The organism is Streptacidiphilus carbonis (genome assembly GCF_000787775.1).
Taxonomy (GTDB): Bacteria; Actinomycetota; Actinomycetes; order Streptomycetales; family Streptomycetaceae; genus Streptacidiphilus; species Streptacidiphilus carbonis.
The window spans coordinates 57,672-114,311 of the sequence record NZ_BBPM01000010.1; the positions used below are offsets into that span (position 1 = coordinate 57,672).

Here is a 56,640-nt window from a genome sequence, read left to right on the forward strand (position 1 = left end):
TCCCAGCCGCGAAGGCCCCGGCCGCTCGTGCGCCCAGTATTCCCTCCAACTCAGCCAGCCCCTTGGAGGTCTGGCTTTTCACCGTGCCGACGGATATCCCCAGCGCCGCCGCGGTCTCCTTCTCCGACAGGTCGAGGGCATGGCGCAGTACCACGCAGGCCCGTTTGCGGAACGGCAGCCGGACCAGCGCCGCGCGGACGTCCAGCACCGCCGCCAGGTCCGGCAGGTCCGCCTGCTCCGGGTTGCGGGACCAGAACAGTGCGACCCGGCGTCGCTCCCGCACCGCGCTGCGGATCCGTTCGCGTGCCATGTTGGCCACCACGCCGCGCGCGTAGGCCAGGGGTTGGTCGGCTGAGCGCATGCGGTCCCAGCGCTGCCACAGGGACACCAGGGCGTCCGAGGCAAGGTCGTCCGCGGCCTCCGATTCGCCGGTCAGCAGATGGGCGAACCGGGCGAGTTCGGTGTAGTGGCGTTCGAAGAACGCGTGGAACTCCGCGGACGTGTCATCGAGGAGCATGTCCCCCGGCCGTCCTCTCCCAGCAGTGTGAGCGTTAACATCAGGGCGGAGCGTAGCAAGTCCCGGCAGTGGATCCGGACGGCGGCCCTCCGAACCGGTCCACTGCCGGGCCTCGGCTACCTGAGCGCCGTACCGCCGGCCGTGTGGTAGGCGATGGTCTTGCCGATCAGGTTTCCGCCGTCGGTCTCCACGGACGTCTGCTCGCCCTGCCCCGCACCGAACAGCAGCGCGTCGACGTGTGCGGCCGCCACCTGGTCCATGTGCGCGAAGAACCAGTCGACCTTGTCGTCCTTGTAGTGGTTCAGGGTGTTGTTCTGTGCCATGTTGCCGAGCGGGATCTGCCACAGCGCCACCGGCTTGCCGATGGACTCGGCCATGGTCCGGTAGAACGCCAGGGCGGCGGCGGCCTTCTGGTCGGTCCAGAAGTGGTCGGAGCCGCCGTGGGCCGGCTGTGCGTACCAGCCGGCGTCGCGGTCGGACACATCGGTGACCAGGACGTCGGCGTTCTCTGCGCCGAGGCTCCGGTAGGTCTTGATGCAGCCCGGGGTGTCGCTCTGCCAGTTCCAGCAGGTGAGGTGCAGGCCCACGGTGGCGTTGGGCGCATAGGTGCGGGCCATCGAGATCAGGCAGCGGGAGAGTCCGGCAGCGCTGTTCTCCTGTGATCCGCAGTCCTTCGGGTCGGCGCTGGTGACCTTCGCGGGGACCTGGTGCGGATCGCCGAGGGACTGCACGTAGCCCCAGAAGTCGGGTTCGAGGTCGATCATGTCGTGGGACTTGCCGATCTTCTGGAGGAAGAAGCGGTAGTCGTCGAGGTACTGGGTGAGCAGGTCCGCCCTGTTGATGGCCTTGACCTCGCCCGGACCGTCTCCCTCGCCCGCCATGTCCCCGAGGTCGCGCAGCGAGTACCAGCTCCAGAGCATCCTCTGCGGGCGCGGGCTGCCCTGATAGGTCGCCTGCGCCGTGACGCTGTCCCGCCATGTGACGTAGGTGCCCGGCGCTGTGGTGTTGCCGTTCCAGCAGCCCCACCAACCGGACCAGGCGTCCGTGCAGCGCGCTGCCGAGTAGGCGGCCGAGGAGGGTGCGGGCTTGCTGTGCACATAGGCGTATCGCATGTCGAACGGCGCGGCGGCTGCCGAGGCGTCGGACATGGAGCCGCCGATGAGTACCTTGCTGCTGCCCATGAAGCTGACGGTCGAACTGCCGCCCGAGGCCGCGGGCGAGGTTGCGGCCGACGGAGTCGTCCGGCTCGCGGTGGCACCGCCGCCGGCGGCTGCACCGCCGGCGCCGGGGGACGTTGCGGCCGACGGGGTCGTTGTGCCCGGGGCCGGGTTGGTGGGGGCGCTGCCGACGCTGCCGACCGGGACGAGCTGCCACTGCTGGTCGGCGCCGCCCGAGTCGCGGCTCTGTACGACACTGCTGCCGTCGCCCTTGGCGGCGCCGCGGACGCCGACGGCCATGGCGCTGAAGCGATTGACCAGGCGCACCGTGCCGGCCTTCGACTTCACCGGCTTGAACTGCTGGTTGGCGCCGTTCAGATCGCTCCACTGCACCATGCTGGAGCCGTCGGTCCTGGACCAGCCGTAGTCGTCCAGCACCTTGCCGGAGTGCCGGTTCTGCAGCCGGAAGTACCCGTCACCGGCATCGACGAACCGCCACTGCTGGTTGTCCGCGCCGATGCGCCCCCACTGCACCACCGCCGCGCCGTTGTTGGTGGCCTGGGCGCGGTCGTCCAGCACCTTGCCGCTGTTGCTGTTGACCAGGACGTACCAGGTCTTTGAATCCACCGTCCCCGCTGAGGCCGACCCGATCGCGACAACGGAGCCGGCCGTCACGGCCAGGGCCACGGAGGCCCAGAAGCCCTTGCGTGTGAACAGCCGACGGCGACGGCTGCGGGCATGGCCGCCGGCACGATGACCCCCGCTTGCTCCGGTTGGGCGAGACGACATTCCTGTGCTCACTTTCAACTGTGGTGTCCGACCGGACCACCCGGCCCGACACCACCCAGTTGCCGCCGTGGGCCGAAAGGTTGCCGAGGGCGCAGAAATCTCCGGCGAAGTTCTGGCCCGGTTTCGGCTCCAGGCAAGGCTGCGGATCAGCACCGAAGATGGGATGGCTTCTCCCACGTCCCGGCGGCCGCGTTTTCGGGTCAGTGCTGCAGGGTCAGCACGCCCGGGCGCCAGGGCAGCCGGTCGTAGGTGCCGCCTGCGGTGCGGGCCTTGCCCTGGTAGAGGAACTGCAGGTTGCAGGGGTTGATGGTCATGGTCTGGTCGGGGTTGTTGCGGACCAGGTCGCCGTGGCTGATGTCGTTGGTCCAGGTGGCTCCGCTGTTGGCCTTGCCGGCGAAGGGGTTGCTCTCGGTGGCGGCCTGCGGGGTCCACGAACCGCTCAGGCTGGAGGCGGTGAACGAGCGGAAGTAGCGCTGCTCGCTCGCGCCCCGAGCCTCAACGATCATGAGGTACTGGTTCTGGCCCTGGACTTTGTAGACCTGCGGGGCCTCGAACAGGTTCTTCTCCGTGTCGCTCATGACCTTCGTGTACGAGGAGCCGAAGTTGCCCGGGAAGTTCCCGATCGGCATGCTCGCCCGGTAGATGCTGCCGTTGTCGCCGGCGAAGAACAGGTACATGTTCTGGCCGTCGGCGATCAGTGTCTGGTCGATCGGTGCGGCGCCCGCGATGCTGCCGGTGAACAGCGCCTGTGGCGCGGACCAGCCCTTGGGGTTGGTCGGGTCGCTCGACGTGCGGTAGATGAACGGCCAGGCGCCCCACTGGTACGCCAGCACCCAGGTGTTCTTGGGCGCGACCCCGGTTGCCCGTCAGTTGCCGTCGCGCACAAGAAGGTTGCCGTGATCGGAAAAGAATTCCTACCGAGCCGGAGACGTCGACCGTGCGGCAACCCTTCCGATCCCGGCGGCAAATCACGGCTGCAAGGGCGAGGGCGAGCCGCAGTCGCCAGCACCACCTCCGCGGCGCGCTCGCTGATGAATCCCTACGGGGAGCCGCTCGCCGCCGCCCCGCCGCCGCTGCCTGCCGCCGGCCGCCGCGGAGGTCAGTGTGACGGGCGGTCGGAGAGAGCGGCGCGGCAGCGGTTCAGGTAGTCCTCCAGGTCGAGGCGCTGGCGCGAGGTGAGGTCCGCGAGCATCCGCTCCTCCAGGGCGGTCATCGCCGCGTCCTGCTCCGCGAGCAGCTCGTGACCGGCGCAGGTGAGGCTGATCAGCAGGGCGCGTCGGTTCTCCGGGTCGCGGCGGCGGACGATCAGGCCGCGCCGCTCCAGCGCGGTGACCATGTCGGCCATGGACTGCGCGGTGACGAAGGAGTTCCGGGCGAGCTGAGCGGAGCTGAGCCCGTCGTGGCGGCGCAGCACGGTGAGCGCGGTGTACTGCAGGGCGGTGATCCCCACCGGTTTGACCAGCTCGTCCATGTGCGCCCGGGCGGCCAACTCGACCTGCTTGATGGCGTACATCAGCGAGGGGCGCGGCCCCTCCGCGACGTTCGCGGGCTCGCCGGCACTGTCCCTGCTCGCTGCACGCGCCACGTTTTTCCTCCATGTTCGACATTCAGGCTTCCTGATTATCTCCAAGGTCTTGCCTTCCATGTCGCGAGGGCGCAATCATCAGGAAACCTGTTGGTCACATCGGCGCGGCCGGCATCAGTGAAGGCGGGTTACATGACCCCTGTGAGCAGGCCGCACCTTGAGCCGGGCAGGCTCTTCATCGACGGCCGTTGGCGCGAGGCCGACGCCAAGGTACGCCGGGACGTGATCGATCCGTCCACCGGGAAGGTCGTCACCACTGTGGCCGAGGCCGACGCCACGGACCTGGACGCCGCGGTCGCCGCAGCCCGGAAGGCGTTCGACGAGGGGCCCTGGGGGCGGACCTCGGGGCGCGAGCGCTCGCGCGTGCTCAACCGGGTCGCGGAGCTGATCCGGCAACGCGAGGACGAACTCGTCGCGGTCGAGAGCCTCGACGTCGGCAAGCCGGTGAGCCTGTGTCGCGCCGTCGACGTGACCACCGCCGCCGAGGTGTACGAGTACTTCGCCGCGCTCGCGCAGGGCGCCGACGGCGCGGCACGACAGATCCCGCTCCCCGTGCACGCCTACTCCCGCCGCGAACCGCTGGGCGTGGTCGGCGCGATCACCCCCTTCAACTTCCCGCTGATCCTGAGCACCTCCAAGCTCGCGCCGGCCCTGGCCGCCGGCAACACCGTGGTGCACAAGCCCGCGGAGGAAACCCCGCTCAGCGCACTGCTGATGGCGGAGATCCTGGCCGAGGCCGGGGTGCCGGACGGCGTGGTCAACGTGGTGACCGGCAGCGGTCCGGTCGTCGGCGAGGCCCTGCTGCGCCACCCCGGCGTCGACAAGATCGCCTTCACCGGCTCCACGGCGATCGGACGGCACGCGGCGAGCACGGCGGGGGAAGCGCTCAAGCCCGTCACCATGGAACTCGGCGGCAACGCGGCGCAGATCGTCTTCGAGGACGCGGACCTGGACAAGGCGATCGGCTCGGCGATCAAGGGCTTCGTCTTCAACACCGGCCAGTTCTGCATGGGCGGACCACGGCTGCTGGTCCACCGCTCGCTGTACGGCACGATCCTGGAGATCCTGGCCGGCGCCGTCGCCGGGGTGCCGCTCGGCGACCCGTTCGACCCCGCCACCGTCATCGGCCCGATGGCGGGTGAGCGGCACCTTGCCAAGGTCGAGGAGTACGTACGGATCGCCAAGGAGGACGGCGGCCGGATCGTCGCCGGAGGTGCGCGTCTCGACCTCGACGGCGGCTACTACTACCGGCCGACCGTCATCGCCGACCTGGGCAACGACTCCCGCGCCGTGCAGGAGGAGATCTTCGGCCCGGTGCTGACCGTGCAAGCCTTCGACACCGAGGACGAAGCGGTGGCCCTGGCCAACAGCACGCCCTACGGACTCGCCTCGGGCCTGCAGACCAGGGACCTGGCCCGGGCCCACCGGGTCGCGGCGCGCCTGCAGGCGGGCATCGTCTGGGTCAACGACTGGGCGATGCTCGACCCGGCGATCCCCTTCGGCGGCGTGAAGCAGTCCGGCTTCGGCCGCGAGTACGGCCCCGAGGCACTGGAGTCGTACACCAGGGTCAAGTCCGTCGTCATCTCCCTCGCCTGAAAACCCTTGGCTGAAAGGCACGTTCGTCATGACCACCACCACTGCCGCGGTAGTCGAGTCCGCCGGCGCCGGTTTCTCCCTGACCGAGGTCGACCTGGCCGCCCCCCGCCCGGACGAGGTGCTCGTCCGTATGGTCACGGCCGGGTTGTGCCACACCGACCTCGGGGTCGCGGGCGGCGGACTGCCCTTCCCGCTCCCCGGCGTCCTCGGCCACGAGGGCGCGGGCGTGGTGGAGGCGGTCGGCTCCGCGGTGACCCGGGTCCGTCCCGGCGACCAGGTGCTGCTGTCCTTCACCTCGTGCGGGGGCTGCGCCAACTGCCGGGACGGGCACCCCGCCTACTGCGCGACCTGGCTCCCGCTGAACCTCCTCGGCGGCGCCCGCGCCGACGGATCGCCCACCATCGGCCGAGGCGGCGAGGCGATCGGCGGGCACTTCTTCGGCCAGTCCTGCTTCGCCCGTCACGCGCTCGTCGACGAGCGCAGCCTGGTCAAGGTTCCCGACAGCGCGCCGCTGGACCTGCTCGCACCGCTCGGCTGCGGCGTGCTGACCGGGGTGGGGGCGGTCTGGAACGTCCTGCGCCCGCGCCCCGGCGCCAGCCTCCTGGTGACCGGAGCCGGTGCCGTCGGCCTGTCCGCCGTGATGGCGTCCCGGCTCACAGCGGCCACCCAGGTCATCGTGGTGGACCGGGTGGCGACCCGGCTGGAGCTGGCGCGCGAGCTCGGTGCCACCCACACCGTCGACACCACCACGACCGACCTGGCCGAGGCCGTCGCCGAGATCACCGGCGGCCGGGGCGCCGACGGCCTGGTGGAGTCCACCGGGAACACAGCGGTCGCCGGCGCGGCCATCGCCACCCTCGCCGCCCGTGGCACCGCCGCGCTGGTCGGCGCACCACCGTTCGGCTCGACCGTCCCACTGGACGTCAACTTCATGCTGCCGGGCCGCAGGGTCGTCGGCGTGACCCTCGGCGACGGCGAGACCGAGTCGCTGATCCCGGTCCTGGCCGAACTGGTGGCCTCGGGGCGGCTACCGATCGAACGCCTGGTCAGGCACTACAAGTTCGAGGAGATCCAGCGCGCGGTCGGCGACATGCTCTCCGGGGCGGTCGTCAAGCCGGTCCTCCGGTTCTGACCTCTGAGGACGCCCAGGACGCCGAGGCGCCCGCGCGCCGCTCGGCGCTGCTGCACCACCTGGCAACAGCCCTCGGCTCCCGCGTCACGCCCTCGGCAGAACAGCTCGTGATCACGCCGGCTCGAAGGGGCGGCATGCGCGGGGTTCCTTACGACAGCGCCCGTCGAAAGCGGACCCGCACCGCTGCTCCTGGTCGGGCGCAGGGTGTCCAGCAGCGGGGTACGGGCCGGCCGCGGCCAGTGGGCGGCCCACGGCGCACCGGCTGTGAGTTCAGCTGCCGAAGGCGGGACGCCTCCTCAGCCGCATGCCGCCCGCCCCACCCAGTCCGTGATCAGTCGGGAGAGCTGCTCGGGACGCTCCTCGTGCAGGTAATGGCCGCATCCCTCGAACAGTTCGACGCGGGAGCGCGGGTCCTTCACCGTGCGGCGGGCCCAGGAGGCGCGTTCGCGGCTGGTCATGACGGTCAGTACGGGGCAGGTCAGCGCCTTGAGCGCGGCCTCGGCGGCGGGCCGGGAGCCGATGGCGTCCGGTGCCAGGTACAGGGCCTCCCGGGCCGCGGCGAGCACCTGCGGATCCATGGCGGCCAGCACCTCCGCATGGCGTCGCCGCAGCGCCTGCGGGGTGGCGGCAACGTGCGAGCCGTCGGCGAAGCGCACCGCCCAGGCGCTGCCCTCGGCCAGCAACTGCCGCTGCTCGCGCGGAATCCGCAGCAACTCGGCCTCGTCCGCGCCGTAGGCGGGGTCGAGCACGACCAGGCCCGCCACCGCCGCCGGGTGGCCTGCCGCAAGGGCGACGACCGCCTGCGCACCCATGGAGTGGCCGACGGCGACCACCGGCGGCAGGTCGAGTCGCTCAAGCAGGCCCGCGAGGTCGCCGGCGAAGTCGGCCGGGGCGTAGCCGGTGGGCGGGGCGGAGGAGCGACCGTGGCCGCGCAGGTCGACGGCGAGGACCCGGCGCTCCGGGAGCCGCGCGATGAGCGGCAGCCACTCCGCGCTGTCGCCGCCCCAGCCATGCACCAGAACCAGCGGCACACCGGGTCCTGATCCGGTGTCGGTGTAGTGGATTCGCACCTCGGGGGTCTCCAGAACGCTCATGAGGCCGGAGCCAGTCGTAGCAGCGGTGCGCTGTGCGGACGCGGCAACCGTACCGTCAGCTCTCCGGCGGGCCGTCCCAGGACGCTTCCGCCTCGCCCGCCGCGTCGAACGGCGGTTCAACGGCCAGGGTCTGTCCCCGCAGTTCGGGTCAGTGCGCTGTTGCCCCAGCGCTGTTCCGTGGGCTTCGCGGTCACGGTCCGTTCTCCGGGTAGTCGATGGTGAGGTGGTCGACGTCGGCGCTGAAGCCGTCACCGTCATAGTCGTCGACCCGCAGCGCGGCGAACGCGCCGGTGAACCGCAGCAGGCCCTGGTAGTCGTCGGAGAGCGGGCGGCTCGACAGCGTCGGGCCCGTCCAACCGTCCTGGTGCGGTTGGGGCCCGGCCGAGAAGGTGATCGAGGGGCCGTCCAGGGCGAAGCGCAGGTGCAGTTCGGGCCAGTCGTCCACCGGCACCGGTTCGCCGAGCAGGGACGTGCCCGCGGGGGCGCTCTGCTCCAGGTGCAGCACCCGTCGCCCGGCATCGTCCAGGGTGAGGTAGAGGCTGTAGTGGCTGTGGCGGTCGTACCAGGCGACCAGGCCGGCCCGGTGGCCCGTGGTGCGCGGCCGTGCGTCGATCCGGGTGGCCACCCGTGCCGTCGGCTCCTCGATCCGGGTGGCGATCAGGCTCTGCTCGAAGACGGACGCGCTGGACTGCCCGCCGTGCAGTCGCAGCCGTCCGGGCCGGGTTTCGAGGTCGAGCCAGCCGGGCTGCACCCGCCGGCGCAGGGCCGACCAGCGGGTGCGATCGAGGCGGGGCGTGGTGAAGTCGTCGTGGAAGCCGGGGGCCACGGCGGCGCCGTCCGGGGTCCCGGACGGCGCTACGGTCGATCGGACCCGGGTCCTGGCCTGTGTCCCCGTGACCGGGCGGCCTTCGTCGTCGGCCAGCCGCAGCCAGCCGTCCTGGGTCCAGGCCACCCGCTGCAGGCAGGTCTCCCGTCCGGTGACCGCGAACGGGCCCTGACTGTCGCGGCTCATCCGGGAGGCGAGGTGGGCCAGGTACCAGTCGCCATCCGGGGTACGCACCAGTTCGCCGTGGCCGGCCTTCTGCAGCTCCCAGTCGGGGTTGTCCCGCGAGGTCAGCAGCGAATATTGCGGATCGGGCTCGAACGCGCCGTCCAGGGTTCGGCAGCGGCGCATGCTGATGCCGTGGTTGAAGCCGGTTCCGCCCTGAGCCAGCATCAGATAGTAGTAGCCGTCGTGCCAGTAGAGGTTGGGGCCCTCGATCAGCCCGGTGTCGCGAGCGATGATGCGGCTCTCACCCACGAGCCCGCCGACCTTGGCGTCGTACTCCTGCAGGCTGATGCCGGCGAACCGTTCGCGACCGGGGCGCGGGTCCCACTGCACGCCGACCAGCCAGTGCCGTCCGTCGTGGTCGTGGAACAGTGATGCGTCGAAGCCGCGCGAGTTCAGCCGGACCGGGTCGGACCAGGGGCCGGTGATGTCGGGGGCCGTGACGAGGTAGTTGTCCAGGTCCTTGGCGTCGCCGTCCATGGTCCTGATGATGCTCAGGACCAGCCAGAACAGACCGTCGTGGTGGGAGAGGGAGGGTGCCCAGACCCCACCTGAGTCCGGTACGCCCCGCAGGTCGACCGCGCCACCGCTGTCCGCGGCGTGTCCGAGCGTGGTCCAGTGCACCAGGTCGCGTGAGTGGTGCAGCCGGACCAGCGGCGACCATTCGAAGGTGCTGGTCGCGAGGTAGTAGTCGGCGCCGACACGCAGGAAGGACGGATCCGGGTTGAAGCCACGCAGGACCGGGTTGACCAGATGAGTCGGATGGGACATGGGGTCAGACCCTCCTATGGGGGCTGTCGGTGCCGAGGGTCTCGCGCACTACGGCTCTGGTCTGCTCCAGTGCGGCCTGGGGTGGTCGCCGTTCCCGGCGCAGAACACGACCGTGGTGAGATCGGTCTGGGAGGTCCACTCGGCGTAGTGGTCGAAGAACTCCCGCACCCGGGGCAGCGGGTCGGCGAAGTCCGGGAAGATCTTGGGGGTGAGCCAGAGGCAGACCTGCTGCCTCCGCCCCACACGCGCTCCCGGCCCGCCCGGGATCGGCTCAGCCACGCTCGTCCCGGTGGAGCACCAGCGTGCTGAGCGGTGCGAGGGCGATGTGCCTGTCGTCGCTGACGTGCTTGCCGGTGGTCAGGTCGGTGGCCGATCCGAACGCCTTGCGGTGCGGCAGGGTGAAGGTCTTGTCGGTCGTGGTGTTCATGGCGATGTAGTAGTCGCCGTACTGGCAGAGGTAGAGCGGGGCCTTGCCGACCAGCATGCTCTCCACGCCGGTGAAGTGGACGCCGAGGGTGGGGTCGGGGACGTCGGCGGGGATCGGCGCCAGCGGGTAGACGTCGCCGGCCAGTGACTGGTGCAGGGTGTCGCCGGGCGGCGGGAAGCCGCCCGGGGGGATGCCCGCCGCGCCGGGGTCGTTGATGGCGTAGTCCCACAGGATCCAGTCCAGTGCGGTGAAGGTCGCGCTCGTGGCACCGGAGCTGTTCTGACGGATCGTCGCGGAGCGCTGGTCGACCGGGGTGACGTGGTGAACCCGGGCGTAGTTGTTGACGCCCTGCCGGGCCCGCCAGTAGAGCGAGGCGTAGAGCAGTTCCTCACCGTTCTTGACGGCGACCACGCCGTCCTCCTCGTCGGCGAAGACGAAGGCAGGGGCGTTCCAGTCGGTGGGCAGCCGGTAGGGGCGCGAGGGGAGCGCCTGGTAGGCGTCCCAGTCCCGGGCCACCAGCCGGAAGGCGTTCAGGCCGACCCTGGTCCAGGAGTTGGAGGTCATCAGGTCCAGCTGCCGGTAGAACTGCCCGTCTGCGAACATCTCCTGGGTCCAGCCGATGATCTCCGGGTCCTTGAGGACGACGGCTGCCTGGATGGGGTGCGAGTCCCAGGCGGTGCGCTGGGCGTAGCCGACCTCGCCGGGGTAGACCTCGTTGCGCCAGCCGACGACGGTCTCCAGTCGGGCGACACGGCCGCCTGCCTCGTCGATGTCCAGGATGCGGAACTTGCTGCGGGCCTTGACCATCTTGACGATCTGCGCCTTCAACGCGGGGTCGTCCTGGGGCTGGTAGCCGCGGGTGATCGACTCGTACATCATGATCAGCCAGTCGGTGACCTCGCCGTAGTTGCCGACGTAGCCCAGCTCGCGGGTCAGGCCCTTGGCGGTGACCTGGTTGTAGGAGCGGCCGAGTGGAACGGTGGGGGTGCCGTCGGCTGCATCGGGGCCGAGGTAGGGGGTCAGCCCGACGGACTGGTACATGAAGCTGCGGGCCTTGTCCTCGGTCCACGCGAGGGCGGGGTCCAGCAGTCCCAGCGCCCGGTTGACCTGATAGAGGCCGATCGCGCAGATCTGGGTCTGGTTGGAGTAGTGCGGGAAGTGCTCGCGCCAGTAGTCGCGGCTGGCCTGCAGCATGGCCGTGTAGGCGGCGCGGCGGACCGGTGCGGCGTGGCTGCTGGCCGACGGGGCCAGCAGGGTGACGTCGTCGATCCAAGCGGTGCCGCCGTCGTGGACACCGATGAAGAGCCAGGCCGAGACTGCGGTCGCCGGGGTGGCCAGGGTGGTGGACAGGTAGGTCCAGTCGTAGGTTCCGGCGGGCGCGTAGACCTTGTTGTCGGTTCCGACGATGGCGCCGGCGGCGTTGTAGAAGAGCACGTCGAGGTAGATGCCGGTGCCGGTGAGATTCTGCCCCCTGACCCAGACGCCGTACTCGTAACTGCCCTGATCCAGGCTGACCTTGGTGTTGTTGTTGACTGCTATCGCGTTCGCGCCGGTCGCGTTGTGTTCCAGCTTCATCGAGTAGGTGCCCGAGTGGGCGTAGGTCGAGTCGCGGCTCGCGGTGCCGTTGGCGGTCCACCCGGCCACCGACCAACCGGTGGCCGTGGTTCCGCTGCCGTTCTCGAAGCCGCCGTTCGTGATCGAGTACGGCGACCCGGTGACCTGCTGGTCCAGGCGGGTGCCGAGGTGCTCCCAGAGCAGCGCCAGGACCAGGCCGACCCGGCCGAAACCCTGCCACTGCTGGTCGGAACCGGTGAGTACGGCGGGACTCCTCTGCCAGGCGTTGTAGCGGCCGTCGATGGCCTGCAGGGTGCGGTCCAGCGCGGTGTCCGACTGGTAGCCGGAGCCGTCGGACCAGAAGTAGGACTCGGCCAGTTGCTGCATCGCCCAGCCGTCCAGGTTGGCCGGGTCGGCCGTGGTCAACAGGGCGGTGGTGTCCTTCAGCACCCGGGCCCTGACCGCGGTGAGCACCTCCGGGCCCTCGACCGTGCGCACGGCCGGGACCGGGGCGGCCCCCTGGACGTCGCCGGCCGGCGCGGTGAAGTACGGGTCGGTGTGTGTGTAGAGCCGGTAGACGGAGCGGGAGGGTGTGGTCATCCTGTAGTACAGCTGTGCCTGGTTCTGGCCGTAGGACCAGATCCGGCCCATCGAGCGGATCTCCAGGGCGACCGAGGTCCTGCCTGTGGTGAGCTTCTCCGGGAGCGGCAGGGTGTGGAAGAAGAAGCGTCCCGGCGTGCGCGGCGCGGTGTCCAGGATGTCGAGGTTGTCGACCTCGCCCTGGTCCTGGTAGCCGACCTGGAGACCCTCGCAGAAGAGTTGGAGACGCCACATGTTGGTCCCGCTGGCGTCCTCCGCGGAGCTGGAGTCGTACTCGTCGCCCCAGAGTTTGACGGTGACGTAGGTCGTGCCGGTGGGACTGCAGGCAAGGGTGAAGGAGAGCGTTCCGCCGTAGTAGCTGGCGGGGCTGGTCGGGTTGAGCACCCGGGCCGACTGACCCAGGCCCCCGGCAGTGACGGTGTCGGACAGGGTGGCGGTCAGGGCGTGGGCGGTCTCGGAAGCGGCGTCGCCCAGGACCAGGGTGTCCAGAAGGCCGGCGCCGGCGGACCGCTTGGACGCCGGCTGGGTCGGGGCGGTCGTGGTGCCGAAGATGGTGGCCGCCTGGGCGGAAGGGATTCCGCCGAGCCAGCCGACGCCTGCGGCGGCCCCGGCGGCTCCGGCGTACTTCAGGAGATCGCGACGCGCGGGGGTTTCGGGCATGGCTGTGCCTTCCTGTGCGCGGGTGGAGCGGGGAAGGTGGTGGCGAGCGGTTGCGGGCGCCGCCGGCTCGCACCGGGCGACGAGGAGGTGGGCGCGTCCTCAGCTCTTCCGGGCCTTGAGGTGGGCGTCGGCCTGCTTGGCCATCTCGGCCTGGAGCTTGGCCAGGCCTGCGCTGTCAGCGGCCGCCTTGAGCTTGCTCAGCTGGCTGGTGACGTCGGTGACGCCGTAGTACAGCGGGTTCGCGTACTGCGTCATGACGTTGGTCATCTGCGCGATCTCCTGCTTGACCGGCGTGATGTCCGGGATGAACGTCGCGAAGGGGTCCAGGGTGAAGTTGCCGTAGTCCTGGGCCCAGTCGAAGATCTTCTCCTCCGACGCGGTCATGTAGATGGAGCGCCGTTCCAGCTTGGAGCGCCACAGCAGGCCGAAGCCGGGGAAGGCGTACTGGCTGAGGATCTTGTACTTGTTGCCGGCGGCAGGCTCCCAGTCCGTCCCCTGGATGCCGTACTCCAGCAGGTCGTGGTTCTCCTGGATGGACAGCCAGTCCTGCAGGTGCATGGTGCGGTCGAGGTCGCCGCCGTTGGCGTTGACCACGACCAGGTTGTCGGCCTGGAAGGTCTGCAAGGGCTTGGCGCCGGCCGGCAGCGGCATCACGTTGGCCAACTGGGCGTTCTTCACGGTCTTCTGCAGGGTGGGCAGCCCGTTGCTGGAGGTGCCGTCGCTCATGGCCCAGATGGAGCCGTAGCCGCCGGCGTTCCAACGGCTTGCGGCGGTGGCCTGGTCGGTGCTGATGGCGTTGGCGTCGATGACGCCGTCCTGGTTGTACTTGCGGATTCGGTTGAAGGCGTCCAGGCAGCCGGGGTCCTCCCAGAAGGGCTTGGGATTGGAGGAGCCGGTGGTGGCCGCGTTGCGGTCGAACAGGAAGTACAGGTTGGAGCCGGTGAACTGGTGGGCCGAGGTGAGCGGGTCGTTCCAGGACTGGGCGTTGAACAGCCCGACCGGTCCGGGGACCACATACAGGAAGGTCGAGTTGGAGGACGCGGCGAAGGGGGTGATCCCGGCTTTCTGCTTGACCGCGTAGAAGTAGCGCTCCAAGGTGTCGTAGTCCTGGATGGCGGAGAATCCGTACTTCTCGGCAAGGTCCTGGCGGATGGTGAAGTGCTGGATCCGGCCGGCACTGTTGACCTGCGGGATGCCCCACAGTTTGCCGCCGCTCCAGGTGTTTGCGGCGATCAGCTGGGACGAGAGCTGGGCCTTGAGGTTGGGGTACTTGCCGATCTCGCCGGACAGGTCGACCAGTGACTGGGACTGCACCAGCTGCGACATGTTCAGCCACAGTGCCTCGAGCGCGGTGTCGAAGTGCGCGCCGGCGGTGAACTTCAGCAGGGCCTGCTGACCGTAGTTGGTCCAGGCGGTGAACTGTGCGTCCAGGGTGAAGCCGAGGTCCTTCTTGAGCTTGGCGTTGACCTGGGCGATCACCGTGCTCCAGCCGACGGGCGCCGTGCTCGGCAGCAGGACGGTGGAGGTGCCGCTGAGCCCGCCCCCGGAACTGCCGCCGGAGGAGCAGGCGGTCAGGGCCAGAGCGGCGCCGAGGCCGCCGGTGGCGGCGAGAAACCCTCTGCGGGACAGCTGCGGGGACAGGCGCGGAGTGCTTGGCATGGCTGTACTCCTGGAAGTGTGCGGAGTGGGTGCTCTGGGGTGCGAGCGAGCCGGCGGGGTCAGCCCTTGGTGGCGCCGAGGGTCAGGCCTTTGACGAAGTAGCGCTGGGCGAACGGGTAGGCGAACATGATGGGTGCGACGGTCAGCACCGTCATCGCCAGTCGCAGCTGGTAGATGGGGGCGGCGGCCTGGGCGGCGGTACTGCCCGGCAGGGTGGCCGCGTTGGCCACGTTGGCGATCAGGTTCTGCAGCATCAGCTGGAGCGGGAACTTGTTCTGGTCGGAGAGGAACAGCAGGGCGTTGAACCACTCGTTCCAGTAGGTGACCCCGTAGAACAGGGCGATCACGGCCAGGACGGGCTTGGAGAGCGGCAGCACGATCTGGAAGAAGATCCGCATTTCTCCGGCGCCGTCCACCCGCGCCGAGTCGATGATCTCCTCGGGCAACTGGCGGAAGAAGCTCACCGCGATGAAGACCAGGAAGGGCGCCATCATCCCCGGCAGGATCACCGCGAACCAGCTGTTCTGGAGTCCCAGCACCTGGGTGACCAGCAGGTACAGCGGGACCAGGCCGCCGGTGAACAGCATCGGGATGTAGGTGATCACCGTCAGCGGCCGACTGATCCCCGGCATGCGGCGGGCGATCGCCCAGGCCAGCGACGCAGTGCAGGACAGTGAGAGCACGGTGCCGACGCTGGTGATGAACAGCGTGGCGAGGTAGCCGTCGAGCAGTGCGCTGCCGGAGAACAGCATCCGGTAGGCCGCCAGCGAGAACGGGTGCGGCCACAGCGAGTAGCCGGTCAGGGCCAGCTGGGACTCGGCGGTGAAGGAGCCTGCGATGATCATCCACATCGGCACCAGGCAGAACAGGCCGAACACCGAGACCACGAGGTAGCTGACTACGGTGAAGGCCTCGGGGCGATTGTGCCTGGGTGCGCGCCGACTCACATGGTCGACCCGGGCTCCGACGATCGGTTCGGTCAGCTGCGCCGTCACAGGATGCTGCCTTCCTTGCTGAGCCTGCGCTGGACGAACACGGCCGCGGTGACGAAGACGAAACCGACCACCGACTGGAACAGGCCGATCGCCGCAGTGGTCCCGAAGTCGCCGACCGTGCGCAGCGAACGGAAGACATAGGTGTCGATCACGTCGGTGGTCGGGAACAGCGTTCCGTTGTCGCCGACGATCGCGTAGATGGTCGCGAAGTCACCGAAGAAGATCCGACCCACGCTGAGCACGATCAGGATCGCGGCGGTCGGCGCCAGCAGCGGGGTGGTGATGGACCGGGCCATCCGCGCCCGGCTCGCACCGTCGATCATGCCCGCCTCGTACACCTCCTCGGGAATCGAGGTGATCGCGGCCAGGAAGATGATCGACATATAGCCGCCGAGCTGCCACATCTTGACCACGGTGAGGATCCACGGCCAAGGGCCGGGGGTTGTGTACCAGCTGACCCGGGGCAGGTCGAAGACACCCAGCATGCCGTTGAGCGCACCGCTGCGCCCACCCACCCCGGCCAGCACGACCTGCAGGATGATGCTGATCACGATCGGTGAGACGAAGTACGGGAAGAACACCGACGACTGCGCGAACCGCTTGAAGCGCTGGGCTCTGATCTCATTCAGCATCAGCGCGAGCACCAGCCCGGTTCCCAGCGAGGCGGCCATGAACAGCACGTTGAGGAACAGCGTGTTGCGTACGATCGTCCAGGCGTCGCCGCTCTCCAGGAAGTACGTGAAGTTCTGGAGGCCGTTCCAGGGGCTGCCGAAAATGCCCTGACGGATGTTGAAGTCCTTGAAGGCAACCACGAGGCCGGCCATCGGCCCGTACGCGAAGACCGCGAACCACACGAGACCGGGGGCGGCGAGCAGCAGCAGGGTCCAGCCGCTCCGGTCGGGACCGCGACGCCGGCGAGCCTCGCCCGGTCTGCCGGTTCGGGCGCCCCGGCCGCTGCCGACGGGTCGGGTGCGCACGCGTCGGGTGGAACCCTGGGGCGTCGCGTCGCCCACCGCCCTTCCTGGAACTAGTTTCATGACCGGGACGTTAAAGCCGTGAGATCCGGGGCGTCAAGGGTCGTGCAGCGAGTTCCCGGGCGAATCGTGCGCAGCCCGTTCCGGCGATCCGAGACCACGGTCGCGGCTTGTACCATCGGCGCTGTGAGCGACCGAGCAGACCCCAACGCCACCATTCCCGCCGCCGGTCCCGCCGCCGGCGGCCGGCGCGGCTCGCGCGGCCCCAAGAAGGTCGGCGCGGTCAACCTCCGTGACGTCGCAGCTCACGCCGGGGTCGCCCCGGCCACGGTCTCCCGCGTGCTCGGTGGATCCCGGCACGTCAATCCGGACACCCGGACCCGGGTGCTCGCCGCCGCCGCCGAGCTCGGCTATGTCGTCAACGGCCTGGCCAGAGCCATGACCGGGCGGGGGACGCGCAGCATCGCCTTCCTGACCGCGGAAATGGCCGGTTTCACCTTCGGCGCCACCGCCGCCGGGGCGGAGAGCGTGGCCGCCGAGAACGGCCACCTGCTGCTGCTGTGCACCACCCACGGACGCGCCGAGCGTGAGCGGCAGATCATCGCGACCCTGTGCGAACAGCGTGCCGCAGCCGTACTGCTGGTCGGCTCCTCCGGCACCGACCGCCTCTACACCGAACGCATCGCGGGATACGTCCGCGACCTGGCGACCGTCGGCTCGAAACTGCTGTTCTGCGGCCGGCCCGGGCTTCCGGGACTGCCCGAGGTGCGCAGCGTCGACTACGACCATGTCGGTGGGATCAAGGCCGCGGTGTCCCACCTGGCCGCGCTCGGACACCGGTCGGTCGGCTATGTGGGCGCGCCCCGCGGCGGCACGATGCCCGACCTGCGCCTGGACGGGTACCTGATGGGGGTGCGGGAGAACGGTCTCGAAGCCCGACCCGGGCTGGTGGCGCATGCGCAGAACACCATCGAGGAGGGCGAGCGCGCCACGCCGCTGCTGCTCGACGCGGACCGGCCGCCCAGCGCGCTGGTCTGCATGACCGACAATGTCGCGGTCGGCGCCTACCGCGCGGCGCGGGCACGGGGGCTGCGCATCCCCGAGGACCTGTCGATCGTCGGCTTCGACGACGCCCCGGTAGTCGGCGACCTCACGCCGGGCCTGACCACGGTGCGTCCGCCGTTCCGGCAGATCGGGGTGGACGCCGCCGAGATCGCACTCGGGCTGCGCGACGGCGACACCGACGTCCTGCTGGGAACCTCCCTGACCGTCCGCGGCTCCACCGGGCCGGTTCGGGCCTGAGTCGGCCCCCGTTCCGCCCTCCTTTCCGGCTTGCCGATCAGTTCATCACTGCGACCCTCTTGCCTTCGCCCTAGGTATGGAACTAGTTTCATGCATCGCTGACACCCAGCAGCGATGAGGAGCGATGACCCGAACCCCGCAGACACCCACATCCCGAGGCGTCGACCCCGGGGCGCCCGCCGAGACGCCCCCGGCCCGTACCGTGACCTTCGCCCTCGCGATGCGCCCGGCCTCGCTGGCGCCCCGGCTCTTCGGCCCGGAACTGCAGGAGCTGACCGGACACCGCACCCGCCAACTCGGGGCCGTACTGGCCGAGTTCGGCTCGCCCTCCGCCCGCCTCGCCCTGGCCGGGGCCGACGTGCTGATCACCGGCTGGGGCGCACCTGCCCTCACCGAGCAGGACCTGGCCGCCGCCCCCCGGCTGCGCTACCTGCTGCACACCGGCGGCTCGGCCGCGCAGCTGCTGCCACCCGGTGCCCGGCTGCGCGGCATCCAGGCAGCGAACGCGGGACTGGCCAACGCCGTCCCGGTCGCCGAGTACACCATCGCCATGATCGTGCTCGCCAACAAGGCCGCCTTCCGGTCCCGCAACCTCTACCGGCTGCGCCGTACCCGGATCGACCGGGAGGAGGAGTACCCGCTCACCGGCAATTTCGGTCGCACCGTCGGCGTCGTCGGCGCCTCCAGGATCGGCCGCGCCGTCATCGAGCGCCTCGCCGCCTTCGACCTCGACGTCGCCCTGTACGACCCCTATCTGACGCCGGAACAGGCCGCCGCGCTGGGCGCCCGACTGCTGCCGCTGGACGAGCTGATGCGGGTCAGCGACGTGATCACGCTGCACCCGCCGCTCAACGGCGAGACCACCGGCATGATCGGCCGCGCCCAGCTGGCCCGGATCCGTGACGGCGCGATGCTCATCAACACCTCGCGTGGCGCGGTGGTCGACCAGGACGCGCTGGTGGACGAGCTGCGCAGCGGCCGGTTCGACGCCGTCATCGATGTCACCCACCCCGAGGTCCTCGACCCGGACCATGTGCTGTACGACCTGCCGAACGTCTTCCTCACCCCGCACATCGCCGGTTCGATGGGCCTTGAGCTGCGCCGGATGGGCCATCAGATCGGCGCCGAGCTGGCCCGCATCGTGCGCGGCGAACCGCTGGCCCACTCCGAGGAACTCTGACCCGGGAGCGTTGCTCCGATGTCTCAGGTACGGTCCTTCGGGCCTGGACGGACCGGCGCACCACGACATGAGTCCCGACCATCGTTCGGTGCGCCTCGGCCATCCGCCGCTGCTCGGCGCCGCTCTCGCTGCCCTGGAACTGCCGACCGGGACGGACGGCGACCTCGCCGCTGCCGCGGAGCGGCTGCGCGGACACCTGACGCCCGCCCTGCCGGGCGCGTCAGGCGAGGCTGCCGCCGCGCAGCAGGAGCAGGGCAACGTCGACGGTGGCCAGGCCGAGGGTGGCCAGGAAGGGGAGGCGGCTGCGGGGGTCGGTCCCAAGCCGGACGGCAGTGGCCAGGGCCAGGGCCCCGGTGACGGCGAGTCCGGTCCATCCGGCGGCATTGGGCGTGCCGGGCGGTCCGAGGACGAGCACGACGGAGGCCGCCAGCAGAGTGAGAGCCGCCGCTGAGCGGGAACGTCGTCGGCCGAGCCGCTGAGGGAGGCCGAGGATGCCCGCGGCGAGGTCGGACTCGATGTCGGGCAGGACGTTGGTGAAGTGGGCGCCCACGCCGAGCAGGGCGCCGGCGGCGGTGAGCCAGGACGGCGGCCAGGGGTGGCCCGGCAGGCCGAGGGTGACGAAGGCGGGGAGCAGGCCGAAGGCCAGCGCATAGGGCAGCCACGAGAGCGGCGTGGCCTTGACGCCGAGGTTGTAGGCCCAGGCGGCGGCGACCCCGATCAGATGGGCCGTTCCGGCGAGGACCCCGTTGGCCAGGGACAGTGGGACGCACACCAGGAGGGCGGATCCGGCCGCGGCCGACACGACGGCCGGCGGCACCGCGCCCGTCACCAGGGGCTTGTCGCGACGCTCCGCGGCCAGGTCGCGTCGCATGTCGACGCGGTCGTTGCTCCAGCCGACCGACAGCTGCCCGGTGAGTACGGACAGGGCCACCAGCAGGCACCCGGGCGCGTCGCGCCCGGAGGCCGCGGCCAGCGCGGTGATCAGGCCGGTCACGGCCGTCGCCGGCGCGGGATGGGCGGCCAGCAGCAGCCCGAGTGCGATGGCGGCCGGTGACCGGTCCCGTCGTCCCGGGGTTTCGTTGCCGAGCATGCTGAGCACGTCACGATGGTACGTCCTGAAAATGCCGTAAGTAACCTATTCGTGATGATTAGTCAGTTTTCCCCTATCATGCCGTCATGACGCGAATCATCGCCGTTCATGGGGTGCTCCCCCAGCACCGCTACGACCAAGGCGCCATCACCGAGGCCCTCGCCGAGATGTGCCTGCTCCCCGGTGGCGACCGCGGCGTACTGGAACGCCTGCACGCGACTTCCACCGTCCGGGGCCGGCATCTGGCACTGCCACTGGAGCGGTACGCCTCCCTGAACGGCTTCGGCGCGGCCAACGACGCGTTCATCGAGGCCGCCCTCGACCTCGGGGAGCAGGCCGTGCGCGGCGCGCTCGAACAGGCGGCGCTGCGGCCCGAGGACATCGACCTGGTCGTCTCGACGTCGGTCACCGGCATCGCCGCACCCTCCATCGAGGCCCGCCTGGCCGGACGCCTGGGGCTGCGGCCGGACGTGAAACGGATCCCCAGCTTCGGACTCGGCTGCGTCGGCGGCGCCGCGGGGATCGCCCGGCTGCACGACTACCTCGAAGGCCGTCCCGACCAGCTCGCGCTGCTGCTGTCCGTCGAACTCTGCTCGCTGACCCTGCAGCGGTCCGACGCCTCCGCCCAGAACCTGGTCGCCGGCGCGCTGTTCGGGGACGGCGCCGCTGCCGTGCTGGCGGCCGGCCGCGACCGGCTCCCCGCGGCTCCGCGCTCGGCGCCGACCGTGGTCGCCACCCGGAGCCACCTCTATCCCGGCACCGAGCGGATGCTGGGCTGGGACGTCTGCGACAGCGGCTTCCGGATCGTGCTGGGCGCCGACCTGCCGGACCTGGTCCGCACCCACCTAGGCGAGGAGGTGCGCACGTTCCTCGCCGACCACGAGCTGAAGACCGAGGACGTCACGGCCTGGGTCTGCCACCCCGGCGGCCCCAGAGTCCTGGACGCCGTACGCGAGACGCTGGCGCTCCCCGCCCGCGCGCTGGAACTGACGTGGCGTTCGCTGGCCGAGGTCGGCAACCTGTCCTCGGCCTCCGTCCTGCACGTGCTGCGCGACACGCTCGCGCTGTGCCCGCCCCCACCCGGAACACCGGGCCTGCTGCTGGCGATAGGGCCAGGATTCAGCACCGAACTCGTCCTCCTGCGCTGGTAGCCGCCCCATGCACGCCCTGAACGTCTACACCGCCCTGGTGCTCCTGACCGCCCTCGAACGCCTCGCCGAACTCCTCACCGCCCGCCGCCACGCCGCCTGGAGCGCCCGCCACGGCGGAGTGGAGCACGGACGCGGCCACTACCCGGTCATGGTCGCCCTGCACACCGCACTGCTCGCCGGTTGCCTGCTGGAGACCGGTCTCGGCCACCGCCCCTTCCTGCCGGCGCTGGGCCTGCCCATGCTGGCCCTGGCCCTCGCCGCCCAGGCCCTGCGCTGGTGGTGCATCACCACCCTTGGACCGCGCTGGAACACCCGGGTCATCGTGATCCCCGGACTGCCCCTGGTCACCGGCGGACCCTACCGCCTTCTGCGGCACCCCAACTACCTCGCCGTGGTCGTCGAGGGAGCGGCACTCCCTCTGGTGCACTCCAACTGGATCACCGCCACCGCCTTCACCCTCCTCAACCTGCCGCTGCTGGCAACCCGCCTGCGCTGCGAGAACGCGGCCCTCTCCGGCACGGCCCCACATCTCGCCGCACCCGCCCCGACCGCACCGTGATCGACCTACTGGTCGTCGGCGGTGGCCCCGCCGGACTCGCCACGGCCATCCACGCCGCCCGGGCCGGGCTCGACGTCGTGGTCGCCGAACCGCGCCCCGCCCCGATCGACAAGGCCTGCGGCGAAGGGCTCATGCCCGGTGCCGTACACGCCCTGGCCGATCTGGGCGTCACGATCGCCGGGCACCCCGTCCAGGGCATCCGCTACCTCGACCGGCGCAGCAGCGCCGAGGCACTGTTCCAGGGCGGCCCGGGCCGGGGCGTGCGGCGCACCGAGCTGCACGCCGCGCTGGCGCGCCGCGCCCGGGAACTCGGGGTGGCGGTACTCCCGGTGCGGGTGGGCGTCGTCCGGCAGGAGCGCGCCGCAGTGTCCGCAGCCGGGATCACCGCCCGCTACCTGGCCGCCGCCGACGGCCTGCACTCGCCGATCAGGCGCCAACTCTCCCTGGACCGGCGCGACCCGAGGCCGCCCAGGTACGGGCTGCGCTGCCACTACGCAGTCGAGCCCTGGACCGACTGCGTCGAGGTGCACTGGTCGCCCCGGGCCGAGGCCTACGTCACCCCGCTGTCTCCTGGACTGGTCGGCGTGGCGGTCCTGACCGCTGAGCGCGGCCCCTTCGAGGCCCACCTCGCGCAGTTCCCGGCCCTGGTACGCCGACTGCCCCGGACCGCCGCCACCGCGGTCCGGGGGGCCGGACCCCTGCGTCAGCTCGTCCACCGCCGTGCAGCCGGACGGGTGCTGCTGGTCGGCGACGCGGCCGGCTACACCGACGCGCTTACCGGGGAGGGGGTGTCCTTGGCGCTGGCCTCCGCCGCCGAACTGGTGCGCTGCGTCCGCGCCGACCGCCCGGAGGCGTACGAACAGGCATGGCTCCGCGTCTCACGGCGCCATCGCCTGCTCACCGAGACCCTGCTGTGGGTACGCCGCCAACCACGACTCGCACCGGGAATCGTCCCTGCGGCAGCCCGCCTCCCCGGCGTGTTCACCGCCCTGGTCAACCAGCTCGGCTGACTGCCGCCACCCGGCGGCCGCATGATGCCGGTCAGGGATTGAGGTAGGGGTCCTCCGCCATGCGTGCGTAGGACGCGAGCGACGACGGCGAGGAGTTGATCTGCCAATGCCGTTCCTTGTCGATGTCGAACCAGACGAATGCCTTGATCAGCGGGAAAGTGCTTCTCAGGGTGGGGACGAGAGGGCTGCCACAAACTCGCGGACGTAGTCCACGGGCCGGCAGCACGAACGAGGCGCACCAAGTCCCGTGCGTGCGCAGTGCCGCCAGGAACAGCCACGCGCCTGCCCCGGCGTCCGAACCTTCCCACCCGTGCGGTTGCCGGGGCGTTCAGCTGAGGTAGTTCACCCACCCTGGTACGGACGGTCGTAGCTGGCGATCGACTCAAGAACCAGGGCGGTGAACGCCACCCACTCGTCCTCGGGGGCCCACGCCTCCCCATCGTTGGCCTGGGCGTAGAACGGACTGGGTGCCCAGGCCAACAGAATGCGATCCTCCGTCACCTCATGGATCCAGCCGAGGAACTCCCTGCCGTCAACGAGGGCGAAGCCCACTTTGTCAGCGCGTTCAAAGCAGCCGGAGAAGTAGTCGTAGAGCGACTGGTCTTCGAACATTTGACCAGCGTAGCGGTACTGATCCGGGAACCGCTGCGCGCAGCCCACCGGCGTCCTGGGCGCCGACCAGAAGCCCGAACACTTCCAGCAACACGCCCGCCGACTGGGCTACCAACTCGCCCTGGACCGGTGTCCTGCGCCGGAGAGGCGTGCACCCGCGCCGCCGTCTCCGCCCCCACCCGGCCCGGACGCGAGAACACCCGGGACACCGTCGACGGCGAGTCCCCGGCGGCTTGGGCGACGTCGTAGATCGTCGGTGGCCTGTCCGTACCCGCCGTCGTTCAGCCGCCCACCTTGACCAGGCCGGTCTCATAGGCCATCACGACCAGCTGGGCCCGGTCCCGGGCGCCGAGCTTCAGCATCGCCCGGTTGGCATGGGTCTTGGCGGTGACCGGGGTGACGAAGAGGCGTTCGGCGATCTCCTCGTTGGACAGCCCCAGCCCGACCAGTCCCATCACCTCGCGCTCACGGGGCGTCAGCACGTCCAGCCGGCCAGGGTCGGCGCCCTGGCCGACGCTGGGCTGGGCCAGGAAGCGGGAGATCAGCCCCCTGGTCGCCGCCGGCGAGAGCAGCGCCTCGCCCGCGGCCACCACCCGGATGGCGTCCAGCAGTTGAGCCGGTTCGATGCCCTTGCCCAGGAAGCCGCTGGCTCCCGCCCGGAGCGCCTCCACCACGAACTCGTCCACCTCGAACGTGGTCAGCACCAGCACCCTGACCCCGGCCAGGTCCTCGTCCGCGCCGATCATCCGGGTGGCGGCGATCCCGTCGACCTCGGGCATCCGGATGTCCATCAGCACCACGTCCGCGCGTCGGCTGCGGGCCAGTTCGACGGCCTCGCGGCCGTTGGACGCCTCGCCGACCACCTCCATGTCCGCCTCGGCGTTGATGAGCAGTTTGAAGGTGCCGCGCAGCAGCGCCTGGTCGTCCGCGAGCAGGACACGAATGGTCATCGGAGTTCTTTCGGGCCGGGAAGCACAGGAGGCACGGGAAGGTCGGGCAGAACGGGCAGCAGGGGAAGTTCGGCGCGGACCAGGAATCCGCCGTCCGGGTCGGGTCCGGCGGTCAGCGTGCCGCCGACGGTCGCGGCGCGCTCGCGCATCCCGATCAGACCATGCCCGGTACCCGGGGCGTCCACCCGCGCTGCCGGCCCCTCGTTGGCGACGGTAACGGACAGCGCGTCGGCGCCGAAGCCGAGGGTCAGCTCGACGGTACGGCCCGGGGCGTGCTTGCGGGCGTTGGTCAGTGCCTCCTGGACGATCCGATAGACCGTCAGATCAACTGCGGGCGCCGGTCGTCGGTGGACACCCTGCTGGTGCAGCCGGACCGGGAGCCCGGCCTTCCGGAACGAGGTGACCAGTCGGTCCAGGTCGTCCAGGCCCGGCAGCGGTTCGCGCGAGTCGGGCTGATCGTCGTTCTGCCGCAGCAGTCCGACGGTGGCGCGCAGTTCGTCCAACGCGGTGCGGCTGGTCTCCTTGATGTGGGCCAGCGCCTCGTAGGCCGCCTCGGGGTCGGTGCGCAGCAGGTGGTGCGCGACTCCGGCCTGGGCGTTGACCAGGGTGATGTGGTGGGCCACCACGTCGTGCAGCTCGCGGGCGATGCGGACCCGCTCGTCGGCGACCCGTCGCCGGGCCTCCTCCTCGCGGCTGCGCTCGGCCCGCGCCGCGCGCTCCTCCACCGCGGCCAGGTGCATCCGGCGACGGCGGATGCCGATGCCGACGGCGGCCGCCGCGACCAGCAGGTCCAGGAGGACCAGACTGGCCAGGCGGGTCTGCGTCGCCGGGGTGGTGACCGCGGCCACCACGGTGACGGCCAGGGCGGCGAGGCCGCCGGTGATCCAGGCGGTGCGCCGGGGCGTCCTGGCGGCCATCGAGTACACCGCGACCATCGTCGCGGCGGGCACCAGCGGGCTCCCGTGGTCGAGGGCGAGGTGCAGGATGTCCAGGGCGGCGGTCGCCGCCGCCACCGGGACCGGCCAGCGGCTGCGGAAGAGCAGCGGCGCGCAGGCGAGCGCGGTGAGCAGCACCCCACCGGCCTCCGGGGTGTGCCAGTTCCCGCCCGTCACCGCGGAGACCACCAGCGCGACCACGACCACGAGCAGCCCCGGGGCGATGTCCCCGAGCCGCACATGGTGTGCGAACCACGCCCGCACCGCGTTCACCATCTCTTCCACTCCCTCACCGTACGTGGCACGGACCGGGTGGTGAGGTCGGCGGACCTCTCCACCCGGTGCGCGTCGGGGTCGGCACCGCGTTCAGCTGCGGACGCCCGCGGTCTCCTGCCCCGGGACGGCGACCAGGGCGGCCCGGTCTGGGTCCTCGTCCACCGGGCCCTCCACCGAGAGGTTCGGCAGGGCGCGGTCCAGCCACCGCGGCAGCCACCAGTTGGCATTGCCGAACAGGTGCATGAGCGCCGGGACCAGCACCATCCGTGCCACGAAGGCGTCGAACAGCACCGCCACCGCCAAGCCCAGGCCGAACTCGGCGATCACCCGCGAGCCGCCCAGCGCGAAGGGCGTGAAGACGGAGAACATGATGCAGGCGGCTACCGCGATCACCTGGCCGGTCTCCTGCTGACCGATCCGCACCGCGCGGTGGTTGTCACCCGAGTGGGCCCACTCCTCCCGCATCCGGCTGACCAGGAACACCTGGTAGTCCATCGACAGGCCGAACATGATGCCGACCACCAGGATCGGCACGAACGCCTCGATCGGCCCGGCCGCGCCGGCCCCCAGCAGACTCACCCCGAAGCCGTACTGGAACACCGTGGTGACCACGCCGAAGGCGACCCCGATGGTCAGCACATTCATCACCGCGCCCAGCGCCGGGACCAGCAGGCTCCGGAAGGCGACGGTCAACAGTACGAAGCCCAGCGCCACGATGATCGCCAGGAAGACCGGGATCTTGCCCAGGAGCACCGATGCGAAGTCGGCATTGGAGGCGGTCACCCCGCCGACGTAGACATGCAGGCCGGTGCCCTGCTCCGCAGGCGGGATCACGTCCTTGCGCAGGTGGTCGATCAGGTCCACGGTCTGCTGGGACTGCGGCGAGGTGGTGGGCACGACGGTCAGCACTCCCACGGTCTCGCCGGCCGTCATCGGGACCGCGGTCACGCTCGCCACGCCGGGGGTGGTCCTCAGCTCGCCGACCAGGGCGGTCAGGGCTTGCTGGTCCTGGGTGCCGGAGACCTCGGCGGCCAGCACCAGCGGGCCGTTGAAGCCGGGGCCGAAACCGTGTGCGAGCAGGTCGTAGGCCTGGCGGTTGGTGCTGCTGGTCGGCAGATTCCCGTCGTCGGCCGAGCCGAGCCGCATGGACAGGGTGGGAGCGGCGACGGCGGCCAGCACCACGATCGAGACCAGAGCCATGGACTTCGGCCTGGCCCGGACCTTGCCCGCCCAGATGCCCCAGAAGCCCACCCGCGGCGCCGCGTGCTCGGCGCCCTGCTCGGCGAGCCGCCGGCGCTGCTTGCGGCTGAGCACCCGCAGACCGAGGAAGCCCAGCAGGGCCGGCAGCAGGGTGACCGCCGCCAGCACGGTCAGCGCCACGGTGACGGCCGCGCCCAGCGCCATGCCGTTGAGCAGCGGCATCCCCAGGGTGAACATCCCAAGCAGAGCGATGATCACGGTCAGTCCGGCGAAGAGCACCGCCCGTCCGGAGGTGTTCAGCGACTTGGCGACCGACTCGCCGACGCCCATCCCGGCCATCAGGTTCTTGCGGTGCCGGTTGACGATGAACAGCGCGTAGTCGATGCCGACGCCCAGGCCGATCAGCGAGCCCAGCGAGATGGCGGTGTCGGCGATGCTTGTCACATGGCTCAGCAGCATCACGCTGATCAGGCCGGTGCCCACCCCGGCGACCGCGGTGACGATGGGCAGTGCGGCCGCCCAGGCGGAGCGGAACATCAGCAGCAGGATCACCGCGGCGATGCCGATGCCCAGAACGTCGCCGATCGGCGAAGCGGCGGGGGTGACCGCGAAGGCCGCACCGCCGAACTGCACATCAAGGCCGTCGGCGCGCGCCCCGGCGGCGATGGACTTGACGTGGCCGGTGACGGAGTCGGCCGGCTTGGTCCCGGTGAACCTCACCGTGGCGTAGGCGGTCGTGCCGTCCTTGCTGACCTCCGCCGCGCCCTGCGCGGTGTAGGGGCTGACCACGCCGGCCACGCCGGAGGAGTGGGCGATCCCGGTCAGCGCGGTGGTCATCCGCTGCTTCACCGCGGCGTCGGTCACCTTGCCCGAGCCGGTGTGCCAGACGATGGTTCCGCTCTCCCCCGCCTCGCCGGGCGACTTCAGCCGCAGCAGGGCGGTGGCCCGGCTGGACTCGGTGTGGGAAGCAGTCGTGGTGCTGCTGAAGCTGCTGCCCAGCGAGGCCACACCCACGGACAGGCCGGCGAACAACGCCACCCACAGCAGAACGACGACGAGTCGGCGCCGGTGGCACCAACGGGCGAATGCGGACATCGGGAGCCTCCGGGATACGAGGGACATGCGGGGCAGACTCCCCAACCCTCGCGATCCGCCGACCTCTCGTCGTTGTCCCTGCGCCGACACTTCCCCCTGCTGCACGCGCAGTACCCGCAGGCGGCAGTAGCCGCACCCGACGCAGGGGCGATTGAGTCCGGGGTCCTGCTCGCCGGAAGATCAAGTCCCGGCCACACTGCCCCTTTCGATACCGTGGCAGCCCTCTGGCATCCGGATATGCCCTCTGGCCTCTTCTGCACGGTCCTGGGAGCCCCCGTCCCGCTTCTGGAGTCGGCTCAGTAGGTCGCCACACACGGTTCAGCGGCTCCAGGCCACTTCTCGGCAAGAACTTCCTCATTGAGGTTGTGCGGTACCGCCCCTACGCATGACGCGCATGCGGAAGCGCAGGCTGTCAGGTGTGCCGTGGTCGTTGAAGGCGAGGAATCGGGGCCGGGCCGCGCCCCGGACCGCCCTGGCTCAGCCCAGCGCGTCCATGAGGGCGGTGACGTAGGCATCCAGCCGCTCCTCCACAGCTCGTGTCGGGTGAGACGCCTCGCCTCGGCTGCGACCACGTCCAGCGTCGCGAAGCCATGGGCGTCTCACCACTGATCGGCGCTCACCTGGTCGCCCGTTGGGGATGGCCGCACCGCAGTGCCGGGCGGCGGATGGTCAGTGGAACTGCTTGCGGCGCAGGACGCTGTCCGGGCGCAGGTTGCCCGAGTCGTCCAGCTCGTTCAGGACCGCGGTCAGGCCTTGGGTGAGCATCTTGGTGCGGACGTTACCCAGGATCTTGGCCATCACGAAACCACCGGGGCCGGTGAAGCCGGTGTGGTCGTAGGTGAAGCGGGTTCCACTCCCCAAGGCTTCGAGCCGGTAGGCGACGTCGGTGACCGCGCCGCCGCCCTCGTCCTGCCAGGAGAAGCGCAGCAGCTCGGGCTCACGCACCTCCAGGACCGTGCAGACCACGACGCCGCTCCAGCCGGGCTTGGGCTTGGCGACGAACTTGAACCTGGCGCCGACGCTCGCCTCGAAGCCCTCCGGGCGGGCGCCGGCCCCGGTCGCGGTCCACAGCGGGACCAGCTGCGGATCGGTCACCGCACGCCACACCTGCTGCGGAGCCTGGGGGTAGTCGCGGACGATGTGGATCTCACTCATGGGAGCACTCCTCTTGCGGGCTTCGAGGGAACGGAAGCGCGCCACTAATTACAGCAGCTAGAAAGTTATAGTAGCAGAAAAGATATTGTGGCTGGACTACAATGCAGCCATGAGCATGCGCACAGTGGACTGGACGACGCTGCGCCCCAAGGGCCAGGAACCTGCGGGCGAGGGCCTGCGGGAGCGGAAGAAGCGACTGATGCGCCAACAACTGTCAGACACCGCGACCGAGATGTTCCTGGAGCGGGGATTTGAGGCGGTCCGCGTCGCCGAGGTCGCCCAAGCCTGCGGAGTCTCCGAGAAGACGGTCTTCAACTACTTCCCCACCAAGGAGTCCCTGGTCCTGGACCTGGGCGAGACCACCATGGACTCCATCCGCGCCGCCCTGGCCGACCCGGGAAGGACCCCGGTCCAGGCGGCGCAGGCGATCCTGGCGAGTGAGCTGGAGGGTGTCACCGCCTGGCTCGCCGCCCAGAGCGACACCGCCGACGCCAAGGCCCTGCTGATGCGGTTCGGGATGCTCATCCGCTCGACCCCCTCGCTGCGGGCCTATCAGCGCGACACGTCCGACCGGCTGGTGGCCCTGGCCGCCGAGCTCCTGGCCGCCCGCACCGGCATGAACCCCGACGACCCCGAACCGCAGATCGCCGCAACCGCCCTACTGGGCCTGTGGCCCGTGCAGTTCCAGGCGCTGCGCCGACACCTGGGTCGCGACCTGTCCCCCGAGCGGCTGCACCAGGCCGTCACTGCCGACGTCGCCCGCGCAGCCCGCATCATCGACCGCGGCCTCAACGGCCTCAACGCGCGTGGCCCGGCCGGTGAAACCAGCCGGGCCACATGAGCCGATGAACATCTCGTCAGCCGGCGTTCTCCTGCGGGTCGGACACCTCGCTCACCACCGCGTACCGGGCAGGGGAGGTCGAGAATGTCTGGGCGCTGTATCCCTGCGGGGCATCGTCGCCGAACGGGCCCCGGGCGAACTGCGTGGCGAATGCATACCAGTCCTCGACGCTGTCCCAGCGGACGACGTTCACCAGCGGGTACTGGGCTCGCTCATGGGTCTTCATCTCGCGGGGCGGGGACAAGATTACGTACGCAGCAACTTTATACCCACAGAATTAATTGACCAACTGCAAGCCATCTCCACCCCGAAGCGCAGTCGCGCGGGCTCAAGTCGTGTCGTCGTGAGTTCGTCTCACTTCCGTGTCCTTTCCCTCGGCCGTGCAGCGCAGTTGAGACGAACGAGAGCTGACCGATGATGCGCAGCGCGGTCTCCACCACGGAGGGATTTGGAACGTCAGCCCCTCGGGCATACGGGCCCAGGCCGTCAGCACGGCGAACTCGGCATAGGTGCTCGAACCTTCGCCGAACACATGGTCACCGACCTCGACCCCTTCGACGCGCTCGCCGACCTCGTCCACCACCCCGGCGGCGTCCAGCCCGACCCCGGCGGGCAACTCGGTCGGATGCGCCCCCAGAACCTGACCTTCACGGACCCTCCAGTCGACAGGGTTCACGCCCGCCGCCCGCACGGCGATACATACCTGACCGGGGCCCGCGTGGGGCTCCACGGCGTCTATGAGGTGCAGAACGTCCGGACGATCGAGGCGGCATGGGAGGCCACCTGCCCTTCTCGCCGTGCGCGATGAACTGTTCCTCCAGGTAGGAACTGTTCCTCCAGACAGGACAGGGGCCCGTCGGGCCGGTACGAGTCGCTGAACGCTTGGTTCCGACTTCGATCTGCTCGGGTTCGTAGGCCGTCGGCTGTGGCCTTTCCCAGCGCCGGCCGAGGACAGCTCCAGGCCGAGGTAGAGGCCCCACCTCCGAGCAGCAAGAGCGCGGAGCGGAAATCCCGGTCTCGATCAACTGGGCGTCTCCACGATCAGGTTGGAGAGGACCGCTGTACGGGTCGAGACCGGGATCAGCACTGCGACTAGTGAACGATCAGACGGCAATTCGTCTCATCGAGGCGTCACTTGGGCCGGACAAAGGCCATGGTCGACGAGAAAGGGACAGGCGAAACGCGAACCTACAGGTGTCATCGGCTCCGGCGTTCAGCTGTCTCGTGGTTCGCCGGGATGACGCACCAGCGCCAGGCTTTCTGGCTTGACCGAAATGACACCAGTTGCCACAGCTGGTTGCCGTTGCCTCAAGCGGAGCAGCCGGGCCGGCCGCCAAAGCCGGCGGGGGCCGCCCTGCCCGAGAGGTACCGGTCGAGCATCTCGCGGCGCTGAGCGATCTGCTGCTCTTGGCGGGCGAGTTCGTCGCGGACCTGCCGGACGCGGGCCAGGAGTTGTGTGCACTCGCCTGTGGGCGGTGCCGGTGCGGTGCACGGAAGGATGTCCCGGATGATCTGGGAGGGCAGTCCCGCGCGGTAGAGGTCCTGGATGAAGGCGACCTGGCGTACGGCTTCCTCACCGTACTCCCGGTATCCGTTGGCGCGGCGGTCGCTGGAGAGCAGCCCTTGGTCCTCGTAGTACCGGAGCGAACGGGTGCTGGCTCCGGTGGTCCTGCTGAGTTCTCCGATGCGCACGCCGTCCCCTCCAAGAAAACAGGCTTGACATTGACGTTAATGTCAGAGTTTACCGTTCCGAGCATGCAGAGGAAAGAAGAGACGAGGCGGCGCACCGCGGTCGTGACCGGCGCCGCGACCGGCATCGGGGCCGCGATCACCGAGCGGCTGGCCGGGCAGGGCATGCACCTGGTCCTGGTCGCACGGGACGGCACACGCCTGGAGGCGGCGGCCGAGCGGCTGCGCGCCGAACACGGGGCCCAGGTGTCGACGCTCGCGCTGGACCTGTCGCACCAGGGTGCTCCCTCCCGGCTGGCCGAGTGGCTGGCAGGCACGGGAACCGAGGTCGACATGCTGGTCAACAATGCCGGCGCCGGCCTGATGGAGCCGGTCGCCGACAGCGATCCCACGCGGGTGCGGGGCCTGGTCGACCTCAATGCCGGCGCGGTGGCGGAGCTGACCGCGCTCCTGCTGCCCGCCATGGTCACGCGGGGCAGGGGCGCCATCGTCAACATCGCGAGCACCGGTGCGTACGCGCCCGCTCCGTATGTGGCCGCCTACGCGGCCTCGAAGGCGTTCGTCCTGTCCTTCACCCAGGCGGTGTGGGCCGAGACCAGGGCGACAGGAGTGCGGGTCGTGGCGGTCAGCCCCGGTCCGACCGACACTGCGATGAACACACGGCGCATGCCGGGCAAGCGCGAGCCCGCTGCCGTCGCGGACACCGTCATGTCCGCCTTGCGCAGCCGGGGCCCGGCAGTCGTCGACGGCCGTCTCAACGCTGTCCAGACCTTCGTCTTCGGCCGCCTGCTGCCCGCGTCGACGGCTGCCCGCATCGCCGAGCGATCCCTGCGCAAGGCGGCGTTCGGGCAATGAAGTGCCACGCCCGTCCGGAATCCATGACGCCCTGCCAGGAAGCAGCACAGTCACGGCAGCTGTGGTTCCTTGATCGGCAGGGTGTTACTGGTCAGGTCGTTCACATCTACAGCTGCCGTGTCTGTCGGCCAGGATCGGCCGGCACGCCGCCGGTCACTAGCCGGAATCCTCAGCGCCCCGCGTGCCGAACAAGTCCTCTCTGTGCAAACCACGGGCCCCTGGCGCAGCCTGACCGACGTTGAACTCGCGACCACCGAGCGGGTCGAGCGGTTCAACCACGCCCGGCTCTTCTAGGCCTACGCATTACGTGGCACACCTACAGGGGGTCTCATCCACCCCAGGCTTCGACGTCACCTCTACCGCGACCGTACCGGGCGAGCGCTCCATCCAGCGCGTCACGCTGCTGATCCGACATCGGCCCGAGGACGCAGACCGGGATCATCCCCTGGCGCCCGATTGCAAGCTTCCGCAACGGCCAGCCTGCCGGCTTGACTGACTTCCCGCGCTGCCCGGCTTGGGCGCACTTCACGTAGAGTCCGGCGCGGGCGGCGACTCTGACCTTGCTGGCGACCTCTTGGATGGCGAACATCTGCACCTGGTCCCACACGTATTCACGTCTGTCGGGACCGTGAGTGGTTCTGATTCCGGGTGGTCCGATCTGCAGGGACCAGGATCGCTTGCCCCGCGGGAACGCAGCCTCAGCGGCTTCGCAGAGGAAGATGACCACGAGCACCGCGAAGCCGAGAGAGGACCACAGCAGGGACGACCATCCGCTGGAGGTGATGTTCTGGCCGTCCCGCCATAACTGGTGTTGCGCCCCGATGACGACGCCCGTCACCGCCACAGCGAGGGCAACCGTCAGCCCAACGACCAGCAAACGAGTCTGCCGAATATTGGTGTAGGCGGACAGGGGTTCCTTTCCCGTCCACGAGATGGCGAACGGGCCGGGCACCTCGGATGTCGGCTCCACCCGTGTTGCCGATGTCTGCTGGTTGAGTGTCGGCGGTGCGGGGGGTTGGCCTGTCCGTGGCGGGGTCGGCGGCATACCTTGTTCCAACTGCCGCAGGGCGTCTGCGAGGTCGGCGGCGGAGGGGTAGCGCTGGGCGGGGTCCTTGCACAGCAGGGTGAGGACGAGGTCGTCCCAGGCCGACGGGACCGTGGCGCGGATCGAGCTGGGAGCGGGCGGGGGCTGGGTGAGGTGGGCGGTGACGTAGCCCATGGTGTCCGGGGCTTGGAAGGGCAGGCGGCCGGTGATCATTTCGAAGAGCAGGCAGCCGAGGGAGTACAGGTCGCTGCGCGGCTCCGGGGTGCCGCGCGCTTGCTCGGGGGCCATGTAGGGCGGGGTGCCGACGATGAAGCCGGTCTGGGTGAGGCGGTGCTCGGTGGCGTAGGGGTCAGCGGCGCGGGCGATGCCGAAGTCGAGGACCTTGACCGTACCGGCCGGTGTGATCTGGATGTTGGAGGGCTTGATATCGCGGTGCAGCACCTTTGACCGGTGCGCCTCAGTGAGCGCGTCGCAGATCTCGGCCCCCCAGCGGGCGGCGTCACGCAGCGGTACCGGGCCGCGGCGAACCACGGCGTGCAGGGACTCGCCGCGCAGCAACTCCATCACCAGGAAGGGGGCATGGCCCTCCGCCGCGCCGGCCTCGCCCAAGTCGTGGACTGTGACGATGTTCGGGTGCTGCAAGGCCGCGGTGATGCGGGCTTCGCGCTGGAACCGGGCGCGGGCCATGTCGCCCCTGCTGCCGCCGCCTGCCAGCAGTCCGATCACCTTGACCGCGACCGGGCGCGTCAACACGGTGTCGTGGGCTTCCCAGACCTCCCCCATACCGCCCTCGCCCAACTGCCGTGTCAGCTGGTACCGCCCACCGAGCACTCGCTCCCCCACTGCCGAACCACCCCGCCCCGAATTGTCCTGGCACTTCGGTCATCTGCTCCTAGGTAGCCTCCCAAACACCGATGGCCCCGCCAAGAGGCCGATCCGCAGGGAATCGATCTTTCACAGCGCGGGATACGATCACGGCCAGTAGAGCTTCCACCCTGAGGTCTTGGAGGAGCGGGTCAGTCACGACCACCCATGATCGCGGCTTCTTCGCTCACGCTCCGTGGCTCTGGAACGGAAAGTGATCCACAACCAGAATTCGCGAAGCGTTGACAACGTTCAGCGGGTTGCGCTGCATTGTCGTCGGACACAGCGTCAAGACGTTGTCGTGCCACGGCGGCCCCGGGGATGTCCAGTTCCTCGTACAGGGTGATGGCTTCGGTCCAGGCCGCCCGTGCCTCAGCGGTCCGTCCGCGCGCTGACTGTACGTCCCCGGTGGCGACCAGGCTCTGAGCCTCCTGTAGGGCGTGTCCGTACTGACGCGCCAGTGCGAGGCGGCGGGTCTCGTAGCTGAAGGCCTCGTCGTATTCGCCGGTGAGGAGCAAGACCTCGGCGATGTTTCCGAGCAGCAGGGCGAGGGCGTAGCTGTCGGTTTCCGGGGAGTTGAGGATGTCCAGGGCGTGCAGGTAGCTGGCCAGGGCCAGGTCGTAATGCTTCCTCTGGAAGTGGATGGTGCCGATGTTGCTGTGGGTGGTGCCTGTGTTGCGGCGCTTTCCCTGCTGTTGGTAGATCGTCAGTGCCGCTTGGTAGGAGTTGATCGCGTCGATGTGCCTGTTCTGGTCGCCGAACACCTTCCCCAGGCCGTTGAGGGCGTTGGCCTTGCCGTTCTCGCTGCCGGCTTCCTCGCACAGGGCCACTGCCTTGCGCATGTAGGACTCGGCCACGTTGAGGTCGGACGGTTCTATGTAGCACCAGCCCAGGTTGCAGAGGATCCGCCCTTCGGCGGATCTGTCGCCAGCCTTCCGGGCTGATTCCGCCCCCCTGTGGTTCACGCGGATGCTCGCACGCATTCTGCCGCTCTCGTAGTAGTGGTCTTCCAGGTACGCGCTGATTTGCCAGGCGGTGTCGTGGAGCCCGGATTCGGCGGCAATACGCATGACGTGGTCCAGGTTGGTCTCCTCAGCATCCAGCCAGGCAAGGGCGGCGTCTCGGGAGTCGAACTGTGCCGGATCGCGTTCGCACGGAGCGGTGGGAGCCACAGTGTCATTCCCAAGCGATGCAGTCGCGTGGTAGGCGCTGTGCGCGTACCACGCCGTAATCCTGGCGAGGGCCGCCTTGCTCACGGCGGCACCTTCGCCAGTGACGAGGTCGAGCGTGTAGGCGCGGAGCAGGTCGTGCAGTTCGAAGCGTCCGCTGCGCCGTTGCTGCAGCAGATGCTCGTCCAGGAGCAGCTCCAATGTTCGGGTAGCTTCGGTGATGGTGCTGCCGATGAGCGCGGCGGTTGCCTCGGGGGTGAAATCCGGACCGGTGTGGAGGCCTAGTAGCAGGAATGCTTGCTGCGCCGTCTCGGGGAGCGCCTGGTAGGAGAGGTCGAGGACGGGGCGTATGGCGCGGCCGCCGGCACGGATCGCCTCCAGCCGGCCCGTGTGCAGTTGGCTGGCCAGGTCCTCGATGCTCCAGGCTGGCCGGGAGCGCAGCCGCGCCGCGGTCAGTGCCAGGGCAAGCGGGAGACGGTCGCAGTACTCCACGATCCGGGCGGCCGCCTCGGGTTCTGCAGCGACGCGCTCATGGCCCGCGATCCGCGCCAGCAGTTCCAGTGACTCGTCCTCGGAGAAGGTGTCGAGCACGTGCGGGGAGATGCTGTCCAGGCCCGCCAGGCTGCGTCGGCTGGTGATGAGCACCAGGCAGGAGGGGTCGGCGGGGATGAGGTCGCGGACCTGGTCCTCGTCAGCGACGTTGTCCAGCAGGATCAGCGTGTGGCGGTCGCGTAGCCGGTCGCGGTACATCGCGGCGCGCTCCTCACGGCTGGTGGGAATCTGCTGTGCGGGCACGCCCAGCTGCCGTAGGAAGGCCTCGAGGATCGCCGACGGGTCCGCCGGCGGGAGCTCAGGGTCGAAGCCGCGCAGGTTCACGTGCAGTTGCAGGTCGGTGTAATGGCCGGCGCGCAGGAGCTCGTGAGCGGCATGGACGGCGAGCTGGGTCTTCCCTACCCCGGCCATGCCCTCGATCGCGGAGATCACCACCGTGTTCCCGGCATCGCCGTCGCGAGGTTTCGTCGCCACCTCGAGCAGACGTGCCAGCTCCTGCTCGCGCCCGGTGAACGTCGCGAGATCCGGGGGCAGCTGACGGAACACCCCGACCGGTCCGCCCTGCTTGGCCAACCCGTGCACGTTGATGCACGCCGCACGCCAGCGGGCCGTTCCGGGCGCGTCCACGCCAAGCGCCCGGACGATCGCCACCACCAAGTCCAGATCCAGACGACGCCGCCCGGGCTTGAACACGTTTACGAGTGTGGACGGTGAGACGGTGCGTGGAGGCCGCATCTGCCGGCCGACCCGCTTCGCCAGCACCCGATAGGACGGCATCCCCGCCCACGCGCGTAACTCCCCCAGCAGACCGACGAACTCCGCCAGATCCTCGGCCCGGTCCGGATCCGGTCCGGACCCAATCTGCCCACCCACAAAGCCCCCGCGACGTTGTTCCCCCGCCGAGCCGAGTCTATGAGCCGGGTGTGCGGATTCGTGCAGAATATACGACCCCGCCCCGCCGGCCGAGCAGCACGTGGGGACCCCTGCAGAGCCGGCTGCGGCCGGGGCGCCGTGCCGTTCGGGCTGCGGGTGATGTTCCACGGCCAAGCCTCGACCGGCCGCTTCAGTCAGGATCGACCAGCTTGGAACCGGCTGACATCGCGTCAGAGTCCTCTCCTGCGCGGTCCGCGCAGCCGGGGCCGCACGCCAACCGGACGTCTTCCGCCTGTTCGAGCAGCAATGATCCGTCCTCGGCGTGGTGCGCGCGTTCGCCGACCGCAGGTTACACCGGCGTGTGGGCCGGCAGGCCGGGCTGGGGCCGGCTCACCCACGGCCGGGCCGCCGACGTGCTGCGCAACCCGGCCTGTGCGGGCCTACGCGTTCAGCCGCACCGCGACCGCCCGCAAGGTCCGCCCCGACGGCGCCGTCGTCACCTGCGTGAACCGGCTGCCACGCGACCAGTGGAAGGCCCTCATCCCCCACCAACACGAGGGATACGTCTCCTGGCAGCGGCACCTGGACATCCAGCCGAAACTGGCCGGGAACCGCACCCAGGCCGGTGCCCAGCCACCGCACGAGGCGTCCCGATCTGTCAGGGCATCATCTTCTGCGGCTCGTGCGGCTTCCCGATGGGCACCCGCTACCGCCGGGCCGACAACACCGCCGACTACCTGTGCATGCGCCCCCGCAGCGACGCGGGGCGCCCTTGAACCGGGCCCCCGTATTGGGGCTATCGGCGGCTGTTCCGTTGCTTTGCGCTGCCCGGCATGAGGTGGGATTCCCAGGCCCAGGCGGTGATCTCGCTGCGGTTGCGGGCTCCGAGCTTGTCCTGGATCGCGGCGAGGTGACCCTTCACGGTGCTGACGGAGATGAAGAGGGCGGCGGCGATCTCCTGGTTGGTCCTGCCCCGGGCGACGGCGCGGACGACGTCGGTCTCCCGGTCGGTGAGCGGGGTGTTGGGTCGGAGGGCGGAAGGGGTTGTGACGGGGGCGAGGTCGCGGAGCAGGCGCCGGGTGATCGACGGGGAGATCAGGGCGTCCCCGACGCCGGCAGCGCGCACGGCGGCGGCGAACAAGGCGGGGTCGCCGTCCTTGAGGACGAATCCGAGGGCTCCGGCCTGGAGGGCGCCGTGGACGTACTCGTCGAGTCCGAAGGTGGTGACGATGACGACCCGGAGTGGGTCGACAACGCCCGGGCCGGCGAGCGCGCGGGTGACGTCGATGCCGTCGAGGCGGGGCATGCGGATGTCGATGAGGCAGACGTCGGGCCGCAGTTGGCGGGCAAGGTCGACGGCCTCGGCACCGTCGCGTGCTTCCGCGACGACGGTGATGTCGGGCTCGTCCTCCAGGATGAGGCGCAGGCTGGTGCGGATCATGGCCTGGTCGTCGGCGACCAGCACGCTGATGCTCATCGGCGGTCTCCGTTCGGCAGGGGCAGGGTGGCCCGTACCGACCAACCAGTCCCGGGCTGCGGACCGGCGTCGAGCGTTCCGCCCAGGGCCTCGATGCGCTCGCGCATGCCGACCAGACCGTAGCCGGCGCGCGGGGAGGCGCGGATCGGGGGGTGCGGCGGAGCGTCGTTGCCGATCTCGACGGTGATGTCCGTGCAGTCCTGGGAGATGGTGACGGTTGCCGCGCGGGCGCCGCGGGCATGGCGGGCGATGTTGGTCAGGGATTCCTGGACGACCCGGTACACGGTGCTGGTGACCACGGGTGGCCAGGGCGGCGCCCCGGTGGGCAGCCGGAGGTCGACGGCCGGTCCGTGCTCCTCGAAGCGGCGGACCAGGTCGACGAGTTGCTCCGGTCCCGCGGTTACGGCGGCACCGTCCTCCGCGTCGCGGAGCAGCGCGACCACCCGTCGCATCGCGTCCATGGCGTCGGTGCCCGAGCGCTCGATGTCCGCCAGGGCGGTGCCGAGGCGGTCGGGCTGCTTGCGGAGCATGATCTGGGCGGCGTGGGTATGCATCACGATGCCGGACACGTGGTGGGCGACGACATCGTGCAACTCCCGTGCCAGGGCCAGGCGTTCGTCACGCCGCACCGCCTCGACGGTGGCCTGGCGGCGTTGCTCCAGGAAGCGCAGGACGAGCCCCGTGCCGAGGCCGAGCAGCCAGCACTGGACGCCCACGTGGAACGAGCCGACGGCAGTCGGCGTGGTCGCGAGCCGGCCGAGTGTCGTGACCGCGAGTCCGGCGGCGGCAACCACCACTGCTCGCCGGAGCGGCAGCACCCGGACCGCCGAGCCGGCGAGGACGGCCAAGGCCAAGGACGCGGCCAAGCCGGGCTGAGCGGTCAGGTACCCCCTGCTGGAGGCAAGGACCGCGGCAGCCGCGACGGACAGGCCGACGGCCACGGCGACCAGCCGGTCGCGCCCTCGAAGCAGCGCCGCGAGGCACACCACCGCGCTGACGCCGCAGTCGAGCGCCCAGTCCCGGCGCCCCGCGTCGGCACGGTGGTAGGCCGTCGCTGCCAGGATCGCCGCGAAGGCGAGCCCGGACAGGACGTTGGTTCGTCTGGCGGCCAGTGCGCCCAGTGCGGCGAGCCGTTCCATCACACTCACGGTGCTCAGACTACGGAACCGGCCGTGAACGCTGTACCGGCCAAAAGGACCGCTCCGATCCGCCCGATCAGTACTTTTGGCCGGTACGAGCCACAGTCGGCGTGCGCAGGCTTGACGGCATGCAACGAGACCTCGACACACCCCGCGGCGACGCGGGGTCCGCACGAGCCGGCAGGTGGATGTGAACCGGTCCACCTGGGCCCGCCTCCGATTGGAGCTGCGGGTCATCGGCATCGCCCCGCCGGTGACGGCACTGGCGGCAACGCTGGGCGGCGCGATCCTGGTGATCGTCATGCATGCCACCGGGGCCGGTGCGGAGCACGTCAACCTAGCCGCCGGCGCGGCCCTGGCGGGCTTCGCCCCTCTCGGCACCGCCGTCGCGGCCTCCTCGATCGTGGGGCGTGATTCCGGCGCCGAGCTGGTCATGACCACCACGGTCTACCGCCGGGTGCTGTTCCTGCGTGTCGGCCTGGTGGTGCTCCCAGCGGCCCTGGTCACACTGTTGGACGCCGTCGTATTCCGGGCCCTGAACGCGTGGCCCGCGGGCCAGGGCACGGGCGGCTACGTCCTGGTGTGGGCCCCGCCGATGCTCTGGCTGGTCGCACTGGCGATGCTCATCGCAATCGGCCTGCGCAGCCCGGGCGCCGCAAGCGGCCTGATTGCGGGCATCTGGCTGGCCCAGGACCTGATGCGGAGCGCCATCCTGGACAACACGGTGCTGCGGACACAGTTCCTGTTCATGGGCGTCGCCGACCGGGTCCCGGTGCACGAATGGACCGTCAACCGAATCGCCCTGCCCACCGTCGGCGTCGTCGCCGTGATCGCGGCCGGCCTGCTGCTGGGGCGTCCCGAACGATTCCTGGGGAGCGATGCCGCATGACCGCCGTCCTGGAGCGAACCGCCCCGCCGACTGCGGCTCAGGGCCGGTTGGCGAAGACCGTCGCGGCCGCCCGCTACGAGTACCTGATGCAGGTGCGCCGCCCGGCCGTCTGGCTGGTCGTGCTCGCGCTGATCACCCTGCGCTGCGCATCGCCCTTCCCGCCCGGCTTCACCAGCACCACGGACCACGCCACGCTGGTCGCGGACTGGGCGTTCAACTTCATCATGCTGTGCCCGATCGGCGTCGGCGCCGTCCTCGCCGACCGCGCCCGGCGGGAGGCCCGGCTGGAGCTGAACGACCTCCTGACATCGACGCCCACCAGCATAGGCCCGCGCCTGTGGGGCAAGGCCATCGGCGCCGGCGCGGCGACCATCACACCGGTCGCCGTCGCCTGGGTCGGCCTGCTCGGCTACCTGACCGCCCAGCGCGGGGCCGGGGTGATCCCGGTCGGCCTCGCGGCGTTCGCCGCCATCATCCTGCCCGCGCTGCTCTTCGTCGCGGCCTACTCGGTCACCATCCCGTACCTGACCGGACCCGCACTGTACCGGCTGGGCCTGTTCGGCTACTGGATCTGGGGCAACATGGTCGGCCCGCGCTACGGCATCCCCACCCCCGCCGGAACGCCCTTCGAACCCATCGGCGAATACCCGTCCGGCGCCTGGTTCCACGGCGTCATGTTCGACGCCAAGCAGCGGGGAGTACACGCGACCGGCGGCGAGGCCGTCCTCAGCATCTCCTTCCTGCTCCTCGCAGCGCTCGCCGCCCTGGCGATCACCCACTACGTGCTCTCCAGGAGGAGCCCGTCATGACAGCGCCCAACGTGACCATCACCGATCTGACCGTCACCTTCCAGCGCGGACAGGTCCGCGCCCTCGACGGCATCAGTCTCCGCCTGCCCGCGGGCATGGTCGGTCTGCTCGGCCCCAACGGAGCCGGCAAGACCACCTTCATGCGGGTCCTGACCGGGGTGCTGCTGCCGACCTCGGGCACCGTCGCGGTGGACGGCACCGACCTGACGTCGCGCAGCCAGCGCCGAGAGGTCAAGGCCGCCACCGGCTACCTCCCCCAGGAGCTCGGCCTGTACCCGGATCTGACGGCCAGCCAGTTCCTCGACTACATGGCGCTGCTCAAGGGCATCACCGACCGGCGCGCCCGCCGCACCCGCGTCAAGGACGTCCTCGAACTGGTCTCGCTCAGCGATGTCGCCAACCGGAAGCTGAAGGGCTATTCGGGCGGCATGAAGCGCCGCGTGGGCATCGCCCAGGCCATCCTGAACGACCCCCGTCTGCTGATCGTCGACGAGCCCACCGTGGGGCTGGACCCCGAGGAACGGCTGCGGTTCCGCAGCCTGCTCGCCACCCTGGCCGACGACCGTACGGTGCTGCTCTCCACCCACATCGTCGACGACATCGTGCAGACCTGCCCGAACGTCGTGGTGGTCGAGCACGGCAGCATCGCCTTCCAGGGCGCCATCGGCGACCTCGCCGCTCGCGCCGAGGGCATGGTGTGGCACGTCACCCAGCCGGCCACTGCCCCAGCGCCCGACCTGCCCACCGTCACCGTCACCCCCGGCATGACCGGCACCACCTACCGGGTCATCAGTTCCGGCATCCCCGCCCAGGACGCGGAGAGCGTCAGCGCCACCGTTGAGGACGGCTACATCGCCCTGATGCACGGCACCGTCCCGCAGCGGGCCCAGCACGGCCCCGACCTCCGCGCCATCTGACCCCAGCCGCCTTCAACACCCGAGGACCAGCAGATGTCCCAGCAGCCCCTCACCTCCGCCCTGGCCGCCTCCACCACCACCGGTTTCCATCCCGGCCTCGCCTTCTTCGTGGAGTGGGCCCTCGTCATCGGCGCCATCATCGGCGTTCCCATCTACGTCGTCCGCCTGGTGCGCAATCGCCGCAAGAGTCGCTGAACACCGCCTGAGCGCACCGCGGGTCGCGCCTCCCGGGGCGCTCTGGTGGACCTTGCCCTCAGGGGGAAGCGTTGGCGCTGGTCACGCGGTTGCGGCCAGGGAGGTGGTTTACGCGTCGGAGTCAAGCTGAGCGTCTGCCGCCGGCTGCGCGGCCCGCTGGGCAGCCCGCCAAGCCTCCTCCGCACGCTGCATGCGCTCGAACAGTGCCGCACGGTCGGCGTCGCCGATGGCCGACAGGTCCAGTCGGAACAGATTCTCCGCGACCTGGAACCACTCCTCGGCGGACGTCAGGACCCGGGTGGAACGTCCACTGGCATCGTCACGGGTCAGCTCGTCGTTGAGGATGAAGTCGGTCCCCTGCGCGTCGCGCCGGAAGAGCTCGCAGGTCTGGACGAACGAAGACTGCGGCGACGTCGAGAGCTCGGCGTGATGTCCGCCGAAGTCCTCCCAAGCGGCGGGAGCGAGCGTGAAGTCCATGCTGTGGAAGGTCGTCTGCACGGGATCGGTGACGAACCGCCAGGCGTCGGGCCCGATCTCGGGCAGCGCCTGCAACCGAAAGCTGAAGGGGCCCTGGACATGGACGCCCTCCCGCAGCGGGATCGGCTCATGGTGCGAGTTGGCCAGCCCGACATCGACCGACCAGCGCTCGCCATCGAGCACGACCGTGAGCGCCAGGTGAGTGCCGTACTCCTCCGGGGTCGCCTTCGCGCTCTTGACGCTGCCGTTGATGGCCCCACGATGCAACGTGACGTCATACCCGAGGACGGTCAGCAGGGATGCGAAGGCGTTGTTCAGATTGAAGCAGTAGCCGCCCCGGCCCGCCAGGATGCGGGCTATCGATTCCTCCGGGCTGATGCCCTGCGGACGTCCGAGCTGGATGTCGATGTTCTCGAAGGCGATCCGCTCGACATGCGCACGGTGCAGCGCGCGCAGGGTCTCGAGCGTCGGCGCTCCGAGAGACTCCGGGTCTTCGACGCCGAGCCTGGCCAGATAGGGGGCGACCCAGAGGGGACGGTCGTTCGTCTGCGCAATCATGGTTCCGGAGGGTAGCGCCCCGGGTTTCTCCGGCCCCAACGATTTTGCGATGATGATCTTCATCAACTCGCCGGCCCCGCCGTCGATCCGCGACACCCGCCTACAGGCGACGTCGGTCTACGATCCGGCCAGTCAGGTGCGTCGCGGCAGGCGGCGGAGCCTGCGTCGGCATCGTTGCCCTGACCTCGCTGGCGGCCTGGTCCAGTTCAGCTCCACCTGGTCCGTGGACTCCGCCGCCGACGGGCGCGGCACCGCCCGGCGGCGACGCGTGCCTGGCTGGGTCGGGCAGGGGCATGAGGGGCGGGCGGCGGCTGCCGATAGGCGGAGGGGCCGCCGTCCCTGCGGTGGTCCGGGTGCTACGGTGTGGCATGAAACGACTACTGTGAGCTGCTTTGATCATGGGGACAGATGCGCATCGTGTGCGTTGGCGGAGGGCCCGCCAGCCTCTACTTTTCGATCTTGATGAAGAAGTACGACCGGGACCACAGCATCACGGTCCTCGAACGCAACCCTGTTGGATCCACTTACGGCTGGGGGGTGACCTACTGGGCTGACCTGCTCGACAAACTGCGGGAGGGCGACGCCCCGACCGCGGAGGCGATCAGCGAGCACTCTGTCCGCTGGGGAGGCGGCGTGGCGCACGTTCGGGACGAGGTGACGACCCACTCCGGCGACGAGGGGTTCGGCATCGGCCGACAGCGCCTGCTCGACCTCCTGGCCGAGCGGGCGACCGACCTCGGCGTGCGCCTCGAGTTCGGTCGCGAGATCGAGAGTCCCTCCCAACTCCCCACCGCAGACCTGATCGTCGCCGGTGACGGCGTCAACAGCCGCCTGCGCCAACTTCATTCGGATCACTTCGGGACCGAGGTGACGGCTGGACGGAACAAGTTCATCTGGCTGGGAACAAGAAGGGTGTTCGAATCCTTCACGTTCGCCTTCGTCGAGACCCACTGCGGCTGGATCTGGTTCTACGCCTACCGGTTCACGGGCGACCTCAGTACCTGCATCGTCGAGTGCTCGCCGGAGACCTGGGCCGGGCTCGGTTTCGACAAGCTGGGTGAGAGCGCGACGCTGGCGCTGCTCGGGGACATCTTCGCGAAGCAACTCGACGGTCAACCGCTGATCAACCGGGCGGCCGGGGAAGGCCGCGTCCCTTGGCTCAACTTCCGGACCATGACGAACACAACGTGGCGTCACGACAACATCGTGCTGCTGGGAGACGCCGCTCACACCACGCACTACTCCATCGGCGCCGGAACCACGTTGGCACTCGAGGACGCCATCGGCCTTGCCGGAGCGCTGCACCGGCACACCGGGCTCCAACCCGCCCTGGCAGCCTACGAACAGGAGCGCAAACGCGCCCTCCTCTCCACTCAGGCCGCGGCGCGCTACAGCGCCCAGTGGTACGAGAACATCCCGCGCTACATCCACCTGAAGCCCGCACGGCTGTTCGCGCTGCTCGGCCAGCGGCACTCACCGCTTCTCCCGTACGTGCCGCCGCAGATGTACTACGTGGCCAACCAGGCCTTCGAGGAGTTCACAGCCCTGCGGAAGTTCCGCAAGTGGCTGGGCCCCAAGGTCGTGCGGACCCTGCAGGCACGCCGGCCCGGTCCGCCGTGAGATCCACCCCGGTCACCCAGGTCCGCGCTCGGGGGGTGTCGGAGCCGGGGGGCGGCGGTCGCTCTGCCCTGGCGCGTCAGCGCCCTTCTGTGGCAGTCAGGTGGCCAGGGAGGCAACCGTGATTGTGAATGATCGACTGCCGGAAAGACGGTTCAAGGAGTATCGGGGCATGGGCCGGTAAGTCCCCACCCGAGGAGCGTCGCGCCCAGCGCCGAGCCATCGGGTGGCGTCGGGGGTCTCCAATTCGGCTGTCAGACCACGGGCCTAATGTTTTCCCCTATGAACCCTGAACTGCTCGGCCGGCTGCGGCCGTTCCGTGAAGAAGCATTGAAGCGCGGCTTGCCGTCGGAGGATGTTGAGCGGTGGATCGCCACCGCCCGCCCGTCCGGGACGCTGGTCACGAGCGGGGACGGCCCGGGGGTCGGCCGGTTCGGTGGCCCGCTGATGCTGCCCGCCGACGCCCCGGACCCCTGGTTCCCCCTGCTCGCCACCCTCGACTGCGCGGGCCTGCCCGAGGAGGTGACGGGCCTGCCGCTGCCGCCGGACGGGCGCCTGCTGCTCTTCGGCTTCCCCGAGATGACGGACTACAGCGCCAGCGCCGGTGAAGTCGTGTACATCCCGGCCGGAACCCCCGTCGAGGAACGCAAGACGAAGTACCCGTGCGTCTACGGCGAGGAGGGGAACGAATACGACGACGGGACACTGCGCATCTACGAGCAGTTCCCGCAGGACGAACTGCGCCTGACGGCCGACGTCTGCCTGCCCTACCACTTCCTGATTTCGGCCCTGGATCCCCCCTACGACGACACTCCGCTCCCCGGCCACCCCCTCGCCGAGGAACTGGCCGAAGCGTGGCTGGAAACCTCCGGCGCCATCACCGTGGACGGCCCGCTGCACATCGGCGGATACGCCTCACACGAATGCACCGAAGCAGACCCTGTCGCAGACGCCGCACAGGACGCTGTGCGGTCGCGACGGTTCCGGGCCGCGCAGTCGCGCGAGCCCGAAGACGCCCTGGAACTGCCCGCCCCGCAGGACTGGATGCTGCTCGCCCAATGGGACATCGGTCTCAACGGGCGGGAGGGATCCACCCTGCACTGGGTGATCCCGCGACAGGACCTGGCCGAGCGCCGCTTCGACCGCGCCCATGTCTCGTTCTTCTGGAACCCCTGAGTCAAAAATGCGTTTCACCATCAGTGGCGCCCAGCCCGAACTGGCGGGCAATTCCAAGGCCGTTGTTGCGAGAGGGAACAGGCCTCGGTCGGTCCAGTCCTGCGAAGACGCGGGGCAGGGCCCGTCGTGGTCGACGGGCCCTGCCCCCAGGATCTGCGCTATTGCTGCAGGGCTTACTTGCCGTAGCCGGTGTGGTAGCCGATGGGGTAGACGAAGACGTCGGGAGACTGGGCGTCGGGGGTGGGGATGGTGATGGCGAGGGCGTTGAGGTTCACGATCTGCCCGACCGTCTCGTTGGGCGGGGTGACGAGGAGCCGGGTGTAGGTCTTGGTGGAGCCTGAGGTGGCCGGGAGGTAGTCCAGCAGGAAGCGGGTCTCCTCGCCGGGCCCGACGGTGACGGTGGACCCCGAGGCATCGGTGCGGGCGGCGTCGGGACCGGTGTCGCCCAGGCCGTTGGGGCCTATGAGCTGGACGCCCGGGAAGCCGTGCATGCTGCACGTGCTGGAACCGTTGTTCTTCATACTGACCACGATCTCGTTCTTGGTCCCCGAGGCGACGACGCTGTATCCGAGATTGTCGGTCTTGCACTTGGGGCTCGACGCCGAGGACGGGGCCTGGGCGGAGATCCCGCTGCCCGTGCCGCCTGCGGTGGAGGAACCGGACGAGGAGGACCCCGAGGTCGAACCCTGGCCGCCGGTGGAGCCGGTGGAGGGGCTGGACGAGGGGGCAGGCGCGGCCGGAGTGGAGGCAAGGCTCCCGGCGGAGCTGCTCGCGACGGCCGACGGACTGGTCTTGGCGGAGGCGCTTGCCCCGGTGCTGCTGCCGCACGCGGTCAGTGAGACACCTGCGGCAGCGACGAGCAGGGCGAGGGCGGGGATGTTCTTGACGCGCATCGAAACTCCTGGGAAGCGGTGTCGTATCGGTATCGGCAGGTCGCGCGCTCGAGCAGAGCGGGTGCGGTTGTTTCCTAGGAGGCCCGTGTCCGGCGATGGGTTGCGGCAGGGATCACGTCATGACATGTTCGAGGCATTTTGGGCGTACCGCCGTTACAGAAGAGCGGGGAAAGCGGGACATGCAGGGCAACTCGCCTCGACCATGGGGCCGGACCGAGACCGCAATGCGGGTCACGTGACGCCTCGCCATCCGGCCGGAAGCCGGTTCCGTCTGCTGCCGCAGCAAGGAGCCGCCCCGCCAGTGCTGTTCCGGCACCGAGTTCCGGAGTTCACGATGGACCTGGAACCGCGGTAGGAGAGTGCTCCTACTACTTGGACAGCGTCCCCACTTTTGACGGGACGACCTACCGGTTCTGCTTCAAGGCGGGTCGCTCGACCTGAAGGACGGTTACGGTCCCTGTTCGACTCGGGTCAGGTTCATCCGGCGTCGCCCTGACAGCGACGTCCGAGCACAGCCCTGCTCAGTGTTCGCTCGCTCAGCCGTTCCCTTCAAAGGAGCCGAACCCAACGGCAAATGCGTGGCACGATCGACGCGCGTCGAAGAGGATGGGTTCGCTGGCGGACCTTCCTCGGGTGTGCTGGAGGGCCATTGCCATGACCGGAATCGAGGCTTCGACCTCTCCCTGGAGGTCCTCGCCCACGCGGAGGTCACCCGTAGCCGCCGCCGGAGTGCCGCGCCGCCGGCCTGACGGCATGCCGTCCGGCCGACGACCAGTCGGCTGACGTCTGGTCAGAGGCGCAGCAGGGCGCGGGCGTTCGCCGAGCCGATGCGGTGCTTGACCTCCTGCGGGAGGCTGGTCCGCTCCAGGGCGGCGACTGCGGCGGCGGTCTTCTCGTAGGGGTAGTCCACGGCGAAGAGCACCGCCTGGGGGCCGAGCACGTGTACCAGCGCCTCGACCGCGGCCGGGGAGAGCACCCCGCTGGTGGTGGCCAGCACGTTGCTGCCGAAGTACTGCGACGGCTTGCGCAGCAGCGGGGTCGGGGCGCTGAGCGTGGCGTACCGCGAGTCGAACCGGGAGAGCTGGAAGGGCAGGAACTCCCCCGCGTGGCCGAGGATCATCCGGGCCTGCGGGTGGCGGTCGAAGACGCCGGAGAGCACGATCCGCATGGCGTGCCCGCCTGTCGTGGCCTGCCAGCTCCACAGCGCGCCGTCCATCTCCGGGTGGCCGGACAGCACGTGCCAGGAGTCGGCGGGCGGCATGCCCGGGTGCAGGTAGAGCGGCACGTCGAGTTCGACCAGGGCGGCCCAGACGGCGTCGAAGGCGGGGTCGTCGAGGTACCTGCCCTGGATGTGGTCGTTGACCAGGACGCCCTTGAAGCCCAGCTCCCCGACCGCGCGCCGGAGTTCGGCGACGGCAGCGGGCGGGTCCTGGAGCGGGAGCGCGGCGAAGGCGGCGAACCGGTCGGGGTGCGCCGTGACGATCGCGGCCAGCGAGTCGTTGACGTAGCCGGCGTTCGCCACCGCGCGGGCCGGGTCCGGGTCCGCCTCGATGCCCGGGACGGTCAGCGAGAGCACCTGCACGGCGATGCCGTTGGCGTCCATGTCCGGCAGCCGCAGCTCGGTGACGTCCGGCAGCCGCCGGACCACGTCGGCGACGAAGGCGGGGTCCATGCCGGCCGGCACCGGGAACGGGGGACGGCGCTCGGCGAGGCCGGGGATGGCGACGGCCTCCTCGATCGCGATGTAGCCCGCCATCACGCCGCACCCGCCATCGGGACGAGGATGCCGGCGCCGACCGTCGGCGCCTCGACCTCGTCCAGCATCAGCGCCGCGACGGTGGCACGGGAGGCGTGCGGTGGCAGCAGCGGTTTGGGGTACTGCGCCAGCGGGATGTTGCGCCGGACCGTGCTGACCTGGCCGACCCGCAGGTCGGGCGCGTGGAAGACGGTGGCGCCGCCGGCCAGCGCGATCGTGTCGGCCGCGCTCTTCTCCTCCAGCTCCTTGCCGACGAACAGCTTCATCACACCGTGGTAGATCCCGCCGCCGGCGCCGGTCGAGGCTCCCGAGCCCAGCGCTCCGAGCCAGAGGACGCGGACCGGCAGCCCCGCCACCAACCGGGCGCCGGCGAGCAGGGCGCCCGGGCCGTCGCCCTTGCTGATGCCGAGCGCGGAGACGAGCACGTCGACGTCGACCGGCTCCGGGAACTCCTGCGGCCTGGTCACGTCCGCTTGCCGGACCTCGACTCCGCCCCGCGCGGGCCGGGCGTACTGCTGCGGGCTGCGAACCAGGGCGACCACCTCGTGGCCCCGGTCGAGCGCCTGTTCCACGACCAGGCGGCCGACCCGCCCGGTCGCACCGAGGACTGCGATGCGCATGGTGACTCCATAACTAAACAGGTGTTGGTTACTTGAGTGAACACCTGTTGGTGATGGGTGTCAAGGCGCGCCCAGGCCCTGCGCAGCACTGCACAGGGCCTGGGTTCCCGGTCTGCCACGGCCGGTCCCGCTCCACCACGACCGGCCGGGGCGCGTCAGCGGCGCCAAAAGGTAAAGTGATCTTCCGTCACCGACAGGGAGGATCCGGGACATGGGCGGTGAGCAGGCCCCGCGCCGCCGGCGCAACCCCCGCGGGCAGGGGCAGGTGCTCAAGGCCGAGCTGGTCGAGGCCGCGGCCCACCTGCTGGCCACCCTCGACCAGCCCGAGACGCTGACCCTGCGGCAGGTCGCCCGCGAGGTCGGGGTCGCGCCCGCCAGCATCTACAGCCACTTCCCCGACCTCGGGTCACTGGTCCAGCACGTGCTGCGCCTGCGCTACGCCGAGCTGGCCCGCCTGATGGACCAGGCCGCGGCCCCGGCCGCCGACCCCCTCGACGACCTTGTCGGCCGCTGCGCGGCCTACGTGCGCTGGGGCGTCGAGCACTCCGGCGAGTACCGCACGCTCTTCGGCGGCCGGATGCCCGCCGACCTCGCACTGCTCCAGGACCACGGCGCCGGCGAGGCCCTGCTGGGCTCCGTCATCGCCTCACTCACGGCCGTCCGACAGCGCGGGGGCAAGCAGACCACCCCCGCCCAGCAGTGGCAGAACGGGCTGCTGCTCTGGACCGGACTGCACGGCCTCGTCACGCTCTACAACGACCACGGCGAGCTGCCCTGGCCGCCACTGGACGCCCTGATCGCCGACCTTCTCGGCCTCCACACCGGACAGCCCGCGGAGGAGTTCGCGGCGCGCCTCACCCCGCCCTGAACCCCGGCAGTGCGGGGTGGCCCCTCACGTCCGCTTGCAGCCAGGCGATCTCTCGCGGGCCCGGGCCCCCAGGAGGGCGCTCTCACCGACGGCGGCTCAGCCCAGGCCGGTGAGCAGCACCGACTGGGGTATCGCCACGGTCGGATCGGAGACCGTACCCACAGCCGTCACCCGGCCCTGGGCCGAGACCACGACGCCGCTGGGGTCGAAGAGGGTGCCGGCGGGCAGCCCCAGCGAGTGCCACGTCCCAGCGGTGTAGCTCATGGCGTAGCCGTCGGATCCGGGCCCCGGGTAGGGCGCCAGCGTGGTCCGGCCGACCACGACCACGCCCGCCGGGTCCAGGGCCAGGGATGCCGCGCGGCCCGCCGCGGCCGGTGTGGCCACCTGCCGCCAGGTGCGGCCGTCCCAGTGCTCGACCAGGGCGTGTCCCACTCCCCCGTCGGCGTCGTCGAGCATGGTCCGGCCCGCCACCCACACGTCGTGAGGACCGCGGGCTGCGATGGCGTTGAACTCGCCGAAGACGCCCTGGTACTGGGGTGTGGCGACGTGGGTCCAGCTGTGCCCGTCGAAGTGGAGCAGCAGCGGCTGGTCGTCGTCCATGCTCGCGCCCACGGCCCAGACGTCGCCGGGGCCCACCTCCGTCACGGCGTTCAGGGCCCAGTCCCCGGACAGCTGCGGGAGCGCGGCCTGCGTCCAGCCGGTGCCGTCCCAGTGGTCGACCAGCCCGGTGAGGATGCCGTTGGGGTTGTTGTCCCCTCCTCCTGACACCTGGGCCCAGCCGACCGCCCACGCGTCGTGGCTGCCGCTTCCGGAAACCCCCAGAAACCCGGCGGTGTCGGCGAGGGTGTCCGACGGAACGGGCGCGCTGACCAGCTTCCAGGACGCGCCGTCCCAGTGCTCGGTCACGATGCCGCCCACCGCGCTGTTGTCGTCCCCGACCAGCCAACCGTCCCTGCTGGAGCGCGCGCTGACGGCGTTGAAGCGGGTCCGGGCGCCGTCGGGCAGTGGCGCGGTGGTTGCGGTCACCCACCCCTGCCTGTCCGCGCCGGCGCGGACCAGCAATACCGGCGAGTGCAGGCTGACCTTGCCCTGCTGGGTGATCTGGAAGCCGGCTGCCCAGGTGGTCCCCGGTGCCGTCTCGGCGGCACCGGTCAGCACGGTGTCCGCCACCGGCGAGGCCGCCACCGTCCAACCGGACCCGGCGACAGGGTCCGCCGCGTCGGCACGGCCCGCGCCTCCCACAGCAAGCGCCACCGCGATGGCCGCGGTCGCCACCTTCGTACGATTCAGCATGGTGTCCTCCAGGTTCGCCGAATACGACCGAGGAGGGACTACGGAGCCATACGGACCCCGGTGATCCCCTCCGCCTGCATGACGCTTGAGAGGTCGCCGGTTGTCACATCGTCAGGTACGGCGGATCGCGTAGATCGAGCCGATCTCGGACATCTTCTCTGCTCTCCAGCAACGCGGCTGCGCACTCTCTGCTAGGCGGGGGCCGGCCAGGTCACGGGCCGTACGCTCGCCGGCGTGCGGCTCTCGCCAGCGCATCCCGATTACCGGGTGCTGGAGAAGGTGCCCCGGGCCGGCTGTCGGGACGTTTCGCCTTCAGCCCGGAGATGCTGGTGATCGAGGCAGCGGCGCACGGGAGGCCAAGGCGGTGCCCCGAGTGCGCGACCTTCTCGGACGTCCCAGAGCGCCAGCGCCTCGAAATGACGCCGTCAGGGCCAGTCACGGAGGAGGCGCCCGCGAGGGTCCAGGACCCGGTCAGCCATCATGCTGACGGCGTTGAAAGCGGGACCAACCCACGGCGAACAGCAGCGCGAAGGCCCACACGTAAAGCCCCGCGCACGCAATCACGCCCGTGCCGATCATCCCGAGGAAAGCCCACAATCCTGTCCCATCGAGCAGCAGCACGAAGAAGCCGACCAGCGCGAACGGCGTGGATACCATCAACGATATGAGGCCATAGAGCGGCCTGAATTCCGCTTCTCTCACGTTCCCCCCAACGACGAGCACCGTCAACATTGTCCCAACGGCGCGGCAGCGGGCCCTGAGTACGGAGACTCAGCTTCACGTCACCGCGGCCGCGGGCCCTGAGTACGGAGACTCAGCTTCACGTCACTGGGCGGCAACCGGGCCGCAGGCAAAGAATCCCAACCAGGCCGTCAGCGAACCGAGAAGCCGTATCGCTATCGATCATGAGGTCGGTTCTGATCGAACAGGGTGCCTGGTCTGATGATGTTGGCCCGGTGGGCGCATGGGAGCAGGGCCTCCGGTGCAGCACGAGGGTTGCCGCAGCCAACGCGTGCCCTGGCGGCCCTGCTGTCCAGTCTTGCGTGCCGGTAACGGTCGCGTCCAACTCCCGTGCGTCGGCGTGCGATTGTCTCGCGCACCGGCTCGGGAACGCCGGGTACCGACCGGAGCGGGTGCGGCGGGATCCGGCGGACATGACGGACGCGCAGGGGGCGCCGAGCCCACCGGGCGTGACACCCTGAGGCCGCTCGGCTGAGCGGGGTCCGCTGGATCCAAGCGTCAGCCCTTGTCTTATCTGCGGGATCCCGGACCGGCGTCGCAGCCAGGCGCCGCGCTGGTGCGTCTGCCCCGGATATCTGTTCGGGAACACGCCGTCCGTAACTGGCGCCCGCCCCGTCGCCTGGGCGAGGATGATCGCGTGAAGATGCTCCCTATTCCCCATACCCAGGCCAACGCCTCGAACGTCGTCCTCGGACTCATGCGCATCGCAAAACTCCAGGACGAGGACATCAGGGCCCTGTACGGCAGCGCCCGCGACGCCGGCATCAACGCCTTCGACCATGCCGACATCTACGGTCCGTCGCGGCACGCCTGCGAGGAGCGGTTCGGGCAGGCCGTCAAACTGACCGGCGCAGAGCGCGAGTCGGTGGTCATCCAGAGCAAGGTCGGCATCCGCCCCGGGTTCTTCGACTTCTCCAAAGAGCACATCCTGCGCACCGTCGAGGAGTCGCTTGCCGCGCTGCGCACCGACTACCTCGACATGCTGCTGCTGCACCGCCCCGACGCCCTTGTCGAGCCGGAGGAGGTGGCCCAGGCATTCGACGAACTGCACGAGGCCGGGAAGGTCATCTCTTTCGGGGTCTCCAACCACACGCCCGGACAGATCGAACTCCTCAAAACCGCCGTACGCAGGCCGCTGGTGGTCAATCAGGCGCAGTTGAGCATCACGCACTGCCCGATGATCGCTTCTGGTGTCGCGGCGAACATGGCCGGCCTCGACCAGTCCGTCGACCGCGACAACGGTCTGCTCGACCATGCGCGCCTCAACGGCATCACCGTGCAGGCATGGTCCCCGTTCCAGAAGGGCTTCTTCGACGGCGTCTTCATCGGCGACCGGGAGAACTACCCGGAGCTGAACACCGCCCTGGAGGAGATCGCCGCGAAGTACGAGGTGACGCCCACCGGCGTCGCCGTCGCCTGGATCACCCGCCACCCGGCCAATATGCAGGTCGTGCTCGGCACCACCAATCCGCACCGGGTCACCGAGTGCGCTGCCGGCTCCGAGCTTCCACTCACCCGTGAGGAGTGGTACCGCCTTTTCCGCGCGGCCGGCCACACCCTGCCGTAGTGGATCGGGGGGGCAGACACGGTCGGTCCGCCTGGGCCACGGCCCCATTCGGATCGCCGCCATCTTGACGGTGCCCGGTGTGCGCCCGGTGGCCGCCCTGTGCCGCGCGGCTCAGGCGGTCGGAGGTCGTCCCGGTGGATCGGATCGGGTAGGAATGTCCTCATGACGCAGCCAGGTCGTGAGCCGACCCTCCCGCAGATGCTGGCAGCCAACGAGCGGAACTGGGACGCCCGTACGCCCGTGCACGCCGCCAGCGACTTCTACGGCCTGGACGGCTCCCGAACGGGCACCGATTGGTTCGCGCCGTTCGAGTGGTCGGACCTCGGCGACCTGCGGGGGCGCAATGTGCTGCATCTGCAGTGCCACCTGGGCACCGAGACCCGCGCTCTGGCCGAGCAGGGTGCCCAGCACACGGTGGGGCTCGACTTCTCCCGCGAGTCCATCACACAGGCCCGAAAGCTGGCCGCCGGGACAGCAGCGAGCCTGGAGTTCGTCCACGCCGACGTGCACGACGCCGTCGCCGCGCTGGGCGGACGGCGCTTCGACGTCGTCTACACCGGCAAGGGCGCCCTGTGCTACCTCCCCGACCTGAACCGCTGGGCGCAGATCGTGCACGCGCTGCTGCAGCCCGGCGGGATGCTGTACCTGGTGGAGTTCCACCCGCTGCTCAACTCCCTTGGCCCCACTCCCCAGCCGGACGAGGAACCCGGGCAGCTGCGGCTGAGCCGCGACTACCTGGGCGGCAGAGGGCCACTGCGGATCGACAACCCCCGCACGTACACCGACGGACCGCCCTTGGACGGGGCCACGGTGAGCTACGAGTGGCGCCACGGACTCGGCGATGTCGTCCAAGCCGTGGCGGGTGCGGGGCTGCGGCTGGACGTTCTGCGCGAGACGGACCTGCTGCCCTGGCCCCGCTTCGCGGCCATGGTCCCCGGTGAAGGCGGCTGGTGGCGGCTGCCCGAGCACCAGCCGAAGGTACCGTTGATGTTCGCTCTGCGAGCCGTGAGACCGGTCTGACTGCGAGCAGTGCCCCGCGCGTATCCCGCTCTGCGAGCCGGTGGACGACCCGGCCGCGCGGTGCGGATCGGTCTACGTCGGGGCGAGCCGAACGTTGATCCTCTTCCCTTCCGGGGTCGGACCGGACGTTCGACCTCTGCAACGTGATTCAGCAGGTTCCAGCCGGACCCGCGCCCCCCGTCGGCGGGTCGGGGATGCGGCGCTGCGTGCGTGTCGCAGGAGACCGGGCCGTTGTGTCGACGGTCTTCTGCACCTGCCCCCGGCGGGGACGCCGCAGGCAAGGGGCAGAATCCGGGGGGCGGCCGCCGAGGTGCCGGTCGTAATATGGTCATGACGTTCGCGTTCGAACAGCTGCTGCTCGGGGCGGCGGCGGAGTGTGGGGCCCCTATGGCGGACGGTGGCGGGCCGGGCAAGGCTGCGCGACGCGGTCTGTTCGCCCTGACGGCTTTGGCGGGTGCCCTCCTCGCCGTACTGGTCGCGGTTGCCTTCGGAGTGCTGTTCTGGTCGATCAACGACCTGCGGGACGCAAATCTGGCGGAACGGCATTCCGTGGCGGCGGAGAACCAGGCCAGGCTGGTCGACAACCTCGTCCTCGACGTCGAGACCCACCAGCGCGGCTTTGTGATCAGCCGGCAGCCCGTGTTCCTCCAGGCGTGGGACGTCTCACAGGGTCACTTCCCCGCACAGGCCCAGGAGCTCGTGAGCATCAGCACCTCCACCGCCCAGCGGAGTCTCGCGCAGCAGATCGCCCAGGGCGGTGAATCGTACATCCGCGACTACTCGACGCCCGTGATCAACATGGCGCAGCGGGGCGACCCGCGAGCTAGCAGTGTGGCGGTGACGCTGGACGGCAAGCGGCGCGTCGACGCGCTGCGCAGTCTGTTCGACCGCTACACCACCACGGAGAGCGCTGCCCTCACGGCCCGCGAGGCCACCACCGACTCGGACGCCCAGCACGCGACCATCGCGGCCGCGGTCGGCATCGGGGCGTCCGTCCTGCTCATCGCCGCCTACTCCGGCTACATGACCCGGGTGGTCGTCTGGCCGGTCCGCAGAGCGGCCCGTCTGGCGACCCAACTGGCCGAGGGCGACCTCACCGCCCGCATGCCGCGAACCGGCGCGCGGGAGATCGGGCAGCTGGAGACGGCGTTCAACACCATGGCCGGCTCACTGGAGAGCAGCCTTGAGCAGGCACAGGAGGCCCACCGGCGGCTCCGGCTGCTCTACGACGCGGGCATGGCGGTCGGCACCAGCCTCGACGTGGCGCAGACCGCCCGGGAACTGGTGCGGGTGGCCGTACCGCGGTTCGCCGACTTCGCCACCGTCGACCTGGCGGTATCCGTACTGCAGGGCGGCGAACCGGCGTCCGGTGACGGATCACCCTTGCGGCGCGTGGCGAGGGAGGGTGTGCGCGACGATGCCCCACTGGACCCCGTCGGCGGGTCGGTCCAGTCGGCGCTGCCCGTCCCGCTGACCGGACGCTCAGGCTCGGGGGCGATGTTCGTCCGTGACCTGCGTACGTCAACCGCATGGCAGGCCGGTAACCGTCAGGAGGCAGGCAGAGTCCTCGACTACGGCATGAACTCGCTGATCATCGCCCCGTTGTTCGAGCAGGATCTGCTGATGGGGGCGGTCACCTTCTGGCGTGGTCACGGGTCCAAGCCGTT

General features: G+C 70.1%; 48 protein-coding genes and 2 pseudogenes (2 of these 50 running past the window's edge). 19 read left to right on the top strand and 31 right to left on the bottom strand.

The annotated features are described in order from the left end of the window. The 4 genes and pseudogenes from TR46_RS10195 to TR46_RS10210 all read right to left on the bottom strand — a co-directional run. Positions 1-517, bottom strand: the 5' portion of a protein-coding gene (locus TR46_RS10195) for a SigE family RNA polymerase sigma factor (RefSeq protein WP_042397237.1). The gene continues 14 nt to the left of window position 1, outside the view; the window shows 517 of its 531 coding nt (coding positions 1-517); its start codon is at positions 515-517; its stop codon lies beyond the left edge, outside the window. 116 nt (positions 518-633) lie between these two features. Then, the gene (locus tag TR46_RS10200) at positions 634-2,301 is read right to left on the bottom strand and encodes an RICIN domain-containing protein (RefSeq protein WP_236655288.1); all 1,668 of its coding nucleotides are present in this window, start codon (positions 2,299-2,301) and stop codon (positions 634-636) included. A gap of 362 nt (positions 2,302-2,663) precedes the next feature. Next, a pseudogene (locus tag TR46_RS10205) lies at positions 2,664-3,314 on the bottom strand (non-reducing end alpha-L-arabinofuranosidase family hydrolase); the annotation flags it as partial. Between the two features lie 248 nt (positions 3,315-3,562). Continuing rightward, positions 3,563-3,976 (bottom strand): MarR family winged helix-turn-helix transcriptional regulator, encoded by a 414-nt coding sequence (locus tag TR46_RS10210; protein ID WP_042397495.1) that lies wholly within the window; start codon positions 3,974-3,976, stop codon positions 3,563-3,565. Positions 3,977-4,180: 204 nt separating this feature from the next. On the opposite strand from TR46_RS10210, the gene TR46_RS10215 reads away from it, so the two are divergent. Both TR46_RS10215 and TR46_RS10220 read left to right on the top strand, forming a co-directional pair. After that, the gene (locus TR46_RS10215) at positions 4,181-5,644 is read left to right on the top strand and encodes an aldehyde dehydrogenase family protein (RefSeq protein ID WP_042397498.1); all 1,464 of its coding nucleotides are present in this window, start codon (positions 4,181-4,183) and stop codon (positions 5,642-5,644) included. Positions 5,645-5,672: 28 nt separating this feature from the next. Continuing rightward, the gene (locus TR46_RS10220; protein ID WP_042397241.1) at positions 5,673-6,776 is read left to right on the top strand and encodes an NAD(P)-dependent alcohol dehydrogenase; all 1,104 of its coding nucleotides are present in this window, start codon (positions 5,673-5,675) and stop codon (positions 6,774-6,776) included. A gap of 296 nt (positions 6,777-7,072) precedes the next feature. Here the strand turns inward: TR46_RS10220 and TR46_RS10225 are convergent, their stop codons facing one another. The 7 genes from TR46_RS10225 to TR46_RS10255 all read right to left on the bottom strand — a co-directional run bounded on the left by TR46_RS10225 (position 7,073) and on the right by TR46_RS10255 (position 16,561). Further along, the gene (locus TR46_RS10225) at positions 7,073-7,870 is read right to left on the bottom strand and encodes an alpha/beta fold hydrolase (RefSeq protein WP_042397244.1); all 798 of its coding nucleotides are present in this window, start codon (positions 7,868-7,870) and stop codon (positions 7,073-7,075) included. A 190-nt stretch (positions 7,871-8,060) separates the two neighbouring features. After that, positions 8,061-9,689: a glycoside hydrolase family 43 protein gene (locus TR46_RS10230; protein WP_042397246.1), complete on the bottom strand. Its 1,629-nt coding sequence runs from the start codon at positions 9,687-9,689 to the stop codon at positions 8,061-8,063. A gap of 48 nt (positions 9,690-9,737) precedes the next feature. Beyond that, positions 9,738-9,932: a hypothetical protein gene (locus TR46_RS10235; RefSeq protein ID WP_042397250.1), complete on the bottom strand. Its 195-nt coding sequence runs from the start codon at positions 9,930-9,932 to the stop codon at positions 9,738-9,740. Between the two features lie 28 nt (positions 9,933-9,960). Further along, positions 9,961-12,930 (bottom strand): twin-arginine translocation signal domain-containing protein, encoded by a 2,970-nt coding sequence (locus tag TR46_RS10240; protein WP_042397253.1) that lies wholly within the window; start codon positions 12,928-12,930, stop codon positions 9,961-9,963. 99 nt (positions 12,931-13,029) lie between these two features. Further along, complete coding sequence (locus TR46_RS10245) at positions 13,030-14,589, bottom strand: ABC transporter substrate-binding protein (protein ID WP_042397256.1); 1,560 nt, start codon at positions 14,587-14,589, stop codon at positions 13,030-13,032. A gap of 59 nt (positions 14,590-14,648) precedes the next feature. Next, a complete protein-coding gene (locus tag TR46_RS10250; RefSeq protein ID WP_052432689.1) occupies positions 14,649-15,584 on the bottom strand; it encodes a carbohydrate ABC transporter permease in 936 nt (311 codons plus the stop codon). Continuing rightward, positions 15,581-16,561, bottom strand: a complete 981-nt coding sequence (locus TR46_RS10255; RefSeq protein ID WP_201776386.1) for an ABC transporter permease — start codon at positions 16,559-16,561, stop codon at positions 15,581-15,583. The genes TR46_RS10250 and TR46_RS10255 overlap by 4 nt, the downstream gene beginning before the upstream one ends. A gap of 183 nt (positions 16,562-16,744) precedes the next feature. Between TR46_RS10255 and TR46_RS10260 the strand changes: the two genes are divergently transcribed. Continuing rightward, complete coding sequence (locus TR46_RS10260; protein WP_042397259.1) at positions 16,745-17,860, top strand: LacI family DNA-binding transcriptional regulator; 1,116 nt, start codon at positions 16,745-16,747, stop codon at positions 17,858-17,860. A 124-nt stretch (positions 17,861-17,984) separates the two neighbouring features. Beyond that, entirely contained in the window at positions 17,985-19,040 is a 1,056-nt protein-coding gene (locus TR46_RS10265) for a hydroxyacid dehydrogenase (RefSeq protein ID WP_084718225.1), read from the top strand. A gap of 220 nt (positions 19,041-19,260) precedes the next feature. On the opposite strand, the gene TR46_RS10270 is transcribed toward TR46_RS10265, so the two are convergent. Beyond that, positions 19,261-20,130: a UbiA family prenyltransferase gene (locus tag TR46_RS10270; protein ID WP_042397514.1), complete on the bottom strand. Its 870-nt coding sequence runs from the start codon at positions 20,128-20,130 to the stop codon at positions 19,261-19,263. 86 nt (positions 20,131-20,216) lie between these two features. On the opposite strand from TR46_RS10270, the gene TR46_RS10275 reads away from it, so the two are divergent. The 3 genes from TR46_RS10275 to TR46_RS10285 are packed head-to-tail and all read left to right on the top strand — an operon-like array spanning position 20,217 to position 22,850. After that, positions 20,217-21,281 carry a type III polyketide synthase gene (locus tag TR46_RS10275; protein WP_042397262.1) on the top strand — a complete coding sequence of 355 codons (1,065 nt, stop codon included), beginning with the start codon at positions 20,217-20,219 and terminating at the stop codon, positions 21,279-21,281. A gap of 7 nt (positions 21,282-21,288) precedes the next feature. Beyond that, on the top strand, positions 21,289-21,840 hold the full coding sequence (locus tag TR46_RS10280; RefSeq protein WP_042397265.1) for an isoprenylcysteine carboxyl methyltransferase family protein: 552 nt from the start codon (positions 21,289-21,291) through the stop codon (positions 21,838-21,840). Further along, positions 21,837-22,850 carry an NAD(P)/FAD-dependent oxidoreductase gene (locus TR46_RS10285; RefSeq protein ID WP_042397268.1) on the top strand — a complete coding sequence of 338 codons (1,014 nt, stop codon included), beginning with the start codon at positions 21,837-21,839 and terminating at the stop codon, positions 22,848-22,850. Before TR46_RS10280 ends, TR46_RS10285 begins: the two co-directional genes overlap by 4 nt. A 342-nt stretch (positions 22,851-23,192) precedes the next feature. Here the strand turns inward: TR46_RS10285 and TR46_RS40885 are convergent, their stop codons facing one another. From TR46_RS40885 to TR46_RS10310, 6 genes are all read right to left on the bottom strand, one after another. Next, positions 23,193-23,462, bottom strand: a complete 270-nt coding sequence (locus TR46_RS40885) for a hypothetical protein (RefSeq protein ID WP_152626397.1) — start codon at positions 23,460-23,462, stop codon at positions 23,193-23,195. Beyond that, the gene (locus TR46_RS43625) at positions 23,348-23,713 is read right to left on the bottom strand and encodes a LacI family DNA-binding transcriptional regulator (protein ID WP_084718229.1); all 366 of its coding nucleotides are present in this window, start codon (positions 23,711-23,713) and stop codon (positions 23,348-23,350) included. Before TR46_RS43625 ends, TR46_RS40885 begins: the two co-directional genes overlap by 115 nt. A 30-nt stretch (positions 23,714-23,743) precedes the next feature. Then, positions 23,744-24,412, bottom strand: a complete 669-nt coding sequence (locus TR46_RS10295) for a response regulator (protein ID WP_042397275.1) — start codon at positions 24,410-24,412, stop codon at positions 23,744-23,746. Then, a complete protein-coding gene (locus TR46_RS10300) occupies positions 24,409-25,623 on the bottom strand; it encodes a sensor histidine kinase (protein ID WP_042397277.1) in 1,215 nt (404 codons plus the stop codon). The genes TR46_RS10295 and TR46_RS10300 overlap by 4 nt, the downstream gene beginning before the upstream one ends. Positions 25,624-25,713: 90 nt before the next feature. Further along, positions 25,714-27,918, bottom strand: coding sequence for an MMPL family transporter (locus TR46_RS10305; RefSeq protein WP_042397279.1), 2,205 nt, complete (start codon positions 27,916-27,918; stop codon positions 25,714-25,716). A gap of 669 nt (positions 27,919-28,587) precedes the next feature. Further along, positions 28,588-29,073 (bottom strand): SRPBCC family protein, encoded by a 486-nt coding sequence (locus tag TR46_RS10310; RefSeq protein WP_042397283.1) that lies wholly within the window; start codon positions 29,071-29,073, stop codon positions 28,588-28,590. A gap of 109 nt (positions 29,074-29,182) precedes the next feature. On the opposite strand from TR46_RS10310, the gene TR46_RS10315 reads away from it, so the two are divergent. Then, positions 29,183-29,914, top strand: coding sequence for a TetR/AcrR family transcriptional regulator (locus TR46_RS10315; RefSeq protein WP_042397286.1), 732 nt, complete (start codon positions 29,183-29,185; stop codon positions 29,912-29,914). A gap of 16 nt (positions 29,915-29,930) precedes the next feature. Here the strand turns inward: TR46_RS10315 and TR46_RS10320 are convergent, their stop codons facing one another. The 3 genes and pseudogenes from TR46_RS10320 to TR46_RS10330 form a co-directional block, all read right to left on the bottom strand. Beyond that, positions 29,931-30,140 carry a hypothetical protein gene (locus TR46_RS10320; protein ID WP_042397289.1) on the bottom strand — a complete coding sequence of 70 codons (210 nt, stop codon included), beginning with the start codon at positions 30,138-30,140 and terminating at the stop codon, positions 29,931-29,933. A 145-nt stretch (positions 30,141-30,285) separates the two neighbouring features. After that, positions 30,286-30,662, bottom strand: a pseudogene (locus tag TR46_RS39280) (alcohol dehydrogenase catalytic domain-containing protein); the annotation flags it as partial. A 560-nt stretch (positions 30,663-31,222) separates the two neighbouring features. Further along, positions 31,223-31,606 (bottom strand): MerR family transcriptional regulator, encoded by a 384-nt coding sequence (locus TR46_RS10330; protein WP_042397295.1) that lies wholly within the window; start codon positions 31,604-31,606, stop codon positions 31,223-31,225. 63 nt (positions 31,607-31,669) lie between these two features. On the opposite strand from TR46_RS10330, the gene TR46_RS10335 reads away from it, so the two are divergent. After that, the gene (locus TR46_RS10335; protein WP_042397297.1) at positions 31,670-32,458 is read left to right on the top strand and encodes an SDR family NAD(P)-dependent oxidoreductase; all 789 of its coding nucleotides are present in this window, start codon (positions 31,670-31,672) and stop codon (positions 32,456-32,458) included. Positions 32,459-32,786: 328 nt separating this feature from the next. On the opposite strand, the gene TR46_RS39285 is transcribed toward TR46_RS10335, so the two are convergent. The 4 genes from TR46_RS39285 to TR46_RS10355 all read right to left on the bottom strand — a co-directional run bounded on the left by TR46_RS39285 (position 32,787) and on the right by TR46_RS10355 (position 39,577). After that, positions 32,787-34,346 (bottom strand): serine/threonine-protein kinase, encoded by a 1,560-nt coding sequence (locus tag TR46_RS39285; protein ID WP_269084250.1) that lies wholly within the window; start codon positions 34,344-34,346, stop codon positions 32,787-32,789. Between the two features lie 173 nt (positions 34,347-34,519). Continuing rightward, positions 34,520-36,961 carry a helix-turn-helix domain-containing protein gene (locus TR46_RS10345; RefSeq protein ID WP_042397301.1) on the bottom strand — a complete coding sequence of 814 codons (2,442 nt, stop codon included), beginning with the start codon at positions 36,959-36,961 and terminating at the stop codon, positions 34,520-34,522. Between the two features lie 796 nt (positions 36,962-37,757). Further along, complete coding sequence (locus TR46_RS10350; protein WP_042397304.1) at positions 37,758-38,438, bottom strand: response regulator transcription factor; 681 nt, start codon at positions 38,436-38,438, stop codon at positions 37,758-37,760. Next, the gene (locus TR46_RS10355) at positions 38,435-39,577 is read right to left on the bottom strand and encodes a sensor histidine kinase (protein ID WP_084718233.1); all 1,143 of its coding nucleotides are present in this window, start codon (positions 39,575-39,577) and stop codon (positions 38,435-38,437) included. The genes TR46_RS10350 and TR46_RS10355 overlap by 4 nt, the downstream gene beginning before the upstream one ends. A 184-nt stretch (positions 39,578-39,761) precedes the next feature. Between TR46_RS10355 and TR46_RS10360 the strand changes: the two genes are divergently transcribed. From TR46_RS10360 to TR46_RS42195, 4 genes are read left to right on the top strand one after another with little or no spacing between them, the layout of a single operon-like run. Continuing rightward, positions 39,762-40,466 carry a hypothetical protein gene (locus TR46_RS10360; protein ID WP_042397306.1) on the top strand — a complete coding sequence of 235 codons (705 nt, stop codon included), beginning with the start codon at positions 39,762-39,764 and terminating at the stop codon, positions 40,464-40,466. Continuing rightward, a complete protein-coding gene (locus tag TR46_RS10365) occupies positions 40,463-41,275 on the top strand; it encodes a hypothetical protein (protein WP_042397310.1) in 813 nt (270 codons plus the stop codon). The genes TR46_RS10360 and TR46_RS10365 overlap by 4 nt, the downstream gene beginning before the upstream one ends. Next, on the top strand, positions 41,272-42,192 hold the full coding sequence (locus TR46_RS10370) for an ABC transporter ATP-binding protein (RefSeq protein ID WP_042397314.1): 921 nt from the start codon (positions 41,272-41,274) through the stop codon (positions 42,190-42,192). The genes TR46_RS10365 and TR46_RS10370 overlap by 4 nt, the downstream gene beginning before the upstream one ends. Positions 42,193-42,225: 33 nt before the next feature. Beyond that, positions 42,226-42,387, top strand: coding sequence for a hypothetical protein (locus TR46_RS42195; protein WP_161790108.1), 162 nt, complete (start codon positions 42,226-42,228; stop codon positions 42,385-42,387). 108 nt (positions 42,388-42,495) lie between these two features. On the opposite strand, the gene TR46_RS10375 is transcribed toward TR46_RS42195, so the two are convergent. After that, a complete protein-coding gene (locus TR46_RS10375) occupies positions 42,496-43,518 on the bottom strand; it encodes an arylamine N-acetyltransferase family protein (RefSeq protein WP_052432691.1) in 1,023 nt (340 codons plus the stop codon). A 312-nt stretch (positions 43,519-43,830) separates the two neighbouring features. Here TR46_RS10375 and TR46_RS10380 point away from each other — a divergent pair, with 312 nt between their 5' ends. Together TR46_RS10380 and TR46_RS10385 are read left to right on the top strand one after the other, a co-directional pair. Then, entirely contained in the window at positions 43,831-45,042 is a 1,212-nt protein-coding gene (locus TR46_RS10380) for an FAD-dependent monooxygenase (protein WP_042397317.1), read from the top strand. A gap of 279 nt (positions 45,043-45,321) precedes the next feature. Continuing rightward, positions 45,322-46,215, top strand: a complete 894-nt coding sequence (locus TR46_RS10385; protein ID WP_161790109.1) for a DUF1963 domain-containing protein — start codon at positions 45,322-45,324, stop codon at positions 46,213-46,215. A gap of 173 nt (positions 46,216-46,388) precedes the next feature. Here TR46_RS10385 and TR46_RS10390 read toward each other — a convergent pair whose 3' ends face one another. The 3 genes from TR46_RS10390 to TR46_RS10400 form a co-directional block, all read right to left on the bottom strand. Next, positions 46,389-47,108 carry a DUF4232 domain-containing protein gene (locus TR46_RS10390; protein WP_042397324.1) on the bottom strand — a complete coding sequence of 240 codons (720 nt, stop codon included), beginning with the start codon at positions 47,106-47,108 and terminating at the stop codon, positions 46,389-46,391. A 790-nt stretch (positions 47,109-47,898) separates the two neighbouring features. Continuing rightward, positions 47,899-48,864 (bottom strand): amidohydrolase family protein, encoded by a 966-nt coding sequence (locus TR46_RS10395; protein WP_052432693.1) that lies wholly within the window; start codon positions 48,862-48,864, stop codon positions 47,899-47,901. Next, positions 48,864-49,484, bottom strand: a complete 621-nt coding sequence (locus tag TR46_RS10400) for an NAD(P)-dependent oxidoreductase (protein WP_042397327.1) — start codon at positions 49,482-49,484, stop codon at positions 48,864-48,866. The genes TR46_RS10395 and TR46_RS10400 overlap by 1 nt, the downstream gene beginning before the upstream one ends. 211 nt (positions 49,485-49,695) lie before the next feature. Between TR46_RS10400 and TR46_RS10405 the strand changes: the two genes are divergently transcribed. After that, entirely contained in the window at positions 49,696-50,352 is a 657-nt protein-coding gene (locus TR46_RS10405) for a TetR/AcrR family transcriptional regulator (RefSeq protein WP_042397330.1), read from the top strand. A gap of 96 nt (positions 50,353-50,448) precedes the next feature. On the opposite strand, the gene TR46_RS10410 is transcribed toward TR46_RS10405, so the two are convergent. Together TR46_RS10410 and TR46_RS10415 are read right to left on the bottom strand one after the other, a co-directional pair. Further along, complete coding sequence (locus TR46_RS10410; RefSeq protein ID WP_042397333.1) at positions 50,449-51,645, bottom strand: hypothetical protein; 1,197 nt, start codon at positions 51,643-51,645, stop codon at positions 50,449-50,451. A 471-nt stretch (positions 51,646-52,116) separates the two neighbouring features. Continuing rightward, a complete protein-coding gene (locus TR46_RS10415; RefSeq protein WP_152626398.1) occupies positions 52,117-52,368 on the bottom strand; it encodes a hypothetical protein in 252 nt (83 codons plus the stop codon). A gap of 661 nt (positions 52,369-53,029) precedes the next feature. Here TR46_RS10415 and TR46_RS10420 point away from each other — a divergent pair. The 3 genes from TR46_RS10420 to TR46_RS10430 all read left to right on the top strand — a co-directional run. Further along, positions 53,030-53,953 carry an aldo/keto reductase gene (locus TR46_RS10420; protein WP_161790114.1) on the top strand — a complete coding sequence of 308 codons (924 nt, stop codon included), beginning with the start codon at positions 53,030-53,032 and terminating at the stop codon, positions 53,951-53,953. 162 nt (positions 53,954-54,115) lie between these two features. After that, positions 54,116-54,973, top strand: a complete 858-nt coding sequence (locus tag TR46_RS10425; RefSeq protein ID WP_042397342.1) for a class I SAM-dependent methyltransferase — start codon at positions 54,116-54,118, stop codon at positions 54,971-54,973. A gap of 330 nt (positions 54,974-55,303) precedes the next feature. After that, on the top strand, positions 55,304-56,640 hold the 5' portion of the coding sequence (locus TR46_RS10430) for a SpoIIE family protein phosphatase (protein ID WP_161790110.1). It continues 1,228 nt past the right edge of the window; 1,337 of the gene's 2,565 nt are visible here — the first part of the coding sequence; the start codon lies at positions 55,304-55,306; its stop codon lies beyond the right edge, outside the window.

What these genes read in the sequence shown, in the direction of transcription:
- TR46_RS10210 (WP_042397495.1), bottom strand. Translation starts at nt 3,976, where the DNA reads ATGTACGCCATCAAGCAGGTCGAGTTGGCCGCCCGGGCGCACATGGAC.
- TR46_RS10215 (WP_042397498.1), top strand. Translation starts at nt 4,181, where the DNA reads ATGACCCCTGTGAGCAGGCCGCACCTTGAGCCGGGCAGGCTCTTCATC.
- TR46_RS10220 (WP_042397241.1), top strand. Translation starts at nt 5,673, where the DNA reads ATGACCACCACCACTGCCGCGGTAGTCGAGTCCGCCGGCGCCGGTTTC.
- TR46_RS10225 (WP_042397244.1), bottom strand. Translation starts at nt 7,870, where the DNA reads ATGAGCGTTCTGGAGACCCCCGAGGTGCGAATCCACTACACCGACACC.
- TR46_RS10230 (WP_042397246.1), bottom strand. Translation starts at nt 9,689, where the DNA reads ATGTCCCATCCGACTCATCTGGTCAACCCGGTCCTGCGTGGCTTCAAC.
- TR46_RS10240 (WP_042397253.1), bottom strand. Translation starts at nt 12,930, where the DNA reads ATGCCCGAAACCCCCGCGCGTCGCGATCTCCTGAAGTACGCCGGAGCC.
- TR46_RS10245 (WP_042397256.1), bottom strand. Translation starts at nt 14,589, where the DNA reads ATGCCAAGCACTCCGCGCCTGTCCCCGCAGCTGTCCCGCAGAGGGTTT.
- TR46_RS10265 (WP_084718225.1), top strand. Translation starts at nt 17,985, where the DNA reads ATGACCCGAACCCCGCAGACACCCACATCCCGAGGCGTCGACCCCGGG.
- TR46_RS10270 (WP_042397514.1), bottom strand. Translation starts at nt 20,130, where the DNA reads ATGCTCGGCAACGAAACCCCGGGACGACGGGACCGGTCACCGGCCGCC.
- TR46_RS10275 (WP_042397262.1), top strand. Translation starts at nt 20,217, where the DNA reads ATGACGCGAATCATCGCCGTTCATGGGGTGCTCCCCCAGCACCGCTAC.
- TR46_RS10280 (WP_042397265.1), top strand. Translation starts at nt 21,289, where the DNA reads ATGCACGCCCTGAACGTCTACACCGCCCTGGTGCTCCTGACCGCCCTC.
- TR46_RS40885 (WP_152626397.1), bottom strand. Translation starts at nt 23,462, where the DNA reads ATGTTCGAAGACCAGTCGCTCTACGACTACTTCTCCGGCTGCTTTGAA.
- TR46_RS10295 (WP_042397275.1), bottom strand. Translation starts at nt 24,412, where the DNA reads ATGACCATTCGTGTCCTGCTCGCGGACGACCAGGCGCTGCTGCGCGGC.
- TR46_RS10300 (WP_042397277.1), bottom strand. Translation starts at nt 25,623, where the DNA reads ATGGTGAACGCGGTGCGGGCGTGGTTCGCACACCATGTGCGGCTCGGG.
- TR46_RS10305 (WP_042397279.1), bottom strand. Translation starts at nt 27,918, where the DNA reads ATGTCCGCATTCGCCCGTTGGTGCCACCGGCGCCGACTCGTCGTCGTT.
- TR46_RS10310 (WP_042397283.1), bottom strand. Translation starts at nt 29,073, where the DNA reads ATGAGTGAGATCCACATCGTCCGCGACTACCCCCAGGCTCCGCAGCAG.
- TR46_RS10315 (WP_042397286.1), top strand. Translation starts at nt 29,183, where the DNA reads ATGAGCATGCGCACAGTGGACTGGACGACGCTGCGCCCCAAGGGCCAG.
- TR46_RS10320 (WP_042397289.1), bottom strand. Translation starts at nt 30,140, where the DNA reads ATGAAGACCCATGAGCGAGCCCAGTACCCGCTGGTGAACGTCGTCCGC.
- TR46_RS10335 (WP_042397297.1), top strand. Translation starts at nt 31,670, where the DNA reads ATGCAGAGGAAAGAAGAGACGAGGCGGCGCACCGCGGTCGTGACCGGC.
- TR46_RS10350 (WP_042397304.1), bottom strand. Translation starts at nt 38,438, where the DNA reads ATGAGCATCAGCGTGCTGGTCGCCGACGACCAGGCCATGATCCGCACC.
- TR46_RS10355 (WP_084718233.1), bottom strand. Translation starts at nt 39,577, where the DNA reads ATGGAACGGCTCGCCGCACTGGGCGCACTGGCCGCCAGACGAACCAAC.
- TR46_RS10365 (WP_042397310.1), top strand. Translation starts at nt 40,463, where the DNA reads ATGACCGCCGTCCTGGAGCGAACCGCCCCGCCGACTGCGGCTCAGGGC.
- TR46_RS10370 (WP_042397314.1), top strand. Translation starts at nt 41,272, where the DNA reads ATGACAGCGCCCAACGTGACCATCACCGATCTGACCGTCACCTTCCAG.
- TR46_RS42195 (WP_161790108.1), top strand. Translation starts at nt 42,226, where the DNA reads ATGTCCCAGCAGCCCCTCACCTCCGCCCTGGCCGCCTCCACCACCACC.
- TR46_RS10380 (WP_042397317.1), top strand. Translation starts at nt 43,831, where the DNA reads ATGCGCATCGTGTGCGTTGGCGGAGGGCCCGCCAGCCTCTACTTTTCG.
- TR46_RS10385 (WP_161790109.1), top strand. Translation starts at nt 45,322, where the DNA reads ATGAACCCTGAACTGCTCGGCCGGCTGCGGCCGTTCCGTGAAGAAGCA.
- TR46_RS10390 (WP_042397324.1), bottom strand. Translation starts at nt 47,108, where the DNA reads ATGCGCGTCAAGAACATCCCCGCCCTCGCCCTGCTCGTCGCTGCCGCA.
- TR46_RS10395 (WP_052432693.1), bottom strand. Translation starts at nt 48,864, where the DNA reads ATGGCGGGCTACATCGCGATCGAGGAGGCCGTCGCCATCCCCGGCCTC.
- TR46_RS10400 (WP_042397327.1), bottom strand. Translation starts at nt 49,484, where the DNA reads ATGCGCATCGCAGTCCTCGGTGCGACCGGGCGGGTCGGCCGCCTGGTC.
- TR46_RS10405 (WP_042397330.1), top strand. Translation starts at nt 49,696, where the DNA reads ATGGGCGGTGAGCAGGCCCCGCGCCGCCGGCGCAACCCCCGCGGGCAG.
- TR46_RS10410 (WP_042397333.1), bottom strand. Translation starts at nt 51,645, where the DNA reads ATGCTGAATCGTACGAAGGTGGCGACCGCGGCCATCGCGGTGGCGCTT.
- TR46_RS10420 (WP_161790114.1), top strand. Translation starts at nt 53,030, where the DNA reads ATGCTCCCTATTCCCCATACCCAGGCCAACGCCTCGAACGTCGTCCTC.
- TR46_RS10425 (WP_042397342.1), top strand. Translation starts at nt 54,116, where the DNA reads ATGACGCAGCCAGGTCGTGAGCCGACCCTCCCGCAGATGCTGGCAGCC.